General features: G+C 57.1%; 42 protein-coding genes and 1 pseudogene (1 of these 43 cut by a window edge). 11 read left to right on the top strand and 32 right to left on the bottom strand.

Features of this window, described 5'->3' with window-relative positions:
* Positions 1–516 precede the first annotated feature (516 nt).
* The gene (locus G7Y43_RS04330; RefSeq protein WP_165044445.1) at positions 517–1,734 is read right to left on the bottom strand and encodes a sensor histidine kinase KdpD; all 1,218 of its coding nucleotides are present in this window, start codon (positions 1,732–1,734) and stop codon (positions 517–519) included.
* A complete protein-coding gene (locus tag G7Y43_RS04325) occupies positions 1,731–2,516 on the bottom strand; it encodes a response regulator transcription factor (RefSeq protein WP_241158155.1) in 786 nt (261 codons plus the stop codon). Before G7Y43_RS04325 ends, G7Y43_RS04330 begins: the two co-directional genes overlap by 4 nt.
* A 337-nt stretch (positions 2,517–2,853) precedes the next feature.
* Between G7Y43_RS04325 and G7Y43_RS04320 the strand changes: the two genes are divergently transcribed.
* Together G7Y43_RS04320 and speB are read left to right on the top strand one after the other, a co-directional pair.
* Entirely contained in the window at positions 2,854–3,381 is a 528-nt protein-coding gene (locus G7Y43_RS04320; RefSeq protein WP_165044443.1) for a metallophosphoesterase family protein, read from the top strand.
* A gap of 254 nt (positions 3,382–3,635) precedes the next feature.
* A complete protein-coding gene (speB, locus tag G7Y43_RS04315) occupies positions 3,636–4,592 on the top strand; it encodes an agmatinase (protein ID WP_165044441.1) in 957 nt (318 codons plus the stop codon).
* 79 nt (positions 4,593–4,671) lie between these two features.
* On the opposite strand, the gene G7Y43_RS04310 is transcribed toward speB, so the two are convergent.
* On the bottom strand, positions 4,672–5,034 hold the full coding sequence (locus tag G7Y43_RS04310) for an arsenate reductase family protein (RefSeq protein ID WP_165044439.1): 363 nt from the start codon (positions 5,032–5,034) through the stop codon (positions 4,672–4,674).
* 22 nt (positions 5,035–5,056) lie between these two features.
* Complete coding sequence (locus G7Y43_RS04305; protein ID WP_165044437.1) at positions 5,057–5,932, bottom strand: DegV family protein; 876 nt, start codon at positions 5,930–5,932, stop codon at positions 5,057–5,059.
* A gap of 506 nt (positions 5,933–6,438) precedes the next feature.
* Between G7Y43_RS04305 and G7Y43_RS04300 the strand changes: the two genes are divergently transcribed.
* The 4 genes from G7Y43_RS04300 (at position 6,439) to G7Y43_RS04285 (ending at position 9,766) form a co-directional block, all read left to right on the top strand.
* Positions 6,439–7,671: a murein hydrolase activator EnvC gene (locus tag G7Y43_RS04300; protein WP_165044435.1), complete on the top strand. Its 1,233-nt coding sequence runs from the start codon at positions 6,439–6,441 to the stop codon at positions 7,669–7,671.
* 206 nt (positions 7,672–7,877) lie between these two features.
* Positions 7,878–8,204 carry a PadR family transcriptional regulator gene (locus tag G7Y43_RS04295; protein ID WP_165044433.1) on the top strand — a complete coding sequence of 109 codons (327 nt, stop codon included), beginning with the start codon at positions 7,878–7,880 and terminating at the stop codon, positions 8,202–8,204.
* Positions 8,191–9,111, top strand: coding sequence for a DUF1700 domain-containing protein (locus G7Y43_RS04290; RefSeq protein WP_165044431.1), 921 nt, complete (start codon positions 8,191–8,193; stop codon positions 9,109–9,111). The genes G7Y43_RS04295 and G7Y43_RS04290 overlap by 14 nt, the downstream gene beginning before the upstream one ends.
* Positions 9,104–9,766 carry a hypothetical protein gene (locus G7Y43_RS04285; protein ID WP_165044429.1) on the top strand — a complete coding sequence of 221 codons (663 nt, stop codon included), beginning with the start codon at positions 9,104–9,106 and terminating at the stop codon, positions 9,764–9,766. Before G7Y43_RS04290 ends, G7Y43_RS04285 begins: the two co-directional genes overlap by 8 nt.
* Positions 9,767–9,773: 7 nt before the next feature.
* On the opposite strand, the gene priA is transcribed toward G7Y43_RS04285, so the two are convergent.
* The 22 genes from priA to mraZ all read right to left on the bottom strand — a co-directional run bounded on the left by priA (position 9,774) and on the right by mraZ (position 33,683).
* Positions 9,774–12,179 (bottom strand): primosomal protein N', encoded by a 2,406-nt coding sequence (gene priA / locus G7Y43_RS04280; protein ID WP_165044428.1) that lies wholly within the window; start codon positions 12,177–12,179, stop codon positions 9,774–9,776.
* Between the two features lie 6 nt (positions 12,180–12,185).
* On the bottom strand, positions 12,186–12,719 hold the full coding sequence (locus G7Y43_RS04275; protein WP_165044426.1) for a GNAT family N-acetyltransferase: 534 nt from the start codon (positions 12,717–12,719) through the stop codon (positions 12,186–12,188).
* Between the two features lie 198 nt (positions 12,720–12,917).
* Complete coding sequence (locus tag G7Y43_RS04270) at positions 12,918–13,787, bottom strand: DivIVA domain-containing protein (RefSeq protein WP_165044424.1); 870 nt, start codon at positions 13,785–13,787, stop codon at positions 12,918–12,920.
* A 53-nt stretch (positions 13,788–13,840) separates the two neighbouring features.
* Positions 13,841–14,095 carry a YggT family protein gene (locus tag G7Y43_RS04265; protein WP_165044422.1) on the bottom strand — a complete coding sequence of 85 codons (255 nt, stop codon included), beginning with the start codon at positions 14,093–14,095 and terminating at the stop codon, positions 13,841–13,843.
* Positions 14,089–14,937: a pyrroline-5-carboxylate reductase gene (gene proC / locus G7Y43_RS04260; RefSeq protein WP_165044420.1), complete on the bottom strand. Its 849-nt coding sequence runs from the start codon at positions 14,935–14,937 to the stop codon at positions 14,089–14,091. The genes G7Y43_RS04265 and proC overlap by 7 nt, the downstream gene beginning before the upstream one ends.
* A gap of 1 nt (position 14,938) precedes the next feature.
* Entirely contained in the window at positions 14,939–15,856 is a 918-nt protein-coding gene (locus G7Y43_RS04255; RefSeq protein ID WP_165044418.1) for a cell division protein SepF, read from the bottom strand.
* Positions 15,857–15,930: 74 nt separating this feature from the next.
* Positions 15,931–16,626: a YggS family pyridoxal phosphate-dependent enzyme gene (locus G7Y43_RS04250; RefSeq protein WP_165044416.1), complete on the bottom strand. Its 696-nt coding sequence runs from the start codon at positions 16,624–16,626 to the stop codon at positions 15,931–15,933.
* A 5-nt stretch (positions 16,627–16,631) separates the two neighbouring features.
* Positions 16,632–17,480, bottom strand: coding sequence for a polyphenol oxidase family protein (locus G7Y43_RS04245; protein WP_241158154.1), 849 nt, complete (start codon positions 17,478–17,480; stop codon positions 16,632–16,634).
* 10 nt (positions 17,481–17,490) lie between these two features.
* Positions 17,491–18,639 (bottom strand): cell division protein FtsZ, encoded by a 1,149-nt coding sequence (gene ftsZ, locus G7Y43_RS04240; RefSeq protein WP_165044413.1) that lies wholly within the window; start codon positions 18,637–18,639, stop codon positions 17,491–17,493.
* 198 nt (positions 18,640–18,837) lie between these two features.
* Complete coding sequence (locus G7Y43_RS04235; protein ID WP_241158153.1) at positions 18,838–19,635, bottom strand: cell division protein FtsQ/DivIB; 798 nt, start codon at positions 19,633–19,635, stop codon at positions 18,838–18,840.
* A gap of 253 nt (positions 19,636–19,888) precedes the next feature.
* Positions 19,889–20,815 carry a UDP-N-acetylmuramate dehydrogenase gene (gene murB, locus G7Y43_RS04230; RefSeq protein ID WP_241158152.1) on the bottom strand — a complete coding sequence of 309 codons (927 nt, stop codon included), beginning with the start codon at positions 20,813–20,815 and terminating at the stop codon, positions 19,889–19,891.
* 13 nt (positions 20,816–20,828) lie between these two features.
* On the bottom strand, positions 20,829–22,250 hold the full coding sequence (murC, locus tag G7Y43_RS04225) for a UDP-N-acetylmuramate--L-alanine ligase (RefSeq protein ID WP_165044409.1): 1,422 nt from the start codon (positions 22,248–22,250) through the stop codon (positions 20,829–20,831).
* Positions 22,251–22,306: 56 nt separating this feature from the next.
* Positions 22,307–23,428, bottom strand: coding sequence for an undecaprenyldiphospho-muramoylpentapeptide beta-N-acetylglucosaminyltransferase (gene murG, locus G7Y43_RS04220; RefSeq protein ID WP_165044407.1), 1,122 nt, complete (start codon positions 23,426–23,428; stop codon positions 22,307–22,309).
* Positions 23,429–23,431: 3 nt separating this feature from the next.
* Positions 23,432–24,694: an FtsW/RodA/SpoVE family cell cycle protein gene (locus G7Y43_RS04215; protein WP_165044405.1), complete on the bottom strand. Its 1,263-nt coding sequence runs from the start codon at positions 24,692–24,694 to the stop codon at positions 23,432–23,434.
* A 7-nt stretch (positions 24,695–24,701) separates the two neighbouring features.
* The gene (gene murD / locus G7Y43_RS04210) at positions 24,702–26,228 is read right to left on the bottom strand and encodes a UDP-N-acetylmuramoyl-L-alanine--D-glutamate ligase (RefSeq protein ID WP_165044403.1); all 1,527 of its coding nucleotides are present in this window, start codon (positions 26,226–26,228) and stop codon (positions 24,702–24,704) included.
* An 11-nt stretch (positions 26,229–26,239) separates the two neighbouring features.
* A complete protein-coding gene (gene mraY, locus G7Y43_RS04205; protein ID WP_165044401.1) occupies positions 26,240–27,277 on the bottom strand; it encodes a phospho-N-acetylmuramoyl-pentapeptide-transferase in 1,038 nt (345 codons plus the stop codon).
* Complete coding sequence (murF, locus tag G7Y43_RS04200) at positions 27,277–28,770, bottom strand: UDP-N-acetylmuramoyl-tripeptide--D-alanyl-D-alanine ligase (RefSeq protein WP_165044399.1); 1,494 nt, start codon at positions 28,768–28,770, stop codon at positions 27,277–27,279. Before murF ends, mraY begins: the two co-directional genes overlap by 1 nt.
* A 10-nt stretch (positions 28,771–28,780) precedes the next feature.
* A complete protein-coding gene (locus G7Y43_RS04195; protein WP_165044397.1) occupies positions 28,781–29,827 on the bottom strand; it encodes a Mur ligase family protein in 1,047 nt (348 codons plus the stop codon).
* A 9-nt stretch (positions 29,828–29,836) separates the two neighbouring features.
* A complete protein-coding gene (locus tag G7Y43_RS04190; RefSeq protein WP_206215087.1) occupies positions 29,837–31,537 on the bottom strand; it encodes a penicillin-binding protein 2 in 1,701 nt (566 codons plus the stop codon).
* A 113-nt stretch (positions 31,538–31,650) separates the two neighbouring features.
* Positions 31,651–32,142 (bottom strand): cell division protein FtsL, encoded by a 492-nt coding sequence (locus G7Y43_RS04185; RefSeq protein ID WP_165044393.1) that lies wholly within the window; start codon positions 32,140–32,142, stop codon positions 31,651–31,653.
* A gap of 94 nt (positions 32,143–32,236) precedes the next feature.
* A complete protein-coding gene (gene rsmH, locus G7Y43_RS04180) occupies positions 32,237–33,193 on the bottom strand; it encodes a 16S rRNA (cytosine(1402)-N(4))-methyltransferase RsmH (protein ID WP_165044391.1) in 957 nt (318 codons plus the stop codon).
* A gap of 4 nt (positions 33,194–33,197) precedes the next feature.
* Positions 33,198–33,683, bottom strand: coding sequence for a division/cell wall cluster transcriptional repressor MraZ (mraZ, locus tag G7Y43_RS04175; protein WP_241158151.1), 486 nt, complete (start codon positions 33,681–33,683; stop codon positions 33,198–33,200).
* A 170-nt stretch (positions 33,684–33,853) separates the two neighbouring features.
* Here mraZ and G7Y43_RS04170 point away from each other — a divergent pair, with 170 nt between their 5' ends.
* Entirely contained in the window at positions 33,854–34,156 is a 303-nt protein-coding gene (locus tag G7Y43_RS04170; protein WP_165044389.1) for a DUF4160 domain-containing protein, read from the top strand.
* 9 nt (positions 34,157–34,165) lie between these two features.
* Positions 34,166–34,600, top strand: a complete 435-nt coding sequence (locus G7Y43_RS04165; protein WP_241158150.1) for a DUF2442 domain-containing protein — start codon at positions 34,166–34,168, stop codon at positions 34,598–34,600.
* Between the two features lie 41 nt (positions 34,601–34,641).
* On the opposite strand, the gene xerD is transcribed toward G7Y43_RS04165, so the two are convergent.
* Both xerD and G7Y43_RS04155 read right to left on the bottom strand, forming a co-directional pair.
* Positions 34,642–35,550 (bottom strand): site-specific tyrosine recombinase XerD, encoded by a 909-nt coding sequence (xerD, locus tag G7Y43_RS04160; protein WP_165044460.1) that lies wholly within the window; start codon positions 35,548–35,550, stop codon positions 34,642–34,644.
* Between the two features lie 167 nt (positions 35,551–35,717).
* Positions 35,718–36,137: pseudogene (locus G7Y43_RS04155) on the bottom strand (CTP synthase); the annotation flags it as partial.
* Positions 36,138–36,302: 165 nt separating this feature from the next.
* On the opposite strand from G7Y43_RS04155, the gene G7Y43_RS04150 reads away from it, so the two are divergent.
* Positions 36,303–36,935 carry a DUF3990 domain-containing protein gene (locus G7Y43_RS04150; protein WP_165044387.1) on the top strand — a complete coding sequence of 211 codons (633 nt, stop codon included), beginning with the start codon at positions 36,303–36,305 and terminating at the stop codon, positions 36,933–36,935.
* Positions 36,928–37,359 (top strand): hypothetical protein, encoded by a 432-nt coding sequence (locus G7Y43_RS04145; RefSeq protein ID WP_165044385.1) that lies wholly within the window; start codon positions 36,928–36,930, stop codon positions 37,357–37,359. The genes G7Y43_RS04150 and G7Y43_RS04145 overlap by 8 nt, the downstream gene beginning before the upstream one ends.
* 266 nt (positions 37,360–37,625) lie before the next feature.
* On the opposite strand, the gene G7Y43_RS04140 is transcribed toward G7Y43_RS04145, so the two are convergent.
* The 3 genes from G7Y43_RS04140 to G7Y43_RS04130 form a co-directional block, all read right to left on the bottom strand.
* Complete coding sequence (locus G7Y43_RS04140; RefSeq protein WP_165044383.1) at positions 37,626–38,495, bottom strand: DUF6273 domain-containing protein; 870 nt, start codon at positions 38,493–38,495, stop codon at positions 37,626–37,628.
* Positions 38,496–38,897: 402 nt separating this feature from the next.
* Positions 38,898–41,735 (bottom strand): heavy metal translocating P-type ATPase, encoded by a 2,838-nt coding sequence (locus tag G7Y43_RS04135; protein ID WP_165044458.1) that lies wholly within the window; start codon positions 41,733–41,735, stop codon positions 38,898–38,900.
* 19 nt (positions 41,736–41,754) lie between these two features.
* Entirely contained in the window at positions 41,755–42,153 is a 399-nt protein-coding gene (locus G7Y43_RS04130) for a metal-sensing transcriptional repressor (protein ID WP_165044381.1), read from the bottom strand.
* Positions 42,154–42,515: 362 nt separating this feature from the next.
* Between G7Y43_RS04130 and G7Y43_RS04125 the strand changes: the two genes are divergently transcribed.
* On the top strand, positions 42,516–43,997 hold the full coding sequence (locus G7Y43_RS04125; RefSeq protein ID WP_165044379.1) for a DUF1846 domain-containing protein: 1,482 nt from the start codon (positions 42,516–42,518) through the stop codon (positions 43,995–43,997).
* A gap of 164 nt (positions 43,998–44,161) precedes the next feature.
* Here the strand turns inward: G7Y43_RS04125 and murJ are convergent, their stop codons facing one another.
* On the bottom strand, positions 44,162–44,598 hold the 3' end of the coding sequence (gene murJ, locus G7Y43_RS04120) for a murein biosynthesis integral membrane protein MurJ (RefSeq protein ID WP_165044377.1). It continues 1,273 nt past the right edge of the window; the window shows 437 of its 1,710 coding nt (coding positions 1,274–1,710); the start codon falls outside the window, past its right edge; its stop codon occupies positions 44,162–44,164.

Here is a 44,598-nt window from a genome sequence, read left to right as displayed (position 1 = left end):
ATTTATCGTCTTCGAAATGTCTGCCTCACAGTATCCGGTTCTCAAGGTCCCTAACCTGCATAAGACCTGCTCTCTTTGGTCTTATCAGGGCTTGTGTTTGCTTTCGAGGTCTCCCCCGAAGCGCAAGGCGGTACTCTACCCCCTTAGCGGGGACAGGTCAAGGGGTTTGAGGGGAAAACGTTGCAAACTTTTTCCGAGCGACAAACGCTTCCCAAACATTTAAACCCCACGTTTTTCCAGTTCGTGAACTGATTTTTAATATATTTGCGCGAATTTTGCGTACGCATGTGTTATGAAGAAAACATGAACGAATTCCTGCTTTACGCCTCACACTCATAACGACTATCTTCTTACGTGGTTAGCTCTCAACACTTTCATCGTGAAATTGGCTCTCATACGCCACAAACTCATGCGTCACATGTGCGCTCATTGGGTGAAAACGAATGTTTACTAGTTTTATACTTAAACGAGTAAATACTCGTTTAAGTAGCATATGTGCAGTTCACAGTGGAGTGTTTAGACGGGAACCACAATGATAAACGTCGTTGTACCCGCTTCGCTTTGCGCTGAGATGGAGCCACCATGTGCAACGACAATCTCCTTAGCAATGGCAAGCCCCAACCCCACCCCGCCCTTATTGCTGGAACGTGCAGTATCTTCGCGAAAGAACTTTTCGAAAATGCTTTGAAGATGCACCGGTGATATCTCGCGTCCTTGATCGGTGACCGAAAACGTCGCCTTGTGTTCATCGATACGTACGCGAACAATCACGCACGTATTCACATCGGCGTACGCAACGGCATTCCGCATAACGTTCGACAACGCGCGTGCCATCTTGTCGGGATCGATGAACAGCGTGAAATCGTCAGGCACGTCAACATCGATGGTAACATCCTTCGCATTCGCTTCTGGAAACAACTCGTCAGCAACCTGCTGACACAGAAGCTGGGCCGAGATGCGCTGCCGTTCAACGGGAATCGCCTGCAGGTTGTAACGAGTTATCTCGAAGAATTCATCAATCAAATCGTCAAGGCGCTCCGCCTTCGAAAGTGCGATACCTGCATATTCAGCACGAACGGTGCGAGGAATATCAGGTGACTCCTTCAAGAGCGTCAGATAGCCAAGCACTGAAGTGAGTGGTGTTTTGATGTCGTGAGCCAAGTAGGCAACCAGCTCGTTTTTTCTCGTCTCAGCAGCGCGCGTAACCCGCTCGTCAGCAAGCGAGCGCTCGCGCACTTCCAGCAACTCAGCGCGAACGATGGCTAAGCTATCAGGAAGGATTATTTTTGCCTCGCGATCAGCAAACAGCGCCGTAATCGCACAGGCAAGATCATCGAAGCGCTTTACGGACGAACGCATAACCACCAACGCCATACCCACGCAACCAAGCAGGTAGATTCCCAGAAGAACCACCCATTTTAAGCTGCGCATAGCGTAGTACGGACCGAGATTGCGCACATTGTAGCCACCACCCTCGACAGGAAGGGCCTGTAGCAAATCGCTCTGTCGCGCATCGGCGAACTCGATTTGCAACGCCACATATTCATCTTCGGAATAATACGTCCATGATGATGTCAGATTCGCAATGCGTTCTCCGAGATCATCGAAAACTGTCGTATCGAGAGCAAGCGCAACCGCGGCAAACAACACCGAATACACCGGCAGTGATACGAGTAGCATTCCGAACAGGCGACGCTGCAAAGCTTGTGCCTGCGCGCTGCGCAGGCGGCTCACCGCTTTATCCCTAAATCGGGCAAGGAGAAACCAGGAGTTGTAGAGCCTGAAACGTGAGGGTTCGAAGCAGAAGAATTCGAAGTTCGGGGCATAATTTTGTACCCCACACCCCACGCCGTTTCCACGAAGCATTCCGACCCGTCAACTTCGGCAAGTTTCTTGCGAATGCGGCGCATATGCACCATAACCGAATTTGCAGACGCGGCCACGTACGGTTCGTTCCATACAGATTCAAATAAATCTTTTGTGGCAACCGGCTTGCCTGCATTGCGAACGAGCGCCGCCAAGATACCGTATTCCTTCGGTGTGAGATGGAGCGGCTCACCATGTAAGAACGCAGTATGTGCACCCAAATCGAGCTCGATACCATGTGCCCGCAGTACGTTATCATCGCAGTGCGCCCCATGAGTCGCTCGGCGCAAGCGGGCACGCACGCGGGCGACCAGTTCGCGCGGTTTAAAAGGCTTCGTCACGTAATCATCGCCACCGAGCATAAGCCCGACCACCTTGTCAGCTTCCTCATCCTTCGCTGAAAGGAAAATAATAGGAACATCGGAAACTGAACGCAGACGAGTGCACACCTCAAGCCCATCAATGCCGGGCATCATTACGTCAACGATAAGCAGATCAAACCGTTCGATCGAGAACAGCTCAAGCGCTGATGCACCATCATAGCGGGCGCATGCCTTCATGCCTTCATTCTCCAACAGCTTGACCACTAGATCGGCAATAGCTATCTCATCATCGACCACCAGAATACGCGCTGCGCTGTTTTCTGCCACCTTCTCCTCCGTTTCAGGCAAGAAGGACTGCTGAGTTCATCTGCCGGACATCACTGACCACAGTCATGATCCGTGCGTCCTTGTGCGGACGCACGGATCATGTCGGTTGTCTTCTCGCCACAGCCAGTATACCCAAGCAGTCGCACAGCTCGATGAGTGCCACGAAATGGTAAGGATAATGTAAGAGTTGCTCTCTTTCCCTCATTTTCTCGTTCTCTCGCGCTCTCGTTCTCTCTCGCTACTGGCCGCATTCCCCGCCGCTTTCCATAGCGAGCGTACTCCGTTAAGATGATGCGACGAAGTGAATGTGGCACGATTACGAGGAGAGGCGAGGCCGATGACACTGGTGGGAATCATATCCGACACGCATGGACGCTTGGATGCAGCAGCGGCGAGTGCAATGGCGACGGCTGACTATATCATTCATGCAGGAGACATAGGAGATCCAGGAATTCTCCGGGAGCTCGAAGCGCTCGCACCCACCACGGCAGTACTCGGCAACAACGATTTCGGCGAGTACGGGTCAAACGTCAGATCGCGCGCCTGTCCTGTGATCGACGGTGTGCGTTTTTTAGTGGCCCACTATCCACATGACGTACGCATAGGCTTCGGCGGCGCGAAACTGGCACCGGGCGAACCGATTCCCCGCGTGTGCGTGCACGGACACACGCACACCCCCCGCCTAGACACGGGTGCTGCTGCCCGCCCCGCCGATTACGTGATCTGCCCTGGGTCGGCATCACGGCCACGCGGCGGCATGAGCCGAAGCGTTGGATTTGTGCACGTACATGACGGACACGTTCTGGGCGTACGCATCGAAACGCTGCGTGGTGCAGTCATCATGCAAACGGGCGAAATGTGGTAGCAACAAACACGAACAAGTACGAAAACGCATAGCGAGATTCGACGTGAAACTCGACATGTAACCGCGTTACCGCTTCGTGCAGCAGCCGCGTTACCGCTTCGTGTATCTACTGCGCAACCATCGCGCTCGACGTAGCTTCCCCGGTGACTTCATCCGACTCATTGGGTACAATTCTGCAACGACGCACACCGGCCGATACGTGGGGAGGCGGCCCTGGGTGCCAGTCATATCGCAAGCGAACCGGAAGGAGTCCAATGCACAACGACCTTCAACCCGCAAGCGCGCTTACCTCGCCACGCTTCTGCAACACCGGCACATTCATGCGCATTCCGCGCATAGCCGACGTCGAAAACCCCGACTTCGCCATTGTAGGTATCCCGTACGACTGCGCCTGTTCATACCGCACGGGCGCGCGATTCGGACCGCAGGCAATCCGTGCCATATCGGCCATGATTAAGCCAGCAAACGCCATCATGGGCGTGAACGTTCTTGAAAACTTGCACGGTGCTGACTACGGAGATGTCGCCATCACACCCGGCTACATCCATCCCACGTACGAAGCGATTGAACGCGAGATCGGCGCGCTCATAGATCGAGACATCTTCCCGCTTGCCCTTGGCGGCGACCACTGCATCACCTTAGGCGAGCTGCGTGCCGTTGCCAAGAAGCACGGCCCTGTGGCACTCGTGCATTTCGATTCACATACCGACATCTGCGACGAGGTGTTCGGACAGAAGTACAATCACGGAACGCCATTTCGCCGTGCACTGGAAGAAGGACTTATCGACGTGTCGAAATCCATCCAGGTAGGGATGCGTGGTTCGCTGTACTACCCCGACGAGCATGACCTTTCCCGAAAGCTTGGCTTCGACATTATCCCAACTCACGAGATGCGCGAGATCGGATTGAAGGCCGTTATCGAACGTATCATTAAACGCGTGGGCGACTCACCTGTGTTTCTCACCTTCGACATCGACTTCGTTGATCCGGCGTATGCACCGGGCACCGGCACACCTGAAGTGGGCGGCTGGACGTCGTGGGAAGCACTTGCACTCGTGCGTGCGATGCGCGACCTTAATCTCGTAGGCATGGACGTAGTGGAAGTGTTGCCCTCCTTCGACCACGGCGAGATCACCGCATACCTAGCAGCGAACATTGCGTTTGAGGCCATAAGCATCCTAGCGGTACAGAAGAAAGAAGGGCGCCGCTAACACCCGTTGCGGCGCACGATCGGACGTTGCTTACAACGCCACGATGCGCACCAACGTCGAAAAAGCGCGTCTTGCAGCCTTACAGCAGGGCGCGCTCCCATTCCGCTTCACGGAACCCCACGAGCACGAAATCGTCACCAACAACAAGCGGGCGCTTCACGAGCATGCCGTTCTCGGCGAGAAGTGCGCAAGCGTCGGCATCGTCGAGGCCCGCATCGAGCAGCGCTTTAATATTCCGCTCGCGGTACAACATGCCACTCGTGTTAAAGAACCGCCTGATGGGCATGCCGCTGCGCGCATGCCATTCGGCAAGTTCAACCGCAGTTGGATTGTCATCAACGATATGCCGATCTACGTAAGCGACACCATTCGCATCAAGCCATGCCTTCGCCTTCTTGCATGTCGAACACTTCGGATATTCGAGGAATAACACTTCGCCCATATTCGCCCCTTTCTTTCGCTCGCTACTTCCTGGCGCTCGCAAGGAAAAACAGCGCCATGGTTCCTGGGCCGGAATGGGCGCCGATGACTGGGTCGACGTAGTTGATAACCACATCGCGCACGCCAAAGCGCTCTTTCACCTGAGCAGCCACGTATTCAGCATCTTCCAAACAGTCGCCATGAGTGATAAACACCATCTGCTCGGATATGGGCGCGATGGCAGTTTTCTCCATATGATCGACCAGCGCATTGAGTGACTTCTTGCGACCACGAACCTTTTCCAGCGGAATAAGATGACCTTCATCGTCAACATGCATAACAGGCTTGATATTCAGCAGCGTGCCCGCCCACGCACTCGTGCGCGACACACGCCCGCCGCGGAACAGGAACATGAGGTCGTCAACAGTGAACCAATGAGCCAAATGGAGCTTGTTTTGTTCCACCCACTCGTGCACGGCTTCAATACTTTTACCAGCTCGCGCATGCTGCACCGCATGCCACACAAGCAATCCCTGCCCGCCTGAAGCCGCCAACGTATCACACGTGAGCACGGTACGGTCGGGATACTCGGCGGCCAGCTGGTCGCACAGGAGACTGATAGCTTCGTACGTACCCGATAGCCCGCTGGAAAACCCCAGGTACAACACATCGCGACCCGCCGCAAGCAAGCTACGGATAAGCGTTTCAGACTCCGACAAGTTGGGAAGCGACGTAGTGATCACCTTACCTTCGCGCATCATCGTATAGAACTGCGCGAGATCGGTGCGTTCTCCCTTCAGATAGCTATAGCGCTGCTGGCCATCGACAAGGAACGTCAGGGGAAGTATATGGAGCCCAAACTCGTCGATCATGTCCTCAGTCAGATTACAGCACGAATCAGTGACGATCTCGAAGTTCATACGCTTCCTTTCCCTTCAAGTGTTTTTTTCGTCGCACGGAATGACTCGTCCACATGACGCCACAAGCGCTACTCCGCCTTACACGTATGCGCGGCATTTTCCGCAACGGAGCCCACCCCGCACACCGCTTACGCGGAGCAAGCCTTTGCATTGTACGCCTTGCACCAAAGCATGCCCAGAAGCATTTTCTGCCAAATTGACCCGCTTTCGATAGGAAAGGGATATATTGTTTCGTATCTGTCACGCATGCCCTGTTTTCAACCAGTTGCCAAGTGATAACCACTTCGAATATCCAATCGGCAACTAATCGGAACAGCCGAGGATACGTGAGGTGGCTGAAATAGCTGAGAACGAGCGAGAGTAGACGGGTTGTTTGGAAACCGTGTAAAGGACGCAAATTTGTTTTCACGGTGTTATCATCTTGACATCGTTCGTCTGAAGCGACTCGTTGTATGCCAGCCGTTTCGGGGCAAACAAGAACCGACAGAATCGGGAGTAAACGCACTATGAACGAAATCAGTCCAATTGCTGACGGGATTTCCCGTCGCACTTTTCTGAAGGCTTGCGGTATTGCCGGCGGAACCATGTTGTTCCCTTGGCTAGCATATGCCTCCGAAGCCGAAGAACTCGAAGCGCAAGCGTCAAGCTTGGAAGAGACAGCAGCTGCCAAACAGGCTGAGGTCGATGCATTGGCCGCTCGCCTCGATGCTCTGCAAACTCAGCTCAACGAAGCGCTTGAACGCTACACCGCCGCCGACGAGGCCCATACGGCCGCAGTCGAAGCCATGGAGGCTGCGCAGGAGCGCATTAAAGCTGCAGAAGAGCGCTTAGCTGAGCTGCAAGAGCGTTTAGGTAATCGTGCCTCTGCAATTTACCGTGAAGGCGAACCTACTGCGCTGAATGTTATCTTCGGATCACAGTCGTTCGAAGAGTTCGTAACAAACTGGGACGCTGCACAGCGCATCGCCAAGCAAGATGCCGACTTGGTTCAGGAAACCAAGGACGTGAAGGCCGAAGCCGAGGCTGCGCATGCTGAATACGCGAAGCAGGAAGCCATCGCTGCCGAAGAGCTGGAAAATGCCCGCGTAGCGAAGGAAGAGGTGGAAGCGACGCAAGCATCGCTGCAGGCCGAGTACGACTCCATGAGCAGCGATTTGGCCGCTCTACACAGCGAGATCGAGCAGGTGCGCATGAGCGCCGAAGAAGCTCGTCAGAAGGAAGAAGAAGCCAAGGCACTAGCTCAACAGGCATTGGCTCAACAAATGAGCGGAGGATCATCGGGTGGCGGTGGCGGATCGAGCGCTGCAATCGCGTCTCCAGGCAGCTCGAGCGCTGCATCAAATGTAGGTGGTTGGGTGAACCCTGCCCCCGGCTACGGTGTCACGAGTGGGTTCGGTTGGCGCAGCTTGGGTGACTTCCATTTGGGTGTGGACTTGGGTTGTCCTTCTGGCACCACAATATGCGCTATGGCGGCTGGCCGCGTAACCACTGCAGGCTGGTTTGGTTCGGGCGGTATCGCCGTTACTATCGACCATGGTGGTGGTATCGTGTCGTGGTACTTGCACAACACAAGCACGCTCGTGTCCGTTGGGCAGCAGGTATCGGCTGGTCAGCCTATTTCTATCTCTGGCAACACTGGCTACTCTTTCGGTGCGCATCTTCACTTCCAAATTAACCTGAACTCTTCAAACGGCGTCAACGGTAGCGCCGTCGACCCACGAACCTACTTCAGCTGGTAAGCCAATCGGCAACCCGTTGCGCACGTGAACCCGGGAGGAATGCTCCCGGGTTCTTTTTTTGTTGCACGAACAACAGGTGACAACAATTGGTTCGAAAACGGTATGTATTCATTCTTAGTACTTGACATTATATAGTAGCATGTTTAACATGCTAGCTAACAAAGGGAACCACCCTCAAGCTCTTAGCGCATGACGAGAGGAGGCAGATGAACGCGCAATTCAAGAAAGGTGTTCTCGAACTGCTCGTTCTCGAATGCGTACGCGCACGAGACATGTACGGTTACGAGCTTGTCGAAGAGATATCAAGCACCATCGACGTGAAAGAGGGCACGATCTATCCTTTGCTCAAACGCCTTACCAACGAGCGGTATTTCGAAACCTACCTGAGAGAATCAACCGAAGGCCCACCGCGAAAGTACTACCACCTAACAGCAGCGGGAGTGCTGCGAGCCGGCGAGCTACGCCGCGAATGGATGGAATTCCAGCATGGAGTCAGCGAGTTTTTAAAGGAGCACGAACATGCGAAAAACTGAGTTCCTCACCCGTCTTCAAGCAAGCATTGCCGTGCTGGAAGACAATGAGCAGAAAGACATCCTCGACGAGTACTCGCAACATATCGACATGAAGGTAAAAGAAGGAATGAGTGAAGCCGAGGCGATTGACGATTTCGGCCCAATCGATGAGCTGATCGAGGAAATATTGGGAGCTTACCACGTGAAAGCGGCAGCAGCTGACGTGGCAGCCGTTCAAAAGAAGGAGCATGTTACCGAGCAGGCCGCGAGCGCGGTCGCCGATGTGGCAAAAACGGGATATACCGAAGTGAAAGGATCAGTTCGCGAGTTTTTCACGAATGCCAAAGAGGTGACAGCAGGTGCTCGCGCGTCGATATCGAGCGCTACGGACACACTTCGCGACAAATGGGAAGTGAGACGCGCTACCCGCGACACGCAACCGTACCAGTTACAGCAATCGCACCAGCCGCACCGTCCCCATCGGCCCATCGCCTCAAAGGGAGTTCTCGGTCTGTTGAGCGGTGCTGCATCGCTCACGTGGCGCGCCTGCAAAACGGCATGCCGCTGGATATGGAATACCTGCGTAGCAATGACAGCGGCAGCGCTTGCCGCCATGGCGCTTTGTCTGCTGTTTGCGTTCGGATTCTGCCTGGTGTTCCTGCTGCTCGGCTATCCACTGGCTGGTGTGGTCATCGCATCGCTTGGCGGCATGGTGGCAACGCTGTCACTCACCGGGCTTGTGCTCATGCTTATTCGCAGACGCCCCATAAATAAGCCGCCTTGTGAACAACGTGCTTGCACACACACGACACAGCCTACAGACGAATCAAACCCAACAACCGATGTCGAAAGCGAGTACGATCCAAACACAGCAACTCGGCCCCTCGAAACCCGGCCCTTTGAAAGCGAGGCGATAACTCATGCGTAACAAGCCCCTTGCCATCCTGCTTGCGGGAACTCTTGCCGGCACACTCGTGGGAGCTATCGGCGTGGGTGTGGCGTTTGCCGAATACATGAGCTTCGACGTGGACACAACGTCGATACCAGCTGAAGGTGAACGCATGACGAAAGAGGAAACGTTCGAGCTTAACGAAGACGAAACCGTCCTGATAGCCAATGATGATGCCGGCGTCGTTTTCGACGACACCATCGCGCCCGGTACGGTTTCCGTATCGGTTGAATACAACAGCGCTGCCACATCGCCAATCATCAGCACAGACAAATACCCACAGGAACAAACCGTGCTGGTAAGCGTCACGATCCTTCACATTTACGACTCTTTGGATCAGATGATTACAAACAAGGACATCATACTCGACAACCTGAAGCGTCACGTGCTGGTTGTTCCCCAGGTCGACGATGGAACAACCATCACCGTGAAAGCGAACCCCACTGACAAAGACCGCGTGAAATACTACAACGAAATCGAGTCCTATACGAGCAATTCGTATGACAGCAGTTATGGTTACAGTTCCGGTAGCTACACGAATAGTCCGAACAGCTCTAGCACAGAAAGTCCCGATAATCCGGAAAGTCCTGACAGTCCAGACAGCTACAACAACCTTGAGAGAAGCACTGATTAAAGAACCCTTACAACAAATCGCTCGGGTCGACATCGACCGCGACGTTAATCGCCTTGTACGCCTTACGTGCGCGGAACAACGGCTCGATAACGCGGGAGATGTCGGCTTCGAGCGGACATTTCACCACCACATGCCAGCGATACGAACCGCGCAGCTTCGATAGCAAACAAGGACCTGCTGGCAGCACCATCCAGTTATCTCCCCCGAAATCGCGGACTTGCTGCTCAAGTGCCTCTTGCAGCACTCGTGCCTCGTATGCCACGGCACTTTCGTCATTGCCCCAAACCAGCACATTTGCCATGCGTACGTACGGCGGATACCCAAGCATGCGGCGTTTGGGCAACTCGTTTCTCAAAAACAGTGCTCGGTCGTAGCGAGCAGCGGCGCGTAGGGCCACGTTGTCAGCCTCGTAGGTTTGCACCATCACACGCCCCGGCAAGTTTGCTCGTCCCGCCCGACCGGCAACCTGTTCGATCAGCGCGAACGTACGCTCAGCGGCACGATAGTCGGGCAGATGTAGCTGCGTGTCGGCATTGATGACGCCGACCAGCGTCACGTCGTCGAAATCAAGTCCCTTTGCGATCATCTGCGTCCCCAACAGTACCGCCGCATCCGCCGCGGCGAACTGTTCGAGCAAGCGCTGATGCGCGCCTTTCCCTGATGTGGTGTCGGCATCCATACGCACGATGGGCACGCCTGGCCCTACGCCTGGCATAGCATCGAGCAATGCGCGTAGTTCTGCTTCAACCCGTTGGGTTCCTGCGCCAAAACGCTTAAGATACGGACTTGCGCAACGCGGGCACACGGGCGGAGAAGGCACCGTATAACCACAATGATGACAAACGAGCTTGTTTCCTGTCTCATGAAACGTCAGCGATGTTGAACACGACGGACACTCCGGCACAAACCCGCACTCACGACACAGTAAAAACTTCGCGAACCCGCGCTGATTTAACAGCAGCACCGCCTTTCGGCCGCAGACAAGCTCCGCAGCAAGCGCCCGGGTAAGACGACCCGAAAACATAGAGCGCGACCCACTTCCGAACTCCTTCGCCATATCGATGACGTCGATTTCCGGCAGAGGCTTGCCGTTTGCCCGCTCGGGCAAAGAAACTCGGTTCCACCCGTCGCACTTCGCGCAGGCATACAGCGTCTCAATGGAAGGAGTCGCCGATCCTAACACCACCACCGCGCCCGCACGTCGAGCCATCCAGCAAGCCACGTCGCGCGCATGGTAGCGAGGCGCACTATCCTGCTTGTATGAGCCTTCGTGTTCCTCATCAATGACAATGATGCCAACGTTTCTCAACGGTGCGAACAGCGCGCTGCGGGCACCAACCACCACGCGCGCTTGTCCACTGCGAATGAAATCCCATTGGTCGAAACGCTCACCTCGACTCATGCGCGAATGCATGACGGCAACCGTATCGCCGAAGCGGCCACGAAAGCGAGCAACTGTTTGCGGCGTGAGCGATATCTCTGGAACAAGCACGCATGCCGTGTGCCCGGCAGCAAGCGCAGCCTCGATGGCCTGCAAATATACTTCGGTCTTACCCGACCCGGTAACGCCGTCAACCAGCACCACTTCCCCCCGTGCTCGCTTACGTGCCGCGTCGATCGCTGCAAGAGAAGTAGCCTGACCAGCAGTGAGCGGCGGTTTCGCCGAGGGCGTGAAGGGTGCCTCTGGTATGGGCGCTTGCCTACTTGCAGAAACGCCGCGCATCCGCCGACGGCGCTCGATACGTACCACGCCCTGCTTCTCGAGAGACTTTAGCGCCGCGGAAACTGCGCCGAACTCGGTAGCCAGCTCGGCCACACGCACATCGCCGCTGCATAAGGCACTCACGATTGCCGCCTGCTTCACCGCATTGTGCTTCGGCTCGAAACCCGTATACGAAGGACCGGGCAACACCCACCGGTCGTCAACTTCGCCGATAGCGGGCTGCTCAAGCCGCCAGTACGGCCCGCTCTCGCCGCATGTTCGCACCACGCGCGGCACCCCTCCGGGTGGCGCGAACAAACGCGCGCACGCCGCAAGCGGGGCAACGTAGCGATTTGCCATCCAGAAGATACACGCAGCACCTTCTTCATCGAAGTATGGGCGACTCACCGCACGAATAATGGGCTTGAGCTTCACGGGGTTTACGCCGTCGGGAAGTTCACCGTACTCACATTCTTCAATTCGGGCAACAAAACCCACAACCTGCCGACCACCGAACGGAACGAGCACAGCGCATCCCACGCATACATCGAAACTATCGGGAAGCTGCGCGACATCTTGCTCGTTACCAGCATGTATCGGGGGAAGCGGAGCATAATCTTCGCAGCCGTCGCAGCCGTCGGGCACAAGGTAGGAATAGGCACAGTCGAGCGCCTGCGTGGGAATATCCAGAATGACCGAGGCGATTCTCATACAATCCTACACCATCTTCTCAAACGCGACCCGCTCGGGAGTAGCACCCTCAATATGCGACATATATACGATGCCACAACGATGATACCCACACCTCTCAAGCAGCCCCAGCATGCGCACATTACCAGGATGTGTGTCAACACGCACACTTACGCACCCCTGCTCACGGGCAAGTCCTTCGGCGTAGTTCAGCATTGCCTTTGCAACACCCTGCCTCGAAAATGCATGCACCACGGCAAAGCGGTGCACAACAGCATACTGCGGCGCAGACGAGGACGATGAAGTCAGCCACGCGCCCTCAATGGCATCGTAGTCCGGCTCGCCTGAAAAGTCGATGACCGCCGTAGCCATGATACGCCCCGATTCCTCATCGATAGCCACATGCGACCTGCGAAGCCGAAGGTCAAGCTCGATCAGCTCGCGTTTGGGGTTACCACCGCTCCACTGGTCAATACCCAGCTTCGCGATGGCTGCGCGCCCGTCTGCAATGACTGCAAGAACACTGTCGAGTTCGCCCTGTTCAGCTTTCCTAAACCGCATCTATCCTTCTTCCCTCATCAACCCTCATCAACGTCGTGCGGGCCATCTCATTCGGATATAATGCCGACTAATTCGCATTCAGCCCTTCCCGGCTACCCGGAAAGCAAAAGCGCCCCGCAGGGAGGCGCTTTGAATTCACCTGAGCGGAGCCGAAACACCCCGCCGTTCTTCCGCGCTCAGCCGCGCTTGATTGTGCTTCTAGTCGATTTCGTCGAACTCGAAGTCATCAGCATCGCCGAAGCCCGAGAAGTCCTTCTCGACAACAGATGCAACAGGTGTGGCAGCTGCAGGAATAACACCAGCTGTCGCCTGAGGAACCGTATAGGCAACGGGCGCGTCAGCAATGGGCGCCTGACCTGTCGCCAAAGCAGGCAGCTCGGGTTCTACGTCTGCACGCGCAGGAGTCAAACGGGCGTGAGCGCTTGCAAGCGGGTTGGTTCCGCCGATTTCTGCCAAACGACGCGAAGCATCAGTGATGAAGTCGGTGAGCATATCTTGGTAGTCGCCACGGATTTCCTCACGGCTGTCCTCCAGCTGCGAGATGGCGTCTTGCACCTTCTGGCGCTCGATCTCGGCCTTATCGAGGATACGATCGCGCTCGGCACGGGCGTTCGCCACAATGTCAGCCGCCTCGCCCTTCGCGTTGGCGATGATCTCGTCAGCCGAACGCTGCGCGATAATGAGCGCCTGCGAGATAGCATTGTCATCGGCGCGTTTTTCCGCGAGCTGGCGTTCGAGTTCAGCAATACGAGCATCCTTTTCGGCTTCACTCTCGCTGACAACAGGAGCAGCCGGCGCAACCTCAACCGCAACAGGAGCAACCTCTTCAACCACTTCGACTTCTTCCTCAAGCGGCTCGATCGTAGCCGGGGTGTCGAAACCATCGAAGCGATTCTCGTCTTCAACGTAGCTGTTCTCAAGCTGATCTTCAAGATGCGCGATCAAACCATTCATCTGATCGATCTCGTCGGCGACGCGCTCAAGAAACACGTCAACTTCGTCGACATCGTAACCCTTGCGATCAATAGAGAAGCTTTGATTGTGAATGTCTTCGGCCGTGATTGCCATCTGATGTTCCCTTTCGTCACGCGCAACACCCCGTGGTTACGCGAATGGCCATGCTAAAGCAGACGAGCGATAAGGCTCGCTCCAAATTGTAATACAAGCAGCGCGATAATGGGGGTAACGTCCACCATACCTCCAATAGGGGGTATCAAACGCTTGAACAGGTTCAAATACGGATCGCACAATTTGCCGAGTGCCGCATAGATATCGGCTATTACCCCGCTCGGTGACGGAAACCACGAGAACAGCACGTACACCACAATGGCGAGACTGTAAATCTCGGCGACGGACACAATAAGACCACTTAGCATAATGCAAGCTCCTTCGAACGCGCGACGGCCGCATCCACTCCGGCCTGGTAAGCTGTAGCAATGTTTTCCCTGTTCATAGCATCGAGCGCAGCTAACGTCGTACCGCCGGGGCTACATACCGCAATTCTTGTCTGTTCGGCGGTTTGCCCCCGCTCGTTCATGAGTTGCGCCGTTCCCAGTACCGTTTGCAAAAACAACGCCTCGGAAAACGCCGGATCAAGACCGTGCTTTTCTCCTGCATTGCGCACCATCTCGATCATGGAAGCAACATAGGCCGGACCCGACCCGCTAATAGCACCGATAGCGTCCATCGATTTTTCGGGAACCACAAACGCACGGCCTAAACATTCGAACAGCTGCTGAACAAGCTGCACGTCGTCATCGCTGCATTGCGAGCCACCACATACGCCGCTTGCCCCCTGCCCCACCATGAGTGGAGTGTTGGGCATAACACGTACTAAGCGCGCATCATGCGGTAATCTCGTTTCCAGGCGCTCAGTCGAAAGACCTGCAGCAATACTCACAAACAAAGGACCTTGTGCACCACCGGCATAGCGATCCTCGCTGCGGATCTCATCGAGTACGCTCATCATCACCTGAGGCTTCACTGCAAGAACAACCATATCGGGTACAAAAGGCACCTGTGAAGCCGCCTCCACACACGAAACGCCGTAGTGCTCGGACAGATATGCACGCCGTCCACTCCCCGGATCGGCGATACTAAACGACTCTGGAATAAGATGAGCGGCCGCATCTCGAGTGCTAGCAATCCAGCCACCAAAGATGGCTTCTCCCATCTTGCCACCGCCGATAACGGCAATCCGGCGCGGCGTACGCGCCATGCTAGATCACCCCTTGGTTGCGTAGGTCGGTCCGCTCGCTTTCCGACAGCGCCGCGCCCTTCGTGAGAGCAAACACTTTGTCGGCAATGCAATCAACGCTCGCATCGAGCGCGCTCGCGACGCCAAACGAGAAATCCAGCAGCCGCTTCACCAGCGGTTCAGGGGTGTTGCGCAACGCCAACACCACCGCATCGCCCGCTTTCAGGCTTTTCGCCACACGCTCAGCCTCGCCGTAACTCATGGGTTTGATTACCGTCACCGAACGCGTGGGAACGTGACGCGCAGCGCCCGATCCCGAATACGCCTCGTACGGATCGAAGCCGCGCGAGCTGCGCTTTTCCGACGTCGAAGGTGTAGGTGCAGCCGCTGACGCGGATGCCGCGGCAGCTTCCGCCGTTGAAGCGAACAAGTTGTCAAGGCTCTCCGAACGCTCCCTGCCCGCCATAGCCTTGGCTGATATCGCCTGCGCTTCTGCAATGGAGTCGGCCGTTGAGGGCAGCGTACCGTCAATCACCGTGCGATTGCCGCGAAACGCCCCGATACGAGTGGCTGCCGGAGAGGTTACGTGGCGCGGCGGCAACGGATCGCGATTCAGGGAATCGGGAACTTGCGTACGTGCACGCACGTCATCGATAGATACCAAACGCGGACGCGATCCCGAACGTGAGTACGCCGAAGCTGACCGCGTGCTCACCGTGTGATGAGGCTCATAGCGGGACGCCGCATCGTCAGCGGGCTGACCATAGCCACCGTCGCCGTATTCGCCGTAATCATCGTAGTCAGCACCGTAATCATTGTAGTCGTCGTAATCGTCATCGTAGTAGCCATCATCGTAGGATTGACGAGACGAAAAACCGAACTTGGCCTTGATGCCGTCCAGCATGCCGCCGTCCGACAGTGACATCTTTGGCAGATCCATGATAAACCTTCGCTTCGTTCGAATCGATGCGCACGGTGCGCGGAAAAGCCCATCGCGCGCAGACGGAAACGCTGCTACACGACGTCGAACTCGTCGCTGAACAGCGCACGACCAATGCGAATAATGGTAGCGCCCGCTGCAACAGCTTCGCGCCAATCTTCGCTCATGCCCATAGAAAGATCATTGAACGCTTGGAAATCGGGGCCGGTGAGCTGCGATCGAATTGTTTGATGCAAGCTCGCTAGACCATCGAAGGTCTGGCGAGCCACCGAAGCGTCACCTTGCGGAGCCATGGTCATGAGTCCCCGCACACGCACGCATGGCAGCTGCGTGCAAAGGGCGACCATATCGAAGACGTCATCGGGCGCAAGCCCGCCCTTGCTTTCCTCCCCCGAAACGTTTACTTCGATGAGCACATCCTGCACCTTGCCCAACGACGCCGCCGCATCGTTAATCTTGCGTGCATGGCTCTCATTGTCAAGCGAATGAATGAGCGAAGCGCACCGCACAATATCGGGGATGCGTCGCGACTGAATATTCCCGATAAAATGCCAGGTTTCGTTGGGAAAGACATCGTGTTTCGCCATGATGGCGTCGGGGCGGTTTTCTCCGAAGTCATGCGCACCAGCCCGCACCGCCAAAGCGACATCATCGGGACCAACCGTCTTCGATACCGCCAACACCCGCACCTCCGATGCGTCACGACCCACCGCCGCACAGCATGCAGCAACCTCGGCGAGCGTCGAGTTGTATCGCTGGGCAAACCCCATACTAATCAGTCCTCCTTGAATGCAATGGCACCGTGACGACCACAAACACCGCCCTCGGCGCGATAGGAATAATACTCATCCGACCGGCACACCGTACATACCCGGGCATGAGCGATACGATCCGGTGACACGCCAGCCTCACCCAAATTGATCGCAAGTGTGCGGTCGAGATCGACGTTACGCTCGCCCACAAGGCACGCTTCGCCGTAGCGCTCGCGAAAACGAGCTCGCACATCATCGCCCGTCTCGAAGCATTCCGCGCCGATATGCGGCCCAATGTAGGCATTATAACGAGAAGGGTCAGTGCATCCCCCCTGCCGCTCACAGGCGTGAACGAGCTGCTGCACCGCACATGCCGCCACACCGGCAAGCGCGCCGCGCCATCCGGCATGGGCAACTACGAATGCCCCCGATGGTGACACCACAATAACCGGCACACAATCGGCGAAACACAGAAGTGCTGCTGTTCGCGGTACGGCGACCACAATTGCATCGGCTCCCTCCTGCGCCTCATCCGTCGCACGATCAAATGCAGCGGCGCTTGGGTTGTCAACAACCACCACTGTGGTGCCGTGTACCTGATTGGGCACAATCAGACGCACATCGGCCGCACCGAGTGCCTCAAGCAGCACTGCACGGTTTTCTTGCACTGCCTGCGGATTGTCACCAACGTGCGATCCCAGGTTGAGCGAACGATACGGGCTTTCGCTTACCCCGCCATCGCGACTAGAAAACGCGATGCGCACTCCACATGTATCGAACAGTGCATCATCGGTCAGCACGCATAAGGAACGCGCGCCGAAATGGCGCGCGTTCAAATGCGGTTGCGGAAGCGCATCCAGCATGCGACCCATCAACGGCTCGCTAGCGCTGACGCTTCAGAAAGTCGGGAATGTAGTCCTCATCAGCAAAACGACCAGCAGGGGACGGAGCAGGGGAAGCATAGGTAACCGGTACCGAGGGAACCGCAGCGGAAGCTGCCGCTGCGGACGTAGCTGCTGTAGAAGCAAACAGGTCCTTGCGCTGCGAGGCAAAGTCTATGGAAGACTGACGCGGCTGCGAAGACTGAAAGCCAGTTGCGATGACGGTGATACGAACAGCATCACCCATACCCTCATCAATAATCTGGCCATAAATGATGTTGGCATTCTCATCGGCGCACGCTTCCACCGTACGCGCAGCAGCGTCGACCTCGGTCAGCGTAAGATCGGGGCTACCGGCGATGGAGAACAACACACGCGAAGCACCCGCAATGGAAGCCTCGAGCAGGTTCGAGTTCGTCGCCTGCTGAGCAGCCTCAAGCGCTCGGTTTTCGCCAGAAGCAATGCCGATGCCCATCATAGCTGTGCCGGCATCCTTCATAACGGTGCGAATATCGGCGAAGTCGAGATTGATAAGACCGGGAATGGTGATGAGATCGGTAACGCCCTGAATACCCTGGCGAAGCGTGTCGTCGGCAATGCGGAATGCATCGAGCATGCTCGTCTTCTTGTCGACGATCTCAAGCAAACGATCGTTCGGGATGACGATGAGCGTGTCAACCTTCTGGCTGAGTAACGCCACACCCTGCTCAGCCTGGTTGCGGCGGGTGCGTCCCTCGAACGAGAACGGTTTGGTGACCACACCAACCGTCAACGCGCCAATTTCTTCACGCGCAATCTCAGCGATAATGGGTGCTGCGCCCGTGCCCGTGCCGCCACCTTCACCGGCGGTGACAAACACCATGTCGGCTTCGGCGAGCGCTTCGCGGATGTCCGCGCGACTTTCCTCAGCTGCCTGGCACCCAACCTCGGGGTTCGCGCCAGCTCCCAGCCCGCGCGTGAGTTCTTCGCCGATATGGATGGTCTTGTCGGCATCCGACATGAGCAGAGCCTGGCGGTCGGTGTTCACGGCAATGAACTCGACGCCTTTCACGCCCGCTTCCACCATGCGGTTCACGGCGTTGGTGCCACCGCCACCGACACCTACAACCTTGATAACCGCCAAATGCTCGGAACCTATTCTATTGGACATCGTATCCTCCACATGCTGCATTCGAGTCTGCTGCGTCTCAGTTCTCCGTTTCCCAGGCACACCTGCGCGCGCCTACGTGCGGTTATTGTACACGATGCGTTCCCATTTGCAAAACAAGTGCAGGTGAGTGAACGTATACCCATCACATTTCGCGCGCGCACAGGCATACACAGGCATACAGACACACATGCCACAAGTCTACAGCGCGCGCCACGTGGGCGACTTCGGGTCGGATACGTTGATGTAAGCAAGCGATCCTTCGTATTCCTCCATGATTTTTAAACACACCCGCTCCTTGTCGCGAATGTTATCTGAGGAACCAAATACAATCTCGATGCCGTTGTCGAGCGTGATGGTAGTAGACTCCGTTTCCGTTGCAGCAACCGACTTCACCTGGTCAGATAAGTCGGTGGTAAGTCCCACCACTACTTCGAGGGCGTTCGTCACGTTCGGATCGTTGCAGTAGGTTCCCATCTCGGGTTTGGTGCTATATGGCACATCGGTGATAACCAGCGCGGCGGCTATGTCGTCGTAGATCTGCTGACTAGTCTTTCTACCCGCTTCGGAATCCTGATCAGGAATGGGCATAAGCCACATGCCGTCCGACGCGATAGCCCACCGCTTCACCTCCGAGCCATCTTCTGAAGGAACCTCCACCACAGCACGAATAACGCGCTCGGTAACCTCTACCTTCAATGTGTGAGGAAAGGCCGCACTTACCTTCGCCTTTTCAATCCAGGCATCTTTGAGGAGCCGATCCTCAATGCCTTTCTTGTCCACCTGCAAAAGCGTGGTGCCTTCGGGTACGGCAATAAGTGCCATCATTTCCTCAGACGTAAGGTGTTCGACACCCGTCACCGAAACGTCCTCAATTTCAAACACATTCGAGGCACGCAGCACCAAAAATGAAACCACCAGTACCGCTACCACAACACACACGGCAATAAGAACGGGCATTACATTGAACGAGCGCACAGAAGGCTTCGCACTTCCCATGCGGCGGTTCCGAGAAGCGCGCGCGTCTCCCACGCGAACTGACCGCAAATGTACGCCATCACGTGAAGCGCCTGGATATGAACCACTCAGGTTTGCGCGCGGCACAGGGTTCGAGCGCGGCACAGGGTTTGCGCGAGGCACAGGGTTCGAGCGAGGCACACGGAAAGACCTTTGCGCAGTATTGCGTTGGGAACGCGCATCCGTTCGGGCAGCCGGAGCCGCACGGTAGCCGCCCGCAGCGCGGCCGCGGGGCTTACGCGAACCCGAGGAAGCGGACTTCCGGTTGTAATTCGATGCCATGCGCTTTATACACCTTCGCCTGAATCAATCTCATCAACTCCACGACGTCGCGCGCCGTCGCATCGCCCGCATTCACGATGAAATTCGCATGAACGTCGGACACCTGTGCACTCCCAATGCGAAACCCTTTCAGCCCCAATCCTTCGATGAGCGCACCAGCAGATGCGCCCTTCGGGTTGCGGAACACACTTCCACATGAGGGTTGCCCCAACGGCTGCGTGACTTTTCGCCGCGCGAGCGACGCCTCCATCTTACCGCGGATGAAGAACGGGTCGGCCGGCTCTACGGAAAGTTCGCATTCGACGATGATTTCATCGTCAGGCAGTGATGAGGTGCGATACCCCCAACCAAGATCGGCGGCCTCATAGCGAACGAGCTGACTCGCACGCGAAAGTACGGTGACGGATACCACCCGCGAGCCGATCCAGTCCTCATCGGACCCCGCATTCATGCGAATGGCGCCACCCACCGACCCCGGTGTTCCCACCGCAAACTCCAGACCGGCAACCGAGTGACGAAACGCGCTTTGAACGAGCTTTGACAGCGGCACGCCAGCGCCAACGAAGAAGCGCTTGAGCTTCTCGTCGTAGCGACACGTCTGAAAGTCGCGGCCGAGCGTGGCAACCACACCTGGAAACCCCTCATCGGAGACGAGCAGATTCGACCCGCGTCCAATGACCACACATGGCGTACCTTCACGTTCGCACACATCAAACAGGCGCTTGAGCGACCCAAGCGAGGCAACCTGCACGAAATATCGAACCGGCCCTCCGATGTGGTACGTGGTGTGTCGGGCCATATACTCACCCGGAAAAAGCTCGCCGTCAAACGAGCCATCAACCAGCAACGCATCCAAAGGCGATGAGGCATGACGTGGCATCAGGTGCAACCCTTTACTCCACACCAGCTGCGGCCTCGCGTTGCCGCAGTGCCTCAACAATCATCGGGCCAAACGCAGTTACGTCGCCGGCACCCATCGTGATAACCAAATCGCCCGCCGACACACGATTTAGCACGGTAGGCACCACATCGTCGCGGTTGGGCACGAACTCAGCATCGGGATGCCCCTCATGATCGAGCACCACCTGCAAGAATGTTTGACCGGTCACCCCGGGAACAGGAGCTTCGCCTGCCGAGAACACATCAGTGAACAACAGATCGTCCGCTGCATCAAACGCACGGGAGAACTCGTCGCGCAACACCTCGGCAAACAACTTTACCCTCGAGTAGCGATGCGGCTGAAACACCACGTGCACACGCTTGAAATCGAGTGCAGCGGCGGCTTGGATAGTGGCCGCAATCTCGGTGGGATGATGCGCGTAGTCATCAACCACCGTCACCCCATCGGCCTTGCCGACAAGATCAAACCTGCGACGCACGCCCGCGAACTCGGCGACACGAGCCGCTGCACACTGCGCATCGAATCCCAGCGCCCACAAAAGCGCGATGACGCCGGTGGCATTGAGCACATTATGCACGCCAGGGTTCTGCCGCACGCCACCTTCGACGCGTGTCCCATCAGGCAATTCGAGAGCGAATAGGCTCCCCACCCCATCGGGGCGGTAGTCGACAATACGAACGTCGCACGTCTCATCAAAGCCGTACGTATATGTTGTGCGACCGGATTGGCGCGCCAAGCGCGCAAGTGGCTTGTCATCGCCGCACGCAACAATAAGGCCGCCACATTCAGGAACCGAGCGCATGAATGCATCGAACTTCTCATAGATCTCGTCAAGATCGCGGTAATGGTCGAGATGATCGGCCTCGATGTTTGTAACCAACACGGCTTGCGGCGACAGATTCGAAAACGACTTGTCGCTTTCGTCAGCTTCAACAACGTAATGTTCACCACCGCCGGAATGAGCATTGGTGCCGTAGGCACGCACAATACCTCCAATAAGGAAGGTCGGATCAGTACCAAGCCCGTCAAGAGCGCTGGCCAGCATGCTCGAGGTGGTCGTTTTGCCATGCGTGCCCGTAACCGCCAAAGTTTTCAGCTCGCGCCCCAGGTAGGCAAGCATCTGGGCACGATGCCAAATGAGAAGACCACGACGGGAAGCAGCAACGTATTCGGGGTTATCCTTGGAGATAGCGGTCGACACAACAACGACAACATTGCCCGCAGGCACATTCTCTTCATTATGACCGATATGAACCGTAATACCCGCTTCACGCAGCTGACTTGTGTATCGGCTGTCCTTCAAGTCGGATCCGGAAACCTTCATGCCTTGATCGGCAGCAACGCGCGCGATACCACTCATGCCCACGCCGCCAATACCGATGAAGTGAACCTGCTCGATGGTGCCCTCTACCATGTACGGACCTTTCATATATGTCTCTCTTCTCGCAAACAGAGCCGAATTGTACCTCATTAACGGCACACGCGGGTATTTTCGCGTGCAGCCTCCATTACCGCATCGGCCACCAACCCTGCAGCATCCTGGGTCTTCTGAGCGCGGGCGGCCTCACGCATGCGCTCACGCAACGATGCGTCGTCCAACAACGCACACAGCTGATCGCGAAACACCGACCCTTCGACTTGATCGTCAGGCACCATGAACGCAGCACCTGCATCAACACACGATTGCGCGTTGACTGTCTGATGGTCGGCCGTGGCGTACGGAAAGGGAACCAGTAGCGCAGGCAGCGCACGCGCCGACACCTCGGCCAGCGTGGACGCGCCAGCGCGCGATACAATCACATCAGCTGCCGCCATACACTGCCCCATGCGATCGGTGTAGTCGACAACCTGCCAGCGGCGCGCTTCATCAGGCGTAAGCGCAAGCTCGGCACGCGTGCGCTCGAAGTCCCGCTTGCCCGCAACGTGGATGACCTGCACGTTAGAACGAGCGAGCAACTCGTCTTTCATGCCGATGACGGCTTGATTCAGATGACGCGCGCCCAAGCTGCCGCCCGTAACCAACAAAAGCAGCGCATCGGGGGCTACGCCCAACTGCTCACGGCTTTCGGCACGAGTGGCAGCGAACACGCTTGCGCGCACCGGGTTGCCCGTCACACTCACCACACCTTCTGGCAACGATTCCAAACCTTTAGCCGCGTGCTCATACGTGAGACACACGCGCGCGGCACGGCGCGCCAAATAGGTGTTAGCCATGCCCATAACGGAGTTTTGCTCATGTACGACCAAAGGCACACCCCGCTTGCATGCAGCGCGGCCCACCGGTATGCACACGTACCCGCCAAAGCACACCACCGCATCGGGCTTCACCTCGGAAAACCACGCCGCTGCCTGCCGCGAACTCGCAAGCAGCTTCGCTACCGAAGCGGGAAGAGTCCATGGTCGGCTGCGATCAAAACCTGATGCTTCAAACCCGGTAAACGGGATATCGGCCTGCTGCACGAGCCGTGCCTCAACGCCCGTCGGCGTGCCCGCATAGAGCACCTCGCAGCCACGCTGTCTCAGCGTATCGGCCACGGCGAGCGCCGGATTGATGTGACCAGCAGTACCACCGCCCGACAACACAATACGCATGCGCTACCTCCTGCCCCTTCCTCGCATTGAACGCGATTCCGACCGCCGCGAACGCATACGCTGTGGCGAGTCGCTATCAGGCACCGCCCGAACAACGCGCAGATTCGCGCGACGGCGCTCATATACATCGGATGTGCCCGCACCCTCAGACACCGCAAGCACGAGTCCAACCATGATCAAGCTCGCAATAAGCGACGAACCACCTGAAGACACGAATGGCAACGGCTTGCCCGTAGTCGGCAGTATGCCAATCACGCAGCTGATATTCAGAAATGCTTGGAAGACGATCATCGACGTTAGGCTGCCCGCCAGCATAGTTCCGAACGAATCGCTCGACTGGCGTGCAATAGCAATGCCTGCGAAGAGCATTCCCACGAACAACCCAATAACTACAATGCCGCCAAGCATACCCAGTTCCTCAACGACGATGGCGAAAATGAAATCGGTTTCCGACTCAGGCAGAAACGAGTACTTCCCGCGCGAGTTTCCCAACCCTACGCCGAACAACCCTCCATCGGCAAGCGAGCAGTACGACCGAATGATCTGCAGTCCCTTGCCGTAGCCATCCTCGCCGTCATCCCACGGGTGAAGGTAGACCATGCGATCGGAGCGATACCCCGTACCAAAAATGGCGATAATCACGAACACTACCAACGCCCCGCAGATGATGGCAATCCATTTCTTCGGAACTTCACCAAGCCACATGACCGCCAAAATACCAACGGCGATGATGGCCGTCGTGCCCAAGTCAGACTGCGTTTTGTACAAAAACAGCAGCGGTATGAGCACGAGTACACCCACGCGCACCAAGAAATCGCGCCCGCTGCTTTGACCTTCACGCAGCAGTGCGAACTGGTGCACCGTCATCATCACGAGCGCAATTTTGGCAAACTCCGAAGGTTGCAAGCTAATGGGGCCGAGCACAAGCCACCGTTGCGCCCCTAAGCCAACAATGCCCATCACCGACGTAAGCACAAGCATGACAATTGCTGCAGCCCACACGCCCCACAACAGCGGACCACGCCATGCAGCGTACGGGATAACCTTCCACACGACCACACCGCAAATAATGCCGATACATCCATAAGCGGCATGTTTTATGAGATACGATTCGGGACTTGCCCCCTCAGAGAGCGCCTCAATCGAACCAGCGGAGTACACCATCACCGTACCCATGAGCACCAACGCGAGCGTAATGATGAGCAGCGCGATGCGCGCGCCTTGGGGTGAACCCAAAAGCCCAGTGTTGTTATGAGGGTCAGACATGGAAATCCTACGCCTCGCCGCGCGTAGCCACAAGCGCCTTAAACACACGGCCTCGCTCTTCAAAGCTCGAGAACTCGTCAAACGATGCACACGCTGGCGACAGCAAGATCACGTCGCCTTCGCGCGCAATGGCGACAAGTGCGTCGAAAGCCTGCTCCATATGTTCGGCGGAAAGCAACGAAAAATCGGCTGGAGCTGCCACACTCGCATCTTCGAACGCCTGACGGAAACGTTTACCTGCATCGCCGTAGCACACGACGCCACGCGCATGTGCGTGTGCTGCCGCAACAAGCGAACCTAAATCGGTACCCTTGTCATCGCCACCGAGCATGACCAGCGGACGAGCCTCAGGAAACGACTCGAGCGCCTTGAGTGTTGCGTCAACATTGGTCGCCTTTGAATCGTTGTAACACACTGCTCCCCGCACCGATCCGCAGGGTTCAATGCGGTGCTCGAGCGGCGCAAACGTGCGCAACCCTTGCGCGATAGCGTCGTCGTCAACACCCAGCGACACCGCCACTACGCCTGCAGCCAACGCGTTGCTTACGTTGTGCGCGCCTTTGATGAGCAGATCGGAGGCGCCAAGCAGCTTATGTTCTTCCCCATGAAGCGCAACGGTCACTATGCCGGCATCCGACAAAAAAGCGGCGTTACGACTTCCGCAACGCGTGCGCATGTCGCCACCAATGCCGTCGGCTGTGCCTAGTGGCACGTAGTCGATAGCGCGCGGGTGCCCTTCGGCGGCATGCAGCTCACGCACCTTCTCGCGCACCACGTCGTTGGTAGCATCAAGCGCAACGACCGAACCCGGCACGCTTGCCAGATTATCGAGAAGCTTTAGCTTTGCATCGCGGTATGCCTCAAACGACCGGTGCCAGCGCAAATGATCGGGTGTGATGTTTAAGATAACCGCCGCGTTAGGAGCAAAGGCACGCAAGCTCGCAAGCTGATACGATGACATTTCTGCAACGTAGACCTCGGCACCGCCAGCGGCGAGCGCGCCGATACACGTATCGCCGATATTGCCCACCGCCATCGCATGAAACCCTGCGGCCTTTAGCACGTGAGTAATCAGCGAAGTGACGGTGGTCTTACCGTTCGTACCGGTAACGGCTACCCAACGAGACGAAGCTGCACTCTCGCGCCACGCGAACTCAACCTCGCTGATCACCTCAACTGACAAGCGCGACGCCGACTGATACAAGTAGCTGAACTGTGATATCCCTGGACTCGCAATACAAACGTCAAACACAGGCGCGCGATCAGATACCTCCTCACGCGCATCACGCATCGCAGCAAGCGCGACCGGACCGTCGTCACCAAAAGCAACAAGTGCACCCCGCTCGCGCGCAGCCTCAGCAAACGCACGGGATGACTCGTTCTCTTCGCCCGCCGCAATTGCCACACATCCAATACGCGTGCCCAAAAGCCCCAGACAGTATTCAACAGCCGCGCGGCCACTCTTTCCTAATCCAAGCACCAAAACACAATCGATACGCTCGGGCGCACGCTTGCGCCCCTCTAGCATATGCATAGCGAACCCCCTTACACCATCGAGACGAGCGTCTCAGAGAAGTAGATAACAAAGCCCACAGCAGCAAACGCACCTGATACGATCCAGAACCGCACGACCACCTTCGTTTCGCTCCATCCCTTCTTCTCGAAGTGATGGTGCAGCGGTGCCATGAGGAAGATGCGCTTCTTCGTTCGCTTGTAGTAGAACACTTGCAGCATCACGGACAGCGCCTCGGCAACAAACAAGCCACCGATGACGATAACAAGAAACTCGGTTTTCGTAAGTACGGCAAGGCAGCCAAGCGCCATACCGAGCGCAAGCGAACCAGTGTCGCCCATAAAGATTTCGGCGGGAAATGCGTTGAACCACAAAAAGCCAACGCACGCACCAGCAAGCGCGGCAGCAAAGATTGCCGGCGAAAGCATGCTCGCGCGGTAGGCAATGCCCGCCATGACCACCATGACGATCATGACCGTACCCGCCGCCAAGCCGTCGAGTCCGTCAGTGAGGTTTACGGCATTACACATGCCAACGAGCAGAATATCAACGAGCACTACATACAGCCACGGAATAACGAAGTCGCCAACATGTGTACTCAACACACCTAAGTCGATGGTTGCAACAAACGGGATTTCAACTGTAGGTGCGATGCCAAGGAAGTTAACGACAACCAGCACAAACGCCGTCGCGATAACAAATTGCCCCACAAGCTTCGCCTTCGGCGTCAAGCCCAGCGAACGCTCCTTTACTACCTTTGAAGCGTCATCGATAAGGCCAAGAACCCCCGTAAGCACCGTAGCCGCAAGCAGCATGTACGTCTGCGGCAAGGGAGAATTAACCAAAAGCACCGCCACAATAACACCCACGAGCATAATGACGCCGCCCATGGTGGGAGTGCCCTGCTTCACCAAGTGGCTTTCGGGACCTTCTGCACGCACCTGCTGCCCAATATGGCTCGATTTCAAGAAACGAATCCACAGAGGCGTAAGCACCACGGTCACCGCCAGCGCCACGATGAACCCCAGAAACACCAGAAATGTCGGATATTGAGCGAAATACGAGAACATTAGTCAACCAACCCTTTAACCACACGCGTGAGTTCCATAAAGTGCGAAGCTTTCACCAGCACTGCATCGCCCGGCCGCACATACGCGCGCACCTCAGCGAGCGCTTCGTCAACCGTATGCACACGACAGATGCAACGTGCGTCCATACCTGCCGTTTCAGCGGCGTCGGCCAAAACACTGGCAAGCTCACCAACGCAGATCATACGGTCAACAGGCAGCTCAGCTACAAAACAGCCCACTCGCTCATGCCCATCACGCGCGAACCGCCCCAACTCGCCCATATCTCCCAGTACCGCTATGCGACGGCCGGAAACGGACAGCGAGCAGAACATGGAAAGCGAAGCCTGCATAGAATCGGGGCTCGCGTTGTATGCATCATTGATTACCGTAAATCCACCTGGCGCAGCGATCAGCTCCTGACGACCCGCCTCAGGACGCGCCTGCGACAGTGCGTCTGCGATATCGGCGAGGCTCATGCCCGCAGCAAGCCCCACCGCCGCCGCAGCGCAAGCGTTGCTCACGTTATGAGCACCGCGCACATTAAGCACGCATGCAACCGACTCATCGGCGGGCGCCCCATGCACACCGGGAACGCCGAAGCCCGACGCATGCATGCGGAAATGAGCACGCCCCATCTCGTCAAGTACCACATCTTCCGCCCAAACTGCGGGGCCGTCCAACGGAGAAGCGGCATTGTGACGGTCACGCGCGAGTTTTGACCCGTCAAACGCAACATGCAGTACCCTGCGCGATTCCAGATGAGACTCTTCAACAATGAAGTCGGCGAAGTCACATGCGGCATTCATGAACGCCCGACCACATCCTTCGGGAAGCGCCTCGAAGAGCTCTGCCTTTGCGCGCGCGATGTTTTCGCGACTGCCCAAGATCTCGATATGGCTTTCGCCGACGGTAGTAATAACACCCCAATCAGGGCGCACGAACGAGCACAGCTCGGCGATCTCGCCGCGATCGCACATTCCCATTTCCACGACTACCATTTGGGTGTCGGCCTCAGCCGACAGGATGGTTTTGGGAACACCGAGTTCGTTGTTCTGGTTGCCCGCTGTTGCCGTTGTGGTGAAAGCACGCGACAAAACGTCGCGAATGAGATTCTTTGTTGTGGTTTTACCCACCGATCCGGTAACACCGATAACGCGACCTTTCAGATGCCGCCGCCATTCCCGCGCCAGATCAGTAATGGCATGCGCGGTGTCGGGAACCTCAATGATAGCCGCACCTGCCTCTTGCGCGGCACGGGTCACCTCAGCGTCGATCACCTGCATGGTTAAGACGGCGGAAGCGCCGGCAGAAAGCGCCGGCGCGATGAAGTCGTGGCCGTCTACCCGCTCACCGGGCAACGCAACATATACATCACCCTTACACACGGTGCGGGAATCCCACGTAAGTCCCGTTATCAGCGCGGAAGCGTCTGCAGGATCAACAACGAAGGAGCCTCCTGTGCATGCGGCAATCTGTTTGACATTCAAACGCATGAGCCGTCTCCTATTCCCCGTTGTCGTCTGTGGCAACGCCACCAGTGCAGCCGGCGGCTTCACGCGCCAGCACCTCGAAGGCCGCGGCAACATCACGCGGAGCGCACCCCAGCTGCATGACCGCCGCGAAGGCAGAAAGCAGTGCGTACACGTCGGATTCGTCATTAACCGGATAAGCAATCTCAAAACGCATACCGCGCACGTCGATGACAACCAGCGGATTGTCACAGCTGATGTCGGCACGCACCAGATGAACCTGTGCAGCAGAATCAAACCCCGTGGTCAACACATCATCTTCCGCACCAGCGCAACGACGTAGCAGTTCTGCGCCAGCAGCATGGTCGATACAGATGACGCGACGTGCCGGATAGTCCTTAGAAAACAGGCGAGAAGTTGCCTCAAAATACGACTCGTACGTGGGATGGTTTCCAATGCCAGCCTGTGCGAGATCGGTAAAGACGGTAACGGCGAATGTAGTGCCCCACGCCTTGTCGAATTCAAGTGCACAACTGTCAACCGCAAGCGCTGCCACGTCAACATGCGCATCACGCATACGGGCCAGCAGATCCTGCACCAAAGGCGAGTCAGGCATAGCAGGAAGCGAAGGCTCGCACACTCCGGCGATGATCACACCTTCGGGGCTTGCAACACCGCTACGCTTACCAACGATGCGCATAACATCGCCAATGAGACGGGCAGTTTTCGATGCGCTAGCCGTACCAGTAACACCGATAACATCCATGTCGCGCGATGGATGCCCAAAAAACGTCGATGATGCTGCGCCTAAGGCCTTGCGCGTGTCGCCCACAACAATTTCAGTTACGCCCGTCGAGTCTGCTAAATGAGGAACGCGTTCGACCACAAGCACCCGTGCGCCGGCATCAATGGCTTCCTGCGCAAACGTGTGACCGTCGTCGTTGCGCCCGACGATGCAGAAGAACGCGTCGCCGGCACGCACGTGCTTACTGTCATACGCGATGCCTTCCACCTGGTCGTTCGCGTCGCCGAGCACGGTGCAGCCGATTCCTTCGAACAGCTCATCGCAAGTTTTGCTCATTGCGCTCCCTCATTCCGGCGTGATGTTAAATCGATCGATAGCCGTGGTCATTATATCCCTAAAAATATGCGTCACCGTTCCCTCGCCCGGAACCTCATTCGCACTCACAAAACATACCAACTGGCTGGACGAGTTGGCAAGAAATCCCGAAAAGCACAACGTGTAGACACCTTTTCGGTAGCCTCCGTTCTCTTCGTCGTAGATCTCGGCAGTGGAGGTCTTACCAGCAACCTCAAATCCATCGATCGCAGCCATCTTGCCCGTGCCGTCGCTGACTACCGTCTGCAGCATGCTCTGAATAGTGGGCAGCGCCTCGTCATTTTCGACGATATCCTCGGTGGCATATTGCGGCTGCTCACCCGATTGCGGCAAGCTTACCAAGAAGTGCGGAGTGCATGCAGTGCCTTCGTTGACCAACGCACCGAAAAAGCGGGTCACCTGCAATGCGTTGACTGAAATCCCCTGCCCAAACGCGATGTTCCATCCAGCGATGTGCGACCATTGATCAAAGTCGAGCAAATAGCCGAGCTGCTCGCCCGGATAGTCAACACCGGTGAGCTTGTCGAAACCGTAGCGCCTGATGGAGTCGTTGAGCGTGTCGAAACCAGCCTTCTCGGTTATCAGCGATATGCCAACGTTCGATGACTGGTCAAGAATCTGGCGCACGGTGAAGGTAGCATCCCCTCGCTCGTGAGCGTCGGACACCTGATAGCCGTCAGCCTCAATGGTAGCTGGACAGAACACCTGATCATCGGGACCATACGCACCCGACTCGAGCGCACTCATCATGGAAACCGTCTTAAACACCGAACCAGGCTCAAACAAGTAGCTAGCGGCTTTCAGCTGCGTGGCTCCCTCTTCAATCTCACTGCGATCGGCCGGGTTGAACAGCGGAAGCGAAGCGCACGCATACAACTCCCCGGTAGCACCGTCCATAACCACCGCAGTGCCACTCGAGCCGCCCATCTGCTCCACACCCGCAAGTAAGCGCTCTTCGGCAGCCTGCTGCAGCTCAACGTCGATAGATATGACGATGTCTTGGCCGTCGACTGCTGGCGTGTCTTCTTTCACGCCCCCGGCGATGGGGGTGCCGTCGGCACCACGCTCAGCGGCGTACCTACCCGGCGTTCCACTTAATATGCTGTCGTATTGCTGTTCAAGGCCGCAGAGTCCTTTGTAGTACTCGCGGTTCGCTTCTGGGTCTGCTTCAATGCTACAGCAGCCAATGATCTGCCCCGCCACCTGGCCGTAAGGATATTCGCGACGCGTGTCTTCGAGGAAGTAGATGCCGGGAAGATTCTTTTCTTTAAGCTTTTGTGCGTTGTCAACATCGGCTTTGCGCTTCACGTAGGAGAAGTTGATGCCTGGACCCATCAGGCTGGCGCGGTACGCCTCTTCGGCATCCTCGTCGCCCCCCAAACACTCCACAAGCGCGGCCACCGTGGCGTCAATGTCTTTGATCTCGCTGGGATTAGCGTACACTGTAGTCGCATCGACACTAATGGCGAGCACATTTCCATTACGGTCGTAGATCGTGCCGCGCCTCGGCTCGTCAACCAGATCAACCTTGCGTATATCTTCGGCGATTGCTGAATACTCGGGTGCTTGGATAACACTGCAGAAGAATAGCCGCCCCACCAGCACAAGGGCGCAAATAACAAACACGAGGAGAATCCACGCTGTGCGATTCGAGTCGTTTTCAAAGCGCATAACAGACGACGCCTGACTGCGGCGATCGCGAGAAGCTCGCTGACGTGAAGGTGATTGCCCCCGCCGGCCCGCTGACCTGCGAGGCGTGTTGTATCTGGCAGCCATGCTCGAACTTACTCTCCGGCGTTTGCCACGCGGTCGAGGCTCTTGGAAAGCGACAGTGCGCCATTGGCGTCGGTGGCAACTACGTCTTCGGGAAGCGTTAGGTTTTCAACCGATGTGGGAGCTGCCATACCAAGGCCAGTCGCCATGTTCTTGACGCGAGTCGAACTAGCAAGCACCGTTTGCGAGGCCTCAAGCGCCACGCCGTTGGAACGGGCGTCCTCGATCTGACTCGACAGTTCCTGTGACTGAATAGACGTCGTAACGGTTGCGGTGGTCAGCGCGATGCGGGCAATACCCATAACCGCCACCACCAACAGCACAACAGCAACCACCTTCGCCACGAACACAGCACTCGACTGTTGCGGCACGGGATGTGTAGTGTGCGCACGACGACCCGGTACGACATCAATACGGTCGCGCGTGGTGCGAGCTGGAGCCCACTGGGAGGATCGCGCCGCCTGACGCTGTGCGTATGCAGAATATGCCGGTGCTGCGCCCATGGGCTGTCCCCCTTTCTTCGTTTCAGCTTCGTTTCGGTGGGCCGTTATTCACGCTTAGTGCGTGGTTAGTGCTTAAGTTGGTGCTCGTTGCTTGTTAACGCTTTTGCGCGACCCGCAGCTTGGCGCTGCGCGCGCGAGGGTTGCGTTTCACCTCGTCTTCGCAAGCCACGATGGGCTTTCTTGTCACAATATCGAGTATCGGCTGTCTACCGCAAACACACAGGGGTAAATCAGGCGGGCAGGTACATCGGTTCGCCATCGCTGCGAAGGTTTCCTTCACAATGCGATCCTCAAGCGAGTGATAGCTCATCACCACGATCCGACCGCCAGGATTCAGCCAGCGAATGGCCGCTTCCAAACCGCGCCTGAGAACGTCAAGCTCGGCGTTCACTTCAATGCGCAGTGCCTGAAACGTACGCTTTGCTGGATGGCCGCCGGCGCGGCGCGCCGATGCCGGGATGGCTGCCTTTATGACATCGACCAGCTGAAAGCTCGTCTCGATGGGAGCCTGTTCGCGAGCCCTCACGATGAAGGAAGCAATGCGGCTCGCCCACTTCTCGTCAGAATAGGCTCGAATGATCCGGGTGAGATCTGCTGCGTTGTAAGTGTTAACGATCTCTACTGCGGTTAGGGTTTGTTTCCCCGGATCCATCCGCATATCAAGCGGGCTGTCTTCCTTGAAGGAGAAGCCCCGCGACGGCGTGTCGATCTGCACGGACGAGACACCAAGATCGAACAGAACCGCGTCGATTCCCGGCACCTCGGCCCCCAAAAGGGCGTTGTCTAAATCGCCGAAGTTGCTACGTATGAGCTCGATGGCCGGGCGCGAGCCTTCCGGCAGCGTCCCGAGTTTCGACGAGGCAAAGGCAAGTGCCTGCTCGTCCTGATCGATGCCAATAAGCGTGCCGTCCGGACCAAGGAGCTTCGCAACTTCGAATGAATGCCCTGCATAACCGAGTGTCATATCAACGAACGTATGCTGCGGTTCTAGTTTGAGTTCTTCGATGCACTCGGTTAGCAGGACCGGTATATGCCGATATTCGCTTGTCATGGTTCTAGTCGGTCATGAAATCGGACAGGCTGATTTCCTCGTCGTTCATCATCTCATCGTAGGCCTGGGGATCCCAGATCTCGAAGTAACCGGTGGAACCGAGTACGACAACCTCGCCATCAATGCCAACTTCCTCGCGCGCATCTGCTGGAAGCATGATGCGCCCCGATGAATCGATATCAACGCTACGAGCGCGCGCCTTCAGCTTGCGCATGAGCACTTTTTGCTTACGGCTTGTCTTGTTAAAGCCGTTGAAGCGCTCTTTAAACAGCTCATCGATCCAATTCTCGTAATCATCGGGCTGGAAAACGTACAAGCATTCATCTTCCGGCTCGCGAACGACTACAAGTTCGTTGGTTAGGACCTTGCGGAACTTCGCAGGCAGCGACATGCGACCTTTGCTGTCGATCTTGAAGCGATACTCACCGTTCAGGCGCACCGTTGTGGTGTGCACTGCCGATGCCGCTTCCTTTTCGACGTTTTCGCTCACGCGCTTCCTTCATCCGTTGACGCAACGCGCCCTTTCCGACTGGTCATCATTCTACGCAAACCTATGCCACTTTGCAAGAATTCCATGCCTTTTTGTCCCATTTCATGCCCTACGATTCCATTACGATGCCACGCGGCGAACCCCGCCGAAGCGAAATGACACCATATGTTGTGGACGGTGAGACGGGTGCCCCATCATGTGAGAAAACGCCCGAAAACCGCCAACCGACGAGCGTCGAAGCGTTTGTTAAGAAAGCGTGTGCATGGGAAAACGCCCCGGAAACAAGGGACGGAATCCATACAATCCACGGCGAGGACGCCGCCGCATTCGACATCAGAACGGGCGCGCTCATCGATGACGGATTTCCCGACAGGGCAGCAAGCATGGTGAGGGAGTGGATATCACGTAATCGGGAAGACCTTCTGACGATGTGGGAAACCCAGGAGTTCAAGAAGCTCGATCCCCTAGACTAGGAGATAATCATGTTCCACAAGGTCAAGAACGTAGCAGCGCTTCCCGGTTTGAAGCTCTCGGTGCAGTTTACGAACGGAACAACGAAGCTATATGACATCGCTCCCCTCCTGGATCGTCTCGACGCTTTCGCACCTCTTGCGGACGAGCATCTGTTCAACAGCGTGGAAGTTGACGTAGGAGGATACGGTATCGTCTGGAACGACGACATCGACCTCTCCTGCGATGAGTTGTGGAACAACGGGACGGAAGTGCAGACACCCTTCGACGGCCTAATGTCCTTTGCCGACGCCAGCGAGCTTTGGGAGCTCAGCGAATCAACGCTGAGGAAGGCTGTCTCGTACGGCAAGATAGTCCCTGGAGTTGACGTGTGGAAATACGGGAAGCAATGGATCGTCACACGCGAAGCCATGGAGCGAGAATACGGCAACCCCACCCTCGCCTAGGGAATTCCCGCCAAGTTATGACGTGACAGGAATTCAGGTTATTACTCATACTCGAACAGCTTGGCGCGGGGGTGGGCTGCTAGGTATTCGTCGCGCATGTGTGCACGGTTTACGTGAGTGTAGATTTGCGTAGTTGAGATGTCGGCATGCCCGAGGATCTCTTGGATGGCACGCAAATCGGCGCCACCTTCGAGCAAATGCGTGGCGAACGAGTGACGCAGCGTGTGGGGATGCAGATTCGCCACGCCAATTTCTCTACCTGCACGCGCGACGATTGCGTGCACCGACTGCCGCGACAAGCGCCCCCCTCGTGCGTTCAAGAACACGGCAGCCACCGGTACCGCAGCAGATCGAGCGAGCACAGGACGGCCGTCGCTGAGGTACGCGGTCAGCGCGCGCAACGCGGCGCCGGCGATAGGCGCAATGCGCTCCTTGCCGCCCTTGCCCATAACGCGCAGAAAGCCCTCTTGTAGAAATACGTCACCCAGATCGAGACCCACACACTCGCTCACGCGCAGGCCGCATCCATACAGCACCTCGAGCAGCGCACGGTTACGCAGTGCGGCTGACGAATCGGTGGGCTGAGCATCAAGCATACGGCATACTTGGTCGATGGATAGCACGTCGGGCAACTTCTCGGGTGTTTTCGGCAGAGCCATACCGCTTGCGGGATCAGTTGATGTGTTTCCTTCGCGAACCAAAAACTTGTGAAAACCTTTGAGTGCCGCTATTCGCCGTTTCACGCTTGCAGCAGCATACCCGCGCGTTATAAGTGACGCCTCGTAGTCAATGAGGTTTTCGCGCGTGGCACGAGCGGCATCCATCACGCCCCCACCCGCAAGAAATGTGGCATAGTCGAAAAGATCGCGTCGGTATGCATCAATGGTATTCGGCGAACACCCGCGCTCAACGGACAGATGCGCCAGGTACTCGTCAACCTGAAAGTGCATAGCGTCGTGCGCAGCCTCGTCACGAAGCTGCGCATCGCACCGCCGACGCGCACCGACGCTTCCCTTGTTCTTCTCGTTTGCCATGCACCCATGGTACCACGCGCTGTTCAAAGCTGTTAAGGTCACATCAGGCGTAACGAAGGCCGAGGCTAACAGGACGTCGCGTGCACGTGCTCATCTATGTCATGATCGCTGCGACACACGATGAAATCGGGCTGCACGCCTAAACTGCGAAGTTCCTTCACAGAGTGCTGGGTGGGCTTTGTTTTCACCTCGTGAGCTGCAGCGATATAAGGAACCAAGGTCACATGCACGAAGCACACCTCACCCGGACCGCGGCGCGCCTTGAATTGGCGAGACGCTTCGATAAACGGCTGGATCTCGATGTCGCCGATGGTGCCGCCGATCTCATGGATGACGATATCGGCCCCCGTTTGCACGCCGATGCGCTCGATTCGCTCAACAATGGCGTTCGTCACGTGCGGGATCACCTGCACGGTGCCGCCACGGCATATCATGGGATGGAGTACACCAACGGATCGCTCAAAAATGTTACCTATAAGTAACATATTGTCAGCTTTTGTCATTTTATTGCAAGGGCGAGCGTCTCCGCTGCTTTTTCCTTTTCGGAAGCGATGCTTTCGGCGACGATTTCGCAACACGGAGCTTAGGCCAGATTCGAGCGAGTAAACTGTTCGAGAATCCTCTATACTTTACCTGCATCATTCGTTCTTAGGTGTTAGGAGGTCTTCGTGATTTTGTACCACGGCTCGCGCCACGGCCTCGAAGGCTCCATTGCGCCTATCAGCCGCGACCGGTGCGACTTCGGCAAAGGATTCTATCTGGGCACAAATCCCCAGCAGCCGCTCACCCTTATCTGCAACTATCCCGAGGCGCGCCTCTACACGGTGGAACTCGACCTCGACAACCTCGATGTTCGCGAGTTCGAAGCGGATTCCCTCTGGGCACTCGTTGTCGCCTACTACCGCGGCAAAATGGAGCAGGCGCGCGGCACGGAAATCTACGAGAAGGCAGCAAGCGCTCTCGCAGGAGCAGATGCCGCCATCGGCCCCATAGCCAATGATCGAATGTTTGTCGTTCTCGACCGTTTCTTCAACGGAGAAATCACCGACGTCGCCCTCGTGCAATGCCTCTCTGCCCTGCAGTTGGGAAACCAAGTCGTCGCCCTCACCCAAGCGGCTTGCGATGCCATCCACATTATTGACGAGAGAACCATCGACGAGACCGAGCGCACGGAACTCATCGCCGCGAGCGAAGCGAACCGAGCCGAGGGAGTGGCTTTGGCCGAGCGCATATGCCGTGCGCATCGCAGAGATGGTCTGTTCTTCGACGAGATTCTGAATGGCGGTGTTCCCCTTGGCTGACCTTCGCCTCGATCAGCGGCAACTGTGTGACATACAGGGTCGGCTCTTCGAGCGTGCCCGCGAGCAGGGCTATGACTGCCCAGCTTTTATTGCCGCCTTCATGAACAGCAATGTTGCACGCCGTATGGACGAAACCTTCGACTTCCTTCAGTGGGCTGGCGAGGAGTACCTTCTCGAAGAGCTCAATGACGAGGTCGGTGGGCTGTCTTTCGCAGGCTCTATATGGGGAAGCGAGCCTATGTACTGGAGCGGTTACCTCTATCGGTTTTGGCATTACCTCACCGGGGAAACGAGCCGCGACATCTACGCCACGGCCGATGCCGAGACCATGGGGGGAGCCTATCTCGGTATGCACACGCTCGATGCCGAGATGGCCATCGAAAACTTGAAGGAGCTTTCTTTACTGCGAGAACACCCTTGCTAGATTATGGTTCATCTGGGTCATGCAAATAGTCCTGTACCTCTGTTCTCTTTATCACAGAATATCATTCGCACCTCTCCAGCTTTGCTAGTTTAACTCATGTAGAAGAGAACGTGTCATCTTTCGAAGAAGCGCAGCTCACACCTATTGAAGAGGGGTGTGGTCACAAGCCATTGGAGCCGATAGTCAACCGCGAGAGATTACTACACAAGGAGACGAAACGTCCCTGGAGTAATCGCTAGAAGCTGCCCCACGCGAGATCCGCCGCCCTAGCTGCGCTTGCGCAGCCAGATTGCGGGACGCACCGTGCAGCCCGCGTTGTCCACGAAGATGCCTTGGTATTGCACTTCACCGTTGGTGTCGACATACGCTGCCATGTTCTGCATGAAGCCCGGAGAGCGCAGCCACCAGCGGGTATAGCCCATCTCGTTTTCCCATGCACCAGTTGCTTTCGCATGACGCGTAGGACGACACAGGCGAGCATCGTCGGTTACAAGCAGCCGTTTCGCCTCGTCGACCGACAGCACAAATACCTTATCAGATGTGTGTGCGCCACCACTTGTACCATAACCTGCGTTGTCGGGGTTTTCCACGTCGGCGCACATCATGAGCGCCTGCTCGTCATCGGTAAACGCACTATCAAGGAACTTCCCGTTCAGCCACGCACGCACGCCGCATGTCTCCCACGTGACGACATCGTTGTCGAGATTGTACGCCCGTGCGGCAAGGGCGTGTGAGGCAAGCAGCAGCTCACGATCGGCGCCCTCGGCCACGATCGTCCATTCGATCGGTTCGGGTTCAAACGACGCGGATTCCTCTTTTGCAGCGGCGATGCTTGCTGTGCGGCTGGCTGCAACCTGACCGGCAACGGTGTCATCAGACGCATCTTGCACGAATCGGCCGAATTGCACCGTCTGACCAATGCGGGAAGGTGTGGCGGTCGCCGCATTTTCGGACACATTGCCAACTGCGGCAACACTCGGAGAAGATGTCGGCGTCGAAGTTGCCGACGCATCCCTTCCTAAAACAATCTTGCGAACTTCTTCAGCCGAATACCGCACCCCGCACCCAAGACAGGTAAATGCGCCGTCGACCTTCATCACGTTGTTGCCGCCGCAAATATCGCACACAAACCCCATCGAGAACCTCCCTGAATCAGACGCTTGCTTTGATGCTTATCAAGGAAACGCTGATTAAAGCCGTCTTGTCCCGCGCGGGCGGGGCGGATGGCTGGCGGTCGAAGACCGAGAGCGCGCACTGACGTGCGCAAACGAGGTCTGAGACCGTCAGGCGCCGTCCCGTCTGCGCGGGGCTGGCGGAATTGATCAGCGTTTCCTTAAAGTACGTATCCTATACCAAAAATAACAAGGAGACATACCTTCTGTTCAGGAAACACTGATCAAAGCTGTCTTGCTCTGAGCTTCCTCATAGCGCCGCGAAACGAAAAAGCCGTCACCGCAAGCAACAACGGCAGCGGTGACGGCAGGCGTCACTCGACGGAACAGTCGAGAAGCAAGCTCGCAGCAAACAGCTAACGGCAACTATGCCATTGTGGCTTCGTAGCCGGCATCAACCACGGCGGCGATAAGCGCATCATCAGCTACGTCGGATGAGAGCAGCGCCTTTGCCGTGCCAGCATCGAGGTCGACCACGGCCTCCTGTACACCCTCAATGCCCTCGAGCGCCTTCTTCACGTGGCCCACACAGTGCATGCACATCATGCCTTCAACCTTAAGTGTCTTTTCCATAGTTGTCTCCTTCTTCTCGATGACAGTATCGGACGCATCAAGCGAAGCGTCCGCAGAAAGCGTTCCCGCCGAAATGCGCGGTGAGCTCTCCTGTTCCCTTTGCTGGTCCTTGCATTGATCGGTTGCAAGCTGCGCCTGAGCCTCGCAGCTCGCTTCGCTCGCGGGGTGCGTCTCGGACGTCCGTGCTGCGGGCACTTGCGTTACGGACGTCTGCGTTGCGGGCACTTGCGCGGGTGCCGACGCGGATGTCGCAGTCACACGCTGGGGCTTCCACGCTCGCAATCGCAGGGCATTGCTAACCACGCACACCGAGCTCATACTCATGGCAGCAGCCGCGATCATGGGGTTCAAGTTGATACCCGCCCATGCAAGCGCGCCCGCGGCAACCGGTATGCAAATAGCGTTGTAGATAAGCGCCCAGAACAGGTTCTGCTTGATGTTGCGCAGCGTCGCGCGCGACAGCGAAATTGCGGCCGGAACATCAGCAAGATCGCTATGCATGAGCACAATGTCGGCACTCTCGATAGCGATATCGGTGCCAGCACCAATGGCAATACCTACATCGGCACGTGCAAGGGCGGGCGCGTCGTTGATGCCATCACCAACCATGGCGACCGTGCCTGCTTGCGACAGCTCGCGAACCACTCGCTCCTTGTCGTGTGGCATCACGCCAGCGATCACCCTATCTGCTCCCACTGCACGCTGGATCGCCGCCGCCGTTCGCTCATTGTCGCCCGTAAGCATGACGGTGGATACACCCATACGGCGCAGCTCGGCTATGGCCGCAGCGCTCGTCGGCTTCACCACATCGGCCACGGCGATCACACCTGCAAGCACACCATCGCTCGCGAAGTACAACACCGTCTTGCCGTCGTCAGCCAACGCCTCGGCCGCGCCTTCACACGCCGACACAGTAACACCGGCTTCCTCCATCATGCACGCATTGCCGGCCAGGCACATACGACCGCCTACCGTGGCCCGAACACCCCGGCCCGGCACCTGCTCGAATCCGTCGGCGGGCTGCGCGACAGCTCCACAGGCTTGCGCGTAGGCTACTATCGCCTGGCCAAGCGGATGTTCCGACTTCGCCTCAAGCGACAGCGCCAGCGAAAGTAGCGTCCCCTGCGATTGCCCAGCTTTTGCAGCTGTAGCCTCGTCTTCGCCCTGAGCGCACTGCGCATCCTGCACGCCCTGCGCCGCTACGGATATTTCCTGTGCGAACACGTCGGTCACCTGGGGCGCTCCCTGTGTTATGGTGCCCGTCTTGTCCAACACCACCGTACGCACACCATGCGCCACCTCAAGCGCCTCGGCCGATTTCACCAGAATGCCACACGACGCACCGCGGCCGGTGCCTACCATAATAGCTGTTGGCGTTGCCAGACCCAGCGCACACGGACACGATATAACCAACACCGTAATAGCGTGATTAAGCGCAACAGACAGCCCCGACCCCAGCAGCATCCACACGGCAAACGTAATAAGTGCGATGCCGATAACTGCCGGCACGAACACACCAGCTATCTTGTCGGCTGTTTTCTCAATGGGAGCTTTCGAGCTGGTGGCCTCGTCAACCAGCCGGATAATACCCGCCAGCGTGGTGTCTGCCCCCACGCGCTCAGCACGCATGGTAAACCACCCCGAACGGTTCACCGTTGCACCCGTCACCGGCGCACCTGCGGCCTTTTCCACCGGCACGCTCTCGCCCGTGATTACCGACTCGTCGACCACACCCGCTCCATCAAGTACCACGCCGTCGACCGGCACACTTTCTCCTGCTCGGACTACCAGCACGTCACCCACACGAACACTTGCCGCCGACACCTGCTCTTCCACGCCGTTCACCAAGCGTGTGGCGGTTTTCGGCGACAGATCCATGAGCTTGGTTATGGCGTCGGTGGTCTTGCCCTTCGCGCGGGCCTCAAAGAACTTGCCCAGCGTAATGAGCGTAAGTATCGTACCCGCCGAATCGAAGTACAGCATAGTCATGGCAACCTGACGGGCAGCTGCACTATCCCCTACCCCCAATGCTGCCCCGATGCCGTACAACCCACAGACACCGTACACAGTTGAGGCGGCCGACCCCAGCGCCACGAGTGTGTCCATGTTCGGTGCACCGTGAATGAGCGCAGTCGTACCCACACGGAAGAATTTGAAGTTCACGAACAGAATGGGCAACAACAATAAAAACTGGGTGAATGCGAAGGCAAACACGTTGCGCTCGCCCATAAAAGCACTTGGCAGCGGCCAGCCAAACATGTGGCCCATTGACAAGTAGAAGAGCGGTATGCAGAACACAAGGGACACGACAAGGCGTGTACGCACCTTCTTCGCCTCGGCTGCAGCAGCGTTCGTGGGCTGGGGCGCAGACACAGCCAATCCCGCACCTATGCCCGCGCTGACATCGGCGGTGTTCGTATTCGCACGCGGAGCTGCACCGTAGCCCGCCTTCTCTATGGCAGCGCACAAGGCGGCAACGGTGTCCGGCGAGCCGTCGTAGTCAACCTCCATCGAGTTCTTCAACAAATTCACTACCGCACTGTCAACGCCCGCAACGGCGTTTGCCGTCTTCTCAACGCGAGCCGAGCACGCCGCGCACGTCATGCCCGTCACGTCAAACGTTTGTCTCACAGATCCCATGTCGGCCTCCTTACCGGGCAAAACGCTTGACGAGCTGCATAGCTTCGGTAACCACCTCGTCATTTCCTAGCCGAATCTGCTCGACAACACAGGTTTCCATATGATCTTGCAACAGCATCATCGACACGCTGCGCACCGCGCTTTCCGCTGCAGCCAGCTGCACGAGCACATCGCCGCAGTAGCGGTTGTCGTCCAGCATATTCTTCACGCCACCCAGCTGCCCGATAGCCCGATTCAGCCGCCGCTGCAAGTCGGCTTTGAACTCGTCGCTGCGCGGGGTCGCCTTGTGATGGCAACCGCACTGCTGCGCCTCACCGGCAGTTTGCTGCGCAGCGCCTGCTTGTTGCGCGGTGTTCTCACAAGGCGCGGCTTCAGCCGCCTTCTCTTTCGTTTCCCAAATCTCGCTCATGCTCATCCTTTCTTAAACCCCCTTGGGGTATCTATTTCGCAGTAAGCATATACCCCATGGGTGTATGATGCAACACACAACACGTTTCCCACATCAACGCTGATTCACTTATTCGCTCCTGAGCTCTTCCTGAGCGTTTCGTCTTTGCAACCTCCGCAACCTTGGAAACCAACCGGCAACAACCAGCGCGGCGGCTTGCGTTATAATTCGCTCGATACAAACGCAGGGGCGCGGCAACAGGCAGCAACACTACGGCACGTTGGTGGCACTGTGGTGTTACCGCACACACCGTACAATGCCCCAGAAAAACGGAGCGCAGATGCGAGCACACAACGCAAGCGACATAGAAGGCAGGGACGCGTATGAGAATCGGGTTCGACAACGACAAGTACATCACCATGCAGGCCGAGCACATTCGCGAGCGTGTAGCGCAATTCGGCGGCAAGCTGTACCTGGAATTCGGCGGCAAGATCTTCGACGATTACCATGCCAGCCGCGTGCTACCCGGTTTTGAGCCTGATGTGAAAATCCGCATGTTGCAAAGCATGTCAGCCGACGTGGAGATCATTATCGCTATCAACGCCAACGACATTGAGAAAAGCAAGGTGCGGGGTGATTTAGGTATCACCTACGACGAGGACGTGCTGCGGCTCATGGACAACCTGCGTAGCATGGGCTTTCTTGTTAGCAACGTGGTCATCACCCGCTACGCTGGCCAGCCCGACGCCGATGCGTTCCGTAAGCGACTCGATGCGTTGGGCGTGAAAAGCCACCTGCACTACCCTATTGCCGGCTACCCTTACGACATCGATCACATCGTATCGGACGAGGGCTTCGGCAAAAACGACTTCGTGGAAACCGTGCGCCCGCTCGTGGTGGTAACCGCTCCTGGCCCTGGATCAGGCAAAATGGCTACCTGCTTAAGCCAGCTTTTCCACGAATACAAGCGCGGCGTGCGCGCGGGCTATGCGAAGTACGAAACGTTCCCCATCTGGAATCTGCCGCTGTCACATCCGGTGAACATCGCGTACGAGGCAGCAACAGTCGACCTTGACGACGCGAACGCCATCGACCCGTTCCATGCCGAAGCCTATGGCGAAACCACCGTGAATTACAACCGCGACATCGAGGTGTTCCCGGTGCTCAAAGCCATGATGGACAAGATCGTCGGAGAAAGCCCCTACCAATCGCCCACCGACATGGGCGTGAACATGGCGGGCTTCGGCATTGTCGATGACGAGGCGTGTCGCGAGGCGTCGAAAATGGAGATTGTGCGCCGCTACTTCAAAGCAGCAGTGGATGTAAAGCGCACCGGTGTTGGCCAGGAGAACGTGCAAAAACTCGAGCTACTCATGAACCAAGCGGGCGTGAACTCGAACTTCTCGCCCGCACGAAGCGCCGCTTTACTGAAAGAAGAAGCCACGGGGTCCCCCGCGGGTGCCATGGTACTGCCCGACGGGTCGGTGATCACCGGCAAAACGTCGAATTTGATGGGCGCAGCATCGTCGCTGTTGCTGAATGCGTTGAAGGAAGTCGCCGGCTTAAACGACGACCTACACGTGCTGTCGGATTCAGCCATCGAGCCCATTTCCCATTTGAAAACCGAGCACCTGCACGCTGGCAACCCGCGCTTGCATTCCGATGAGACGCTTATCGCGCTGTCGCTCAGTTCAGTGACGAACCCTCTAGCCGAAGAATGCATCAAGCACGCCGACAAGCTGCGCGGTTGCGACGCGTTCTTCAGCGTGATCATCTCATCGGCCGACGAGCACCTGTACCGCACGCTGGGCATTAACGTGTGCTGCGAGCCAAAATACGAGCAGCGCCGCCTCTACCACAAGTAGCACAAATAGCAACAGCCAGACAACCGAACGCGTCAGAGAAGCGCTGCCGAAACAGAAAAACTCAATCCCTGCCACTCAGGAACCTCATATCAGTGCTTCCTGAGTGGCGGTTGTTTTTGCGCACATGAATCATTGGCAACGGTTATTCCCGCGTACATGGGACACTATCGGCGGTCATTTCCTCGCGCATGACGACCGCGATGCGCTTTGTGTGCGAAACGCCCAGCGACCTTACCCGCGATGTTCGACACGAACGCCGCCTCGGGCACGCCTAGCTTCATAGCAGGTCCGAACGTGACCACAAGCGCTACCAGACCCCCTACGACAATGTAGAGAAACGCCTGCGAGATCGAACCCGACAGCGGCCCAAACACCAACTGCAGCGCATAGAGCACCCCAGCTGCGGCCGCCGCACCCAACCCGCCGAATAGCAGAGCCTGGCACGTGGCGCGTGCGGTCGAGCGCATGCCCAGCCCGCCAAAGCGTCGGCGCAGGTACACAAACACACACGCCTCGCCGATGAAGTAGAAGAGTCCTTCAGCAAGGGCGATCGTTTCGATGGGAAACACATCAGGCCGAGAAGCAGCAATAAGCGTCACCA

The sequence above is a fragment of the Adlercreutzia sp. ZJ138 genome, assembly GCF_011038935.1.
GTDB lineage: Bacteria > Actinomycetota > Coriobacteriia > Coriobacteriales > Eggerthellaceae > ZJ141.
Note: the sequence above shows the minus strand (reverse complement) of the source record. Positions and strands in the feature narration are given on the sequence as shown.

What these genes read in the sequence shown, in the direction of transcription:
- speB (WP_165044441.1), top strand. Translation starts at nt 3,636, where the DNA reads ATGCACAACGACCTTCAACCCGCAAGCGCGCTTACCTCGCCACGCTTC.
- G7Y43_RS04165 (WP_241158150.1), top strand. Translation starts at nt 34,166, where the DNA reads ATGTTCCACAAGGTCAAGAACGTAGCAGCGCTTCCCGGTTTGAAGCTC.
- G7Y43_RS04295 (WP_165044433.1), top strand. Translation starts at nt 7,878, where the DNA reads ATGAACGCGCAATTCAAGAAAGGTGTTCTCGAACTGCTCGTTCTCGAA.
- G7Y43_RS04305 (WP_165044437.1), bottom strand. Translation starts at nt 5,932, where the DNA reads ATGAACTTCGAGATCGTCACTGATTCGTGCTGTAATCTGACTGAGGAC.
- murG (WP_165044407.1), bottom strand. Translation starts at nt 23,428, where the DNA reads ATGCGTATTGTGTTGTCGGGCGGTGGTACTGCTGGTCACATCAATCCG.
- priA (WP_165044428.1), bottom strand. Translation starts at nt 12,179, where the DNA reads ATGAGAATCGCCTCGGTCATTCTGGATATTCCCACGCAGGCGCTCGAC.
- G7Y43_RS04265 (WP_165044422.1), bottom strand. Translation starts at nt 14,095, where the DNA reads ATGCTAAGTGGTCTTATTGTGTCCGTCGCCGAGATTTACAGTCTCGCC.
- murC (WP_165044409.1), bottom strand. Translation starts at nt 22,250, where the DNA reads ATGGTAGAGGGCACCATCGAGCAGGTTCACTTCATCGGTATTGGCGGC.
- G7Y43_RS04235 (WP_241158153.1), bottom strand. Translation starts at nt 19,635, where the DNA reads ATGGGAAGTGCGAAGCCTTCTGTGCGCTCGTTCAATGTAATGCCCGTT.
- G7Y43_RS04255 (WP_165044418.1), bottom strand. Translation starts at nt 15,856, where the DNA reads ATGGATCTGCCAAAGATGTCACTGTCGGACGGCGGCATGCTGGACGGC.
- xerD (WP_165044460.1), bottom strand. Translation starts at nt 35,550, where the DNA reads ATGCACTTTCAGGTTGACGAGTACCTGGCGCATCTGTCCGTTGAGCGC.
- ftsZ (WP_165044413.1), bottom strand. Translation starts at nt 18,639, where the DNA reads ATGTCCAATAGAATAGGTTCCGAGCATTTGGCGGTTATCAAGGTTGTA.
- G7Y43_RS04140 (WP_165044383.1), bottom strand. Translation starts at nt 38,495, where the DNA reads ATGGGGTTTGTGTGCGATATTTGCGGCGGCAACAACGTGATGAAGGTC.
- rsmH (WP_165044391.1), bottom strand. Translation starts at nt 33,193, where the DNA reads ATGACAAGCGAATATCGGCATATACCGGTCCTGCTAACCGAGTGCATC.
- G7Y43_RS04310 (WP_165044439.1), bottom strand. Translation starts at nt 5,034, where the DNA reads ATGGGCGAAGTGTTATTCCTCGAATATCCGAAGTGTTCGACATGCAAG.
- G7Y43_RS04275 (WP_165044426.1), bottom strand. Translation starts at nt 12,719, where the DNA reads ATGCGGTTTAGGAAAGCTGAACAGGGCGAACTCGACAGTGTTCTTGCA.
- G7Y43_RS04285 (WP_165044429.1), top strand. Translation starts at nt 9,104, where the DNA reads ATGCGTAACAAGCCCCTTGCCATCCTGCTTGCGGGAACTCTTGCCGGC.
- G7Y43_RS04245 (WP_241158154.1), bottom strand. Translation starts at nt 17,480, where the DNA reads ATGGGTCGCATGCTGGATGCGCTTCCGCAACCGCATTTGAACGCGCGC.
- G7Y43_RS04320 (WP_165044443.1), top strand. Translation starts at nt 2,854, where the DNA reads ATGACACTGGTGGGAATCATATCCGACACGCATGGACGCTTGGATGCA.
- murD (WP_165044403.1), bottom strand. Translation starts at nt 26,228, where the DNA reads ATGCATATGCTAGAGGGGCGCAAGCGTGCGCCCGAGCGTATCGATTGT.
- G7Y43_RS04250 (WP_165044416.1), bottom strand. Translation starts at nt 16,626, where the DNA reads ATGGGGTTTGCCCAGCGATACAACTCGACGCTCGCCGAGGTTGCTGCA.
- G7Y43_RS04195 (WP_165044397.1), bottom strand. Translation starts at nt 29,827, where the DNA reads ATGAGCAAAACTTGCGATGAGCTGTTCGAAGGAATCGGCTGCACCGTG.
- mraY (WP_165044401.1), bottom strand. Translation starts at nt 27,277, where the DNA reads ATGTTCTCGTATTTCGCTCAATATCCGACATTTCTGGTGTTTCTGGGG.
- G7Y43_RS04130 (WP_165044381.1), bottom strand. Translation starts at nt 42,153, where the DNA reads ATGAGCGAGATTTGGGAAACGAAAGAGAAGGCGGCTGAAGCCGCGCCT.
- G7Y43_RS04190 (WP_206215087.1), bottom strand. Translation starts at nt 31,537, where the DNA reads ATGCGCTTTGAAAACGACTCGAATCGCACAGCGTGGATTCTCCTCGTG.
- G7Y43_RS04185 (WP_165044393.1), bottom strand. Translation starts at nt 32,142, where the DNA reads ATGGGCGCAGCACCGGCATATTCTGCATACGCACAGCGTCAGGCGGCG.
- G7Y43_RS04270 (WP_165044424.1), bottom strand. Translation starts at nt 13,787, where the DNA reads ATGGCAATCACGGCCGAAGACATTCACAATCAAAGCTTCTCTATTGAT.
- murF (WP_165044399.1), bottom strand. Translation starts at nt 28,770, where the DNA reads ATGCGTTTGAATGTCAAACAGATTGCCGCATGCACAGGAGGCTCCTTC.
- proC (WP_165044420.1), bottom strand. Translation starts at nt 14,937, where the DNA reads ATGGCGCGTACGCCGCGCCGGATTGCCGTTATCGGCGGTGGCAAGATG.
- murB (WP_241158152.1), bottom strand. Translation starts at nt 20,815, where the DNA reads ATGCCACGTCATGCCTCATCGCCTTTGGATGCGTTGCTGGTTGATGGC.
- G7Y43_RS04290 (WP_165044431.1), top strand. Translation starts at nt 8,191, where the DNA reads ATGCGAAAAACTGAGTTCCTCACCCGTCTTCAAGCAAGCATTGCCGTG.
- G7Y43_RS04215 (WP_165044405.1), bottom strand. Translation starts at nt 24,694, where the DNA reads ATGTCTGACCCTCATAACAACACTGGGCTTTTGGGTTCACCCCAAGGC.
- G7Y43_RS04125 (WP_165044379.1), top strand. Translation starts at nt 42,516, where the DNA reads ATGAGAATCGGGTTCGACAACGACAAGTACATCACCATGCAGGCCGAG.
- G7Y43_RS04300 (WP_165044435.1), top strand. Translation starts at nt 6,439, where the DNA reads ATGAACGAAATCAGTCCAATTGCTGACGGGATTTCCCGTCGCACTTTT.